The following is a 57,671-nucleotide window of genomic DNA, read 5'->3' as shown; positions in this document are numbered from 1 at the left end:
CATTCTCCCTTTTGGAGAGAGTAAATTTTATCTGGATCTTTATCTACGCATATAACATCATGACCTAAGTCTGCTAATACTGCTGCTGATGTAATACCAACATAACCAGAGCCTATAATACATATCTTCATATGCTACTCACCTTTCTAAACTTAGTACTAGTTGTAACATTATATTGATGGACAAGTTGGATTGGTGACAAGTAAAAGGGCCTATTCATATAAGCGATGAAAGTAGGCAGAAGGTAAAGGCCTCTTTTGATTTCATTATGCGCAGGTACAGAGGGTGCTGAATACATTGTTATAAACAATTGAAGGAGAGAGATTAGTGATTAAAAAAGCCATTATTCCAGCAGCTGGTTACGGCACGAGGAGCCTTCCAATTACAAAGGTAATTCCAAAAGAAATGTTTCCTATAGGTAATAAACCCGCGATTCATTATATTGTGGAAGAGGCTGTGAAGTCAGGTGTTGAGCAAATATTAATTGTACTTTCTAGTAGAAAGGATTTAATAGTTGATTACTTTGATCAATCATTAGAATTGGAGGCTTTTTTGGAAAAAGAGAAAAAACCTCATCTGTTAAAAGAGCTTACTGTCCCTAAGGTTCAAATTCATTATATAAGACAGCCATATGCGAAAGGACTTGGTGAGGCGATAAAATTAGGTGAAACATTTATTGGTAATGAACCTTTTGCTGTACTCTTACCAGATGATATTGTAGTTTCAGATAAAGAAACCGCTTTAAGCCAGTTAATTAAAATTTATAAAAAGAAGAAAAATAGTGTAATAGGCATTCATAGGGTACCAAATGAATGTGTAGAAAAGTATGGTATTATTGAAGGGAATATTGTAAGAGAAGATTGTATAGATGTTACAAATATTGTTGAAAAACCAAAAGTAAACCCTCCATCTAATCTCGCAGTAATTGGTAGATATGTTTTCACACCGGATATCTTTCCATTATTAAAAAAGCTTCAACCTGGTGTTGGGGGGGAATATCAATTAACAGATGCGATACATTCTTTAATTATGACTAAAAAAGTATATGGAAAAATGATTGAGGGTAAACGATTTGATATTGGACAAGAAGATGAATATATGCAGCTTCTTAACCTTTTATATGCAAAAAATAAAGTAAGTAAGCATTGATTTATGGAAAAAGATTTAATCAATATCCATTTTAAATTAACAAGCAATTCCTGAAGATTTGATGAAACATATGTAAAAGTTAAGGGAATGAGGAATATCTATGTCGTATCTCTGGGACAGTAGGGGATGGGGTTACAATCAACTTTTACTAATAAAAAAGAAAAGATCATATGACTGTAGAGCGTTTTTTCAAAAAAGTCTCGCGGTCTTATCAGATTTTTTAGCTTTTTGCAATTACAATAGGGCAGAATGCACAATAACTGATTATAATTGCAAATGCAAAAAAGAGAAAAGATAACAAACAGCATCTATACTAGATGCTTTTTTCTTTGTTATATAAAAATTACACATTAAACGATTTTAATAGATATATTAGTTATAGTTGGGGAGAATCATCATATAATGATACTGAACGGTATCCAACCTGTTCCCCTATTTTTTTCAAAAGAGAGCACTTATTGTGAGAGTGCTCTCTTTTGTTTTCACTTTTTGAGAAGGACAAGCATATATTGGATAGAAGGACAGGCTTACAGGTTTGTAATTTATTTTAATGCTAATTGAAAACTACTTATCACATTAAAGGAGTCCCTACTAGCACAGGTGCTTTCTTTTTATTGAATAAAATGGACACTTGAGCAGATAATGCTTCCGGGAGCTACCCGCCACTTAACGTCCTAACGGACTGTTTGAAGTGAGGGCTTCCCAGTTAATCATTACTTTTGATAGCTAACGAATTTGTCTTAAGACAGCCGAACTAACTTGTTTTGTCTTCTAAGTTGATACCAAACTTCTTCAATATGTTCTAGTAAAACAATCGGAAATTCTTCTATTGTATAGTCACGCATTAGAATTTGGCTTTTTTGATTGAAGGGATATACTTTTCTGAAATACAGCTGAAGTCAATGCCGTTGCTATGCAAGTGCAATTCCTATCCAAATAAAATGACGTTTGTTCTTACTTTAAATAAATTGGCGTTCTTTTATAAAGTTTTTTAGCTTACTTCTGCATAAAGAAAAGACACTGTACAGTGATTTTTTATATTGATATAGCTCTAAAGAAAATGATAACAGTTTGCATTTATATTGAAAAATTTTAATTATAAAATATAAAGTGTTCATTTTAACAAATTAGTTATTTAGTAATCAAAAAAATAGGAGTGCCTGAAGAGCACTCCATTATGCCAATGACAACACTATAAAAATATATGAGTGGTTTAACTAAATATGTTTTTATTTTTATATTTTAAACAAAATCCTTTTAAAAATGAAAGAGCACCCTGAAAAGTGCTCTTTCATCTAAACATACATTGAAAAAGAATACACGACATTGTATTTATGTTTTTAATGGTGGTGCAATTTTGATACAAAACCTTTATTAAAATTGAATCAACCCCAAGCTGCGCTTCAAGGGGGTGAAAATCGAGAAGTATTATTAAGTTGGAAGTAAAGTTATTGCAATTGTCGATACTATAATAATAACTGTTAGGGACTTTAATAGTATAAATAATTATTGATTATAAAAATATATGAATTTCAAGAAATTGAACAAAAACGTTACTTTGTACGTCAAGCTAGTCAGTATAATTAAATAACGGCTTGATGAAAAAAGAAGCCCTGCATGAAATGTTTCAGTGCTTGACTAGGATAAGTTATGTCATACTCACAAGCGATTTTAACATGGATCTAGAGGTAAATAAATTGGAGAATGTGTCCAATTGTTCTGTAGCCATTATTTTAAACAAAAAACTATTTGGTATGTAATTAGAAGAGCACTTAGGAAAGTGCCCTTTTGTAAAGATTATTCAGTCTAAAAAGAGAGGATGCAATATATCATATGTAGTCATGTTTGTTAATTGTATGTCTTTTATAAAAAATTTTATTTTGTCATAAATAAAAAGGTGGTTCTTTTTACAACCATCAACCAACTCCAGTAATGAAGAGCACTTTTTTCGAAAATGGAATATGAAATAGTCTGAAAAAAGTTATAGGATGTAACCTCATTTTTCTAATTCAAGTGACGATCTTAATTTATATAAAAGCCCAGTTAGTAAAAGCTAACTGCTTATTCTAAAGATAACAATCTTATGTGTTTGTGAAGATGTATGTGATTAAAAATATATAAGAGCAAAATAAAAAGGAACAGCACTTCTGTGGTGACATATATCGTTGCAGCTCTTTAGAAAAAATTCTAGTTCGTCAATAATCGGTAAATTCATATTAAAAACACCATCCTTTCCTATAATTCTACAGAAAAGATAACGTTTTTGGAATTTGAGTAGTTAATGGCCGTGTATAGTAGGGCTTATAGGGAAGAAAACCTTAATAATATTTATATAAAAATTATTAAATCTTAATATACTCTTTAGTTATTCCTATTAAAATTTATATTGATTATACAAGAAAGGAATAATTATGATGTTTAGAAGAATGTTAAGTTGTAAAATAGTGTTACTTTTGCTAATTATGGCGGCTATATTAACTGTAGTGTATTTTTTTATGAATAATAATTATATAAAAAACGTCTCTAAAAATATCGAAGAAACTCATCAAATATATGAAGAGAATAGACTTTTAAAAAAGAGACTACAGCAGTATGAAGTAGTAAATGCACGAATTTATATGTTGAAAAATGATAAAGAGAATTTAGAAAAACTATACAATAAGAATAAAGAATTAAAGGAACAGGGAACACATAAATTTATGAATGCTACTGTAATAAATCGTACGTTGGACAAATGGTATGATCGGGTTGCTATTGATAAAGGGGCACAACATGGTATAAAGCGTGACATGTCTGTAATTACAACAGACGGTTTTAATGGGAAGGTAGAAAGTGAAGAGCAGTTTACCTCTATCGTAAATTTGATGTCTAAAGATGAAAGAACGAATCGTTTGGCAGTAACATTGCAAACTGATCAATCTATTCTAGGGTTTGTTACAGGGTACGATGAGAAGAAGAAAGTTCTTAAAATTGAAAACATCCCAAAAGATAAGGCTGAAAAAATTAATAAAGGTGATAAATTTGTTACATCTAGTCTAAGTACGAAGATAATATCTGGTCTTGAAGTAGCAGAAGTGGTGAATCAAGAGTCAGATAAATATGGTCTTACTCAAATCATTTATGCCAAACCAAAAGCAAATTTGTATGATTTGGAACATGTTATTTTATTAGAGTAAAAAATTATGTATAAGTGCTAACAAGTTTGCAAACGAACTTGCTAACACTTAAAAAGAATAGACATAAATTATCGCTGATATGTCGTCTTTGAAAATAGCTTTAATCCCTTAAATCGCACTTATACGAAATGCTCACAAAAACAGTCTTAATATCAAGAATAAAAACAGCCACGAATTAATAACAAGTAGTGATATCGTGGAAAAACCTTATCAGATAAACAAGTATTTAATAAGACTTATGAAACGAAATGAAACTATATAATAGGAAGGTATATTTTCCGTACGCAAGTTCAACAATGAGAACGGTAATAGCTATTTATCAAAATGATTATAATTCAAGATTTATCGTAGAAATTTATGTTAAAAGAATCGTTTTAAATTAGAATTCAAGCTAATACAGTTTAATTAAAAGGTTATTATTTGCTCACATTTTGCTCACAAATAATATAAAAACACGTAAAAAATATGAAATACCCTTTTGAAGTAGAATATAATATAACAAATAAAAAGCGTCACAAATGCTTGTATAACAGGCACTTGTGACGCTTTTATAGTTTTATTTAATAAAAAATAAACAACCCTAAAACTGCTCATTCTTCTCCCAAGATTCTACAATATAATGCGCAATTGTCGGATTAAATCCTTTCCCAACTAAAAACATAATCGCAGCAACTTCTGTTAATGCGTGTTCGTGAGATGTATGTTTTGCTTCATTTAAACCGTAATCTACCCAAGGTTTTACGAAATCTAGTACAGGTTTCTTTAAAGGCAAAAATTGTGTGCCGACAACTTGCTGAATTTGTTGTTGTGTCGGTTCTGTAATTGGTCCAGGTGGTAAGATTTGTGGTTGTGTAATATCTAATGTTGGTCCAGGCGGTAAAATTTGTGGTTGAGTTGGATCGATTGTTGGTGGTTTAGGTGGTGAGACACGTGCGTCATAGTTTGGTTGATACATTTGTTGTTGGTATTGCGGTTGTTGTGGTTGAGTTGGGTATGGGTTTTGTTGGTATTGTTGTTCTTTATTTTGTGGTGCTGCATATGGATTTTGCTGAAATTGTTGTTCTTTATTTTGTGGTGCTACATATGGATTTTGTTGAAATTGTTGTTCTTGATTCTGTGGTGCTACATATGGATTTTGTTGAAATTGTTGTTCCTGATTTTGTGATTCTGCATATGGATTTTTAGGATATTCAAAATTTGGACGTGTGTCATAAGGGTTTTGAGGGTATTCAGGTCCTTGTTTTTGTGGTGTTACGTATGGATTTTGTTCATATTGTTGCTCTTGCTGTTGTAACTCTTGTTCTTCATATTGTTCTGTATATCTTTGTTCTTGTTGCTGAGGGTAAAATGGTTGTTGTGGGTAAGGCGGTTGATTATTATAGAACATGTTTATTCCTCCTTCATGATGATGCCTACCACCTAGTGTATGGGCGGACAAGAAAATATGTGATGAAAAAATGCGGGCGTGTTACAATAAGTAACTGGGTGAAGATAAAATGACAAAACAAGAAAAGATTCAAAAAACAATTACTTTTGTAAAACATATTTTAGAAAAAGATGCGAGTGGGCATGATTGGTATCATATTGAGCGTGTACATAAACTGGCGATTTCTTTATCCGAGCAAGAAGGAGGAAATCGTTTTATAATTGAAATGGCAGCATTACTTCACGATGTGGCAGATGAGAAGTTAAATGAAAGTGAAGAAGCAGGAATGAAAAAAGTTTCTGATTGGTTAGAAGAGTTACATGTTGAAGAAGAGGACAGTAAGCATGTTCTTCATATCATCGCCAATATGTCTTATAAAGGTGGTCATGGCGGTAAAGTGGAGTCAATTGAAGGGAAGATTGTTCAAGATGCAGATCGTTTAGACGCTCTTGGTGCAATTGGAATAGCTCGCACATTTGCGTATGGCGGGGCGAAAGGGAGATTAATGTATGATCCAACTATTCCTCCTCGTGAAGTGATGACGAAAGATGAATATAGAAAAAATAATGACCCATCTTTAAATCATTTTTATGAAAAACTTTTAAAACTAAAAGGCTTAATGAATACGAATGCAGCAAAACAAGAGGCTGAAGTTCGTCATCGTTATATGGAACAGTTTATTGAACAATTTATGAAAGAGTGGAATGCACAAATATGAAAATGTTAACTGTGGAAAACTTATCAAAATCATATGGAGAGAAACCGTTATTTGATGGATTATCATTTAGTATTGCAGAAGGACAACGTGCCGGAATTATCGGTGTAAACGGTACTGGTAAATCAACTTTATTAAAAATTATTGCAGGGGCAGAAATTCCTGACACAGGTGATATGACTCATTCACGTGGATATACAATTAGTTATTTATCACAGCAACCAGAGTTTGATGAACAATTAACAGTATTAGAGCAAGTCTTCCATGGTGATACACCTTTAATTCGTCTTCTTCGTGATTATGAAAAGGCGCTATTACATATCGAAAAAGATCCAAGTAATGAAAAGGTACAGGAACAATTATTTGCAGTGCAACAACGTATGGACGCAATGAGTGCGTGGGAAGCAAATGCGAATGCAAAATCGTTATTAACGAAACTAGGAATTACGGATTTCACAGCAACTGTTGGAAATTTATCTGGTGGGCAGAAAAAACGTATTGCGATGGCGCAGTGTTTTATTGAAACACCGGATCTATTAATTTTAGATGAGCCTACGAACCATCTTGACCATGAGACAGTTGAGTGGTTAGAGGAATATTTAGCAAGGTACACAGGTGCGGTATTACTTGTAACCCATGATCGTTATTTCTTAGATCGTGTGACGAATCGTATTTTCGAATTAGATAATGGAAAATTGTATAGTTATGAAGGAAATTACAGTACGTTTTTAGAAGCGAAAGCACTTCGTGAAGAACAAGAACTTGCGCAAGAATCAAAACGTCAAAACTTATATCGCCGTGAACTAGCGTGGATTCGCCGTGGTGCAAAAGCTCGTTCGACAAAGCAAAAGGCACGTATTCAACGTTTTGAAGAGTTAAAAGGTCAAGAAGGGCCAGCTGCAAAACAGTCAGTTGATATTGCGCTTAGCGGTAGTCGCCTTGGGAAAAAAGTACTTGAGTTAAAAGATGTAACGAAAAAATTTGGCGATAAAACAGTATTAAACAACTTCAATCATATCGTGAAACCAGGCGATCGTATCGGAATTATTGGAGCGAATGGGAGCGGGAAATCTTCGCTATTAAATATGCTTGCAGGTAAAATATCTCCTGATAGTGGTGAAATTGAAGTTGGACAAACAGTAAAAATTGCTTACTATACGCAAGAAAATGAAGAAATGAATTTAAACCAACGTATGATTGAATACATTAAAGAAATCGCGGAAGTCATTCATACGACAGACGGAAAAGTAATTGGTGCGTCTCAAATGTTAGAACGTTTCTTATTCCCACCGCATTCACATGGTACACCGCTTGGCAAATTATCTGGTGGCGAGAGAAGACGTTTATATTTATTACGTATATTAATGGGAGAACCGAACGTACTATTACTGGATGAGCCTACGAATGATCTAGATACACAAACATTAACTGTGTTAGAAGATTATTTAGAAGATTTCCCAGGTGTCGTTTTAACTGTATCGCATGACCGTTACTTCTTAGATAAAGTAGTAGATGAATTGTTCATCTTTACGGGAGAAGGAGAAGTGCGCGAATTTCTAGGTAGTTATACGGATTACTTAGAAATGGAAAAAACGAGAGAACTTATTGAGAAAGCGGAAGTGCAGAAAGAGAAAAAAGTAGTAGAAGAAGCACCGAAGCAACAACGTAAGCGTAAACTTTCATATAACGAGCAGCGCGAATGGGAAACAATTGAAGATACAATTGCGGAACTTGAAGAAAAGCTAGAATCAATTGGAGAAGAGCTTGCGAATGTTGGTTCTGATTTTACGAAAGCGCAAGAATTGTCTGAAGCACAACAAAAAACAGAAGAAGAGTTAGAAAAAACGATGGAAAGATGGAGTGAACTATCCGACATTGTTGAAGGATTAAAATAAAAACAAGCTGCATATATTGAAAAGTAAAGAGAAAAACTTTACACTATTGGTAGAACCTATTTTAGGAGGGAAAAAATGAGAACATCTAATCCAATGTTGAAAAAAGAGGCATTCCGTAAAGAAGGAGCAAGTGCTTCGGCGATGACTATTGGCGGAACAGTAGGCAAAACGTTTATTATGCTTATCTTGCTACTTGCAACGTCTGTCTATTCATACATACAGATGATAGAGGGTACGATGAAGATGCCAGTATTAATTGGCGCTTTAATCGTTGCGGCAATCATCGCATTTGCGTCTATGTTCTTCCCGCGTATTTCACCTTTTGGTGCACCAATCTATGCGGCAGTAGAAGGGGTTGTATTAGGTAGTATTTCAGCTGTTTATACAATGAAGTTTGGCGATTCTATCGTTTTAAATGCTGTATTACTAACAATCTCAATTCTATTTGCGATGTTAGTGTTATATGCAACACGCGTAGTAAAAGTAACGGATAAATTCCGTACAGGCGTGATGGCAGCAACACTTGGAATTATGGTTATGTATTTAGTCGTATTTCTACTAAACATGTTCGGTGTAACTGTTCCGTACATTCACCAAGGTGGTACAATCGGTATTATTATTAGTGCAGTTGTTATCGTAGTTGCTGCATTAAACTTATTACTAGATTTCGATTTAATCGAAAATGGTGTACGTAGTCAAGCTCCGAAATATATGGAGTGGTACACTGCAATGGGACTAATGCTTACATTAGTATGGTTATACTTAGAAATTCTTCGTTTCGTTTCTTACTTTACGAAAAATGACTAATAAAAAAATCCTGCGTGAAAAATGCAGGATTTTTTTATTTTCAAAGATAAATTGATGATGTGGTATAATATGGATGTTGGTAACCTTAAATTGAAGGGGATGGAATATGATGAAAGAGAAGAAAGGGATTATGAAAAAACTATTTTCTAAAAGTTTTTTCATAGAACTAGATGATGCTTTAACGTATCCACCGGGAGAAGTTATTACTTCAGCTATTGAAAGTTATGCAGCTGAATGTAATGAACAACTGAAATTTGAGAGTAAAGTAAAACCGATAACTTTTTACTTAGAAGAAGTATTATATCGTGCGGAAATCAAGATGGCCCGCGGAGGATATTACATTTCATGCAGTGAAGTATAATTTTTTGAAACCGTACATGTTTAAAGGATGTACGGTTTCTTTTTTGTTTTTATAAGATATAAAAATATATTTTTTATTATAAAGTATATTATTTTAAGCTTTTTACCCTTCACACATTTTTCTTTACAATGAAGAAAAATATGAGAGGTGGTATAACTTATGATGAATCGAGTTGTATTAATCGGTAGATTGACAAAGGAGCCAGAATTATACTACACAAAGCAAGGTGTTGCGTATGCACGAGTATGTGTTGCAGTGAATAGAGGTTTTCGAAATAGTTTAGGTGAACAACAAGTCGATTTTATTAATTGTGTCATATGGCGAAAATCGGCTGAGAATGTAACTGAATATTGTACGAAGGGCTCTCTTGTTGGGATTACAGGGCGTATTCAGACGAGTAACTACGATGATGAGCAAGGCAAGAGAGTATATAGAACGGAAGTTGTGATTGAGAGTATTACCTTTTTGGAGAGAAGGCGGGAGGGGGCATCGTAATAAAAGGTGATTTTAAGTAATAGCTTCGGAAAAAATTGTGGAAAGTATTTTAATAAACTTAAAGAAGGGATACCGCCAGCTTTTTTGAAAAAACAAGTAAAGAGTATACAAAATGTTATGACGTTTTTTGGCTAATCCAGTAACAAACGAGAACCGTAAAACCCATTACAGGATAGGAATGTATAAAAAGATGAATCAAGTGATAGAAAATAAAAAAGGAGGATCCCTTCGGAGCGTAAGGAATCCTCCTTTTTGTTGCTACCGATAACGAAAATTATGTACATAAGTTATCTATATGACCAGCTTATTATATTTTTTTGCTTAGCGTGTTTTTTCAAAAATACTGGCGATGCCTCAAGAAATGGATAAAAAATAAAAATCATCGGAAACGAAAGCTTTTAAAACCTCATTCCTAATTTGAAATGTAAATAGAATAAAATAGTATGGTAGCGGGAAGAAAGTAGTAAAATTAAGCATCCCAGTAGGAGTATAGAGTGATAACATGTTACAATACACCTAAGAACACGCAATAAAGGAGAGTTTTTACGTGAAGATTAAAGCAATTGAACCGACGCCAAGTCCAAATACAATGAAAGTTATTTTGAATGAAGTATTACCATCAGGAGCACGTAATAATTATACAAATGAAAATAAAGAACAAGCACCAATGCAAGTGCAAGAAATTTTGAAAATTGAAGGTATTAAAGGTGTGTATCATGTAGCTGACTTTTTAGCAGTCGAGCGAAATGCAAAGTATGACTGGAAAGTTTTATTACAACAAGTTCGTGCTGTTTTCGGCGAAGAAGTAGTAGAAGAAAGTGAAGAACAACAACTTGCTCATTTTGGAGAAGTGAAGGTGTTTGTTCAAATGTTCTTTACAATTCCAATGCAAGTAAAGTTAACAGATGGAACGACGGAAGAACGTGTTGGTTTACCAGATCGTTTTAAAGAATCCATTATGAAAGTACAAATGTCTGCACCAAACGTTGTAAAAGAGCGTAAATGGGTGGAACAAAGTACACGTTACGGTAATTTTGAAGAAATCGGGAAAGAAGTAGTAGAAGAGATTGTTGCTGCTTATCCGGAAGAACGTGTAAATGAAACGGTTAAAGAATTATTAAACCAAGCAGGTGCTGTTGAAGTAACGATTCAAAAGCGTGAGCCATATAAAGTAACAGAAGAGATGATGAAAGATGCGGACTGGAAAAATCGTTTTGCAGCATTAGAACAAATGGATCCTACAGAAGAAGATATTCCAGTGTTGAAGATGGCGTTAGATGATGAAAAAGTTTCAATCCGCCGTTTAGCAACAGCTTATTTAGGTATGGTAAAAGGTGATGGAGTATTGCCGTTATTATATAAAGCGTTATTAGATCGTTCAGTAAGTGTTCGCCGTACAGCGGGCGATTGCTTATCAGATGTAGGTGATCCAGCAGCGATGTTCGTTATGATTAAATCTCTGAAAGATCCAAGTAAATTAGTTCGCTGGCGTGCAGCGATGTTCTTATTTGAACTAGGAGACGAAAGTGCGATTCCTGCATTAAAAGCAGCGCAAGATGATCCAGAGTTTGAAGTAGCTATGCAATCGCGCTTAGCATTAGAGCGTATTGAAGGCGGCGAAGAAGCAAAAGGTTCTGTATGGAAACAAATGACGGAGTCTCGTAAAGGGGAATAATGTATGATTGTTTTCTATGATAGTTGGTGTCCGATGTGTACGGCGGTTGCAGAACGTACGAAAAAATTAGATAAAAAGGGTAAGATGAAATTTGTTTCATTTCGAGATGAAGATGTAGTTGAGAAGTATGAACTTTCTCAAGAACTACAAAGTAAGATGGAACAAAGATTGTATATTTTTAAAAATAATAAATGGTATGACGGCATTCATAGCATACATGTATTAGCAAAGGCCGTTCCATCTTATTGGCTTGCCGTACCTTTTATAAAGCTATCTATCGTACTTGGTTTTGGAAGTAAAGTATACGATTATATCGCTAACAATAGAAAGCTGGTCCCAGTTGGACATTGCCGCGAAGGGATTTGTGAAATCCCTACAAAAAAATGAAATCATCGTTATCTTTCTTTTGCACCTATTAATAGAGCGTGATATGATGAATTTGGAATGAAAGTTGAAGGAGAGATTACAAGATGTCAAATGCTTATGAAGAATACATGCGCCAAATGGTAATCCCGATGCGTCAAGAATTAGTGCGTTCTGGGTTTGAAGAGTTAACTACAGAAGAAGCTGTAACAGAATTTATGGAAAACGTAACAGGTACAACTTTAGTAGTTGTAAACTCTGTTTGTGGTTGTGCAGCTGGTTTAGCACGTCCATCAGCAGGTCAAGCGGTTGTTCGTGCTGAAAAACAACCTGACCATCTTGTAACTGTATTCGCAGGTCAAGATAAAGATGCTACTGCAAAAATGCGTGAATACTTCGGAGAAATTCCTCCATCTTCACCATCTATGGCATTATTAAAAGGAAAAGAAGTTGTTCACTTCATTCACCGTCATGAAATTGAAGGTGCAACTATGGATGAAATTATTACGAACTTAGAGCAAGCTTTCGAAAAGAATTGCTAAAGAAGGGGGAGAGTAAATCTCCCTCTTTTCTTTATATAGAGGTGAAACAATGATAGTAACAACAGCAGGAAGAACGAACAAAGAAATGACAGATTATGCAAATAAGGTAGCGGCAGAATTAAATCGTTCTTTCGTTAAACGTAATGACATACCAGTACATAAGCTGCATGAGCAGTATGAACAAGATGTGCTTGTCGTAGGAAAGAACCGATTAGCTATTTATCCAAAAGGTACGGAAGAATCGTTTTTCTTTCATCCAAACTCGGCGATGTTTCGTGTGAAAAGATTAATGCGCGGAGAACACGATCCGTTTGTACAAGCCACGCAATTAGAGAGTGGAATGACAGTGTTAGATTGTACGCTCGGTATGGCATCAGATAGTATTGTGGCTAGCTATATTGTTGGTGAAAGCGGAAAAGTAACAGGACTTGAAGGCAATGAATATATGGCTTATATTATGGAAAATGGTTTGAAAACATGGTCTTCATCCGTTTCTGAAATTGATGAAGCAATGCAACGAATTGATGTAAAGCAAACTGAGCATTACGCATTTTTAAAACAATGTGAAGATAATAGTTATGATGTCGTATATCTTGATCCGATGTTTGAAGAAACTGTTATTGAATCAGATGGAATAAAAGGATTAAAACACTTCGCTTTGTATCAAGATATTACTGATGATACAATTGCAGAAGCGAAGCGTGTGGCGAGAAAGCGTGTCGTTCTGAAAGACCATTTCCGTAGTTCTAGATTTGAAAAACATAATTTTCACGTATACAAAAGAAAAAGTGCTAAGTTTCACTTTGGTGTAATTGACCCTTGCTAATTGTTTGAAAAGATGTATAATAAGCAATAATTAATTAAATATACTGTCGGTGATGAAGAGAGTAGTCTTTTTTAGAAGGAAAGCGAGCTGGGGATGGTGTGAGCCTAGTGTGGAAGAAAAAGATGAAGCGCACTTCGGAGATGCTTCTTGAACGAATAGTAGAGTAAGCCGAGGCCCCCTGTCCTCGTTATAAACGGGAAAGTGGTTCGTAATGAACAACAAGGGTGGTACCACGGGTTTAAACTCGTCTCTTTTTAGAGACGAGTTTTTTGTGTTTTAAAAAATAAGGAGGTTAAATTATGGATTATAAAATGCATTTTGCGGAAAGTTTATCTAATATTTTCACGAATGAATTAACGCAAAAACAAATTTTAGATTTAATCGAAACACCGAAACAAGATGAATTTGGAGATGCAGCCTTCCCATGCTTTTTATTAGCGAAGCAATATAAAAAAGCACCTGCTATTATCGCAAAAGAAGTTGCAGAGAAATTAAGTGATCCGTTTTTTACGAAAGTAGAGGCCGTCGGTCCTTATGTAAATGTATTTTTTAATCGTGAAATTGTAAGTGATGTAGTATTAAAAACGGTTTTAGCGGAGAAAGAAGAGTACGGCCAAAATCATTTTGGATGTGAAAAGACTGTAGTTATCGATTATTCGTCTCCTAATATCGCGAAACCCTTTTCAATGGGGCATTTACGTTCTACAATGATTGGAAATTCACTGAAACATATTGCTGAAAAATGTGGTTATGAAGTTGTAGGAATTAATTATATTGGGGATTGGGGAACACAGTTTGGAAAGTTAATTACCGCCTATAAAAAATGGGGAAATGAAGCAGTAGTGAAAGAGGATCCAATCCGTGAATTATTTAAGTTATACGTTCAATTCCATGAAGAGGTAAAAGACGACGAAGAACTAGAAGAAGAAGGGCGTGCTTGGTTTAAGAAATTAGAAGAAGGTGATGAAGAAGCTGTTGAGCTTTGGAATTGGTTCCGTCACGAATCCTTAAAAGAATTTTCTCGTATTTATGAACTTCTCGGTGTTGAATTTACTAATTTTCAAGGAGAAGCTTTTTATAATAATTTAATGGAAGATTTTATTGGGATTTTAGAGGAGCATGATTTGCTTGAAGAGTCAGAAGGCGCGTTAGTCGTTAATTTAGAAGAAGAGGGAATGCCGCCTTGCTTAATTAGAAAATCCGATGGTGCAACGATTTACGCAACGCGTGACTTAACGGCAGCGTTATATCGTCAAAACACATATGCATTTGATAAAGCCCTTTATGTAGTTGGCCCGGAACAAAGTTTACACTTTAATCAATTTTTCACTGTATTAAAAAAGCTTGGTTACAATTGGGTAGAGGGCATGGAACATGTACCGTTTGGGTTCATTTTAAAAGATGGTAAGAAAATGTCCACACGTAAAGGAAGAGTTATTTTACTCGAAGAAGTACTTGAGGAAGCAATCGAACTTGCAAAACAAAATATTGAAGAGAAAAATCCAAACTTAAAACAGAAAGAAGAAGTAGCGAAGCAAGTTGGTGTTGGCGCAGTTATCTTCCACGATTTAAAAAATGAACGTATGCATAATATTGAATTTTCATTACAAAACATGCTGAAATTTGAAGGAGAAACAGGACCGTACGTACAGTACACACATGCACGTGCTTGCTCTATTTTAAGAAAAGAAAGTGTAGAATTTGAAACGTGTACGTTTGCATTAAAAGATGATTATAGCTGGAGCGTCGTAAAATTACTCAATAAATTCCCACAAGTAATTGAAATAGCTTTCAACAAAAATGAGCCATCAATCATTTCAAAATATGTCTTAGATGTAGCACAATCGTTCAATAAATATTATGGAAATGTGCGTATATTGGAAGAGAGCGAAGAGAAAGATAACAGACTTGCATTAGTGTATGCTGTGACGGTTGTATTAAAAGAGGGATTACGTTTACTTGGGGTGGATGCTCCTCAGGAGATGTAAAATAAAGCTATAGTAAAAAAGACAAATTAGGAGATCATTAACCTAATTTGTCTTTTTTTATTTTGCCGACTAAGCCTTGAAACTATAAGAAGTTATATGTTATGAAATGTAAGAACTCTATAATTATGTTGTGAAATCAATTAAAATATTTGTAGAGAGGATGATCTGTATTGATTCGAGGTTTTATTTTGCATATTCCTTGTCATAGAATACCGGAGAGGAGTTTTCTTAAACTACAAAAAAACATACCTTTATGTGCACGATGCACAGGTATGCTGATTGGTTTCTGTATGTTTCCAATTTACTTTTTAATAACACCTTCGTTTAGTCTCTCATTATTGCTATCCTTTTTTGCTCAAATTCCATTATTAATCGATGGATTCAGCCAAAAGTGGAAATGGCGAAGCAGCACAAATTTGTTAAGAGTAACTACCGGCTTATTAAGTGGAAATGGTATGGGACTATTTATTGCATCTAGTATTATATGGATTATATCTTAAACCACATATTAACGGAGGTAAATACTTACATGTTCTGGATTTACATAATTCTAATTTTTATATCAGGTGGAAGTGGAATTGGTTTTATCATTTATGAAAAATATATAGAAGCAACAATAGCTTTTGTTATTTGCATATTATTTATGGTACTACTATATTTTTATTTAAAAAGAAGCAAAAAAAAGAGAAATTTAGATTGTGAAGTAATAGATTGTACGGATTGCTCGGATTGTGATTGTACTAACTAATCTTCTGTTTATTTCGATATTATTATAAAAGGGTTGTATATCGTTTCAGGTATGTAATCCTTTTTACTTTTTCAAGATTAATTTGTTGAATAGGCGGAGGGTAAAGAGCGTGTGCAATATAACGTTTTAATTAGAACTCAACAGCGCTAAAATTTTTAGAAACATAGGAATCCGTTTATCAAATGGAGAACTATAGTTTTGTATATAAAAGGAGGCGTAGGTTTTGGAAGAGTATGATTGGAACAGCAAACTAATATATTTAAAAAACACAAGAGATTTATATTACAACGACGATTATGTAAGTTTTTTAGTAAATACAGTTTGGAAGATTACTAAGCCAGTACATATTGTTGATTTCGGTTGTGGATATGGTTATTTAGGCTTAGTATTAATGCCGTTACTTCCAGGAGGTTCAAAGTATACAGGTATTGATAGTGGAGAAACATTACTTGCTGAAGCGAGAGAGTTGTTTCGTTTACTTCCATATGAGACACAATTTCTTGAGGGAGATGCTACAGAAATTGAATTGAACGATACATATGATATAGCAATCTGTCATGCCTTCTTATTACATATGAGTTCACCAAAAACAATGCTACAAAAAATGATGCATTCAGTTAAAAGTGGAGGGAAAATAATTTGTTTTGAGCCACATTGGATATCAAATATGTCTTCATATTATATAAATGGAGAGAAACAATCGGAAATTATTAGGCTAGGTGCTTTGCAGCAATTATTTGAAAGTGACACGCAGAGAAGCGGAAAAGATGGAAATATTGGTATGAAAATACCGACGTTTTTAAGTGAACTAGGCGTGAAAAATATTGAATGTAGAGTAAGTGATAAAGTGAACTTTTTAGATTCTAATATGCATCATAATGATAAAGAAAAGTTGTATCACTCATTAAAAGAAGAAGGGATTGCAGGAGATCCAGGTGATAAACAGCGATTTATAGAACGTTTAATGGCTAGAGGATTAACATATGATGATGCGCTAGCTCAATATGAAGCTGAACTCCGATTTTTTAAAGCATTTCAAATGCATTCTTCTTTAGTATATGCTCCGAATATGAAAATTACATTTGGTGACGTAGAATGTTGAAAGATAGCGATTTATTAAGGATTGCTACCTTCAATATATGGAACCATGATAGTCTTTGGGTGGAGAGATTAGAAGCTATTTGTGAGGAGATTCGAACTATTTCTCCACATATTCTTGCTCTACAGGAGGTTAGAAGTTGTGTTAATTTGAATTCAAAGAAAAATGTTGCACAGTATATAGCAAATCAAGTAGGGTATCCGTTTTGTATATTTAAGGAGTACCCTGATTCTCCAGATGAAGGCCTAGCCTTTTTAAGCAAAATACCTATTATAGCTGAAGAAGCAATTTGGGAAACCGACATAGAGGAATTGAATTATTGTGCCATTCAAAGCATCTTTACATATAAAGATTGTAAGTTTGGAGTAATGAATGTTCATTTAAATTGAAAATCTAATAGGATAAGACAAGAACAAATGAATGCCGTGAATAATTGGATTGCAAATAGAGTAAGTGATTACGAATTATTATGTGGTGATTTTTATGATGATGAACATTCAAGGGTTCATGAAGATTTAATTAGAAATCACTGGATAGATGTAGCGCAGCTTAAAGAAGTTCAACCAACTTTAGATTATAGAAAGAATCCGAATTTAAGAGGAGAGGTAAAGAAAGATAAAAGGTATGACTGGATTATGATGCAAGAAAATGACCTATTGAGACTTCCTATAATTGAAAACGTATCTATATTTGGGGATTCGGCACTAACTTCATCTGGCGTATTTCCTAGTGACCATTACGGTGTTTTTGTAGATTTGAAATTTAATAAATGAGAAAAATGTCATTTTTTGTCGGCAAGTCGATATTCACTGTATAATCGCTGACATATTTTGAAGATCGCCGATATAATTTTCTATACAGTGTTCATCTTTTGAAAGATAAGAGCTCATGTTACGTTATTCCATATAATCAAACAAAATACAGAGAACAACAATCGTTTTTACTATATTTTGTTATAAATTCGAATAATATTAAATAATATTATCCATTATAAGAGATTATAGTTGAATACCTATAATATGATGTGTAAAATCTAAGCAAGTAGCAGTGCAAATAAATATTCGAGGTGAATACATGCTAGATTTTAAGCAGTTAGATGCTTGTTTGAAAGACAAGAGATTTATAGATGGATTACAGGAAATAAATAATGAAATTTCATATATAAAAGAAAAGAATACTTTATCTTATTTGAAGAATTGGCTTGCTAATGTTCCTTCACATAAGGAGTTTGACATATTAATACGTCTTACCGATGAAGGGCTTATGCACCAATACAGTTCATTCCTCATTCGCTACGCCTATAAAAAATTCCCAAATATGAGAACGCTCTCTTTATATTGTGATGAGTTAATTGATGAGCGGAAAATACTTGAAGTAGAACAGTTGTTAAAAGACTCATTAGAAGAGGTAAATAAGGAAGAAATAGAAGTTGATCTTTTAGCAAAAACATATTTTACGTTAGTACGATGTTTGTTGGAAATGAAACGAAATGAAGAAGCCTTAATCTATATGCAAAAGGCAGAGGAGTACAGTGCACGTGCCGTTTTTGATAAATGGGGCTACGTCTATATGCATACAGGTGAATGGGAGAAAGCAGAAGAACAATTTGTAGCTGGCATGCAGCATAAAGATTGTGAAGAGCTATCTACCTATTTATTATCACAGTTATATGCGAATCAAGGAGAACAAAAACGTGCATTACAGCTAATTGATGATGCGATTGTAAAGTTCCCGCAAGTACCATATTTTCATTTTGAAAAGGTGAAATATTTATTAGATTTAAGGAAGTATGAAGAGATGTTAGCGGTAATAGATAACATAAATAATCAGCTTCCTTATCATGCGTATAAAACTTACTTTGTACATTTACGTGCAGAAGCGCTTTACAAAATGAATAAACTTGCAGATTTACAACAGGTATTAAAAGAAGAAAAAAGTTTAAAAGAGTCTTTATATCATAATTTAGAAAAAAATCCAGATGGCAAAAAGGTTCACCTACCGATCGTTCCGATTGTACAAAAGGATAATTATTGTGTTCCGACAAGTTTAGAAATGATGTTGCAGTTATGGGGAGAAAAACGTACACAAGATGAAATAGCAGAGTTTATTTTTGATATGACAGGCTCGAAGTTTTCAGACACTGTTTCTTATTTAGAAGAATTAGGTTATGAATATCGTTATTTTAAAGGGAATGTAGAAAATTATAAGAGACTGTTAGATCAGGGGATTCCCGTTTTATTAAGTATAGATATTGAGCATGCGTCACATGTACAAGTACTAGCTGGATATGATGATACATTGCAAGCTTTTTATGTTCAAGATCCGAACTTTATCGAACCAGTTATTGTGGAATATAGTAAGTTACAAGAAAAATATCGTTATACAGGTTGTTTAGCGATTACATTTGTTCCGAAAGAAAAGAAGGAACAACTATCATTTTTAAATGAAGAAGAAAATACTTATTTCAAATCCATTTTTTCTTTAACGGATCATTTAGATGAACACGATAAAGAAGGGATTCATAAGTTAGTACAGTTTTTAAAAGAAACAAGTGATAATCCGAATACGTGGTTATATACAGTTAAGCATTTAGATGTTGAAGTAGATAAAGAATTTATTTTATATTGTATCGATAAGTTAATGGAGAAGTTTCCAAACTCGGACTTTGTTAAATTACATGGTGCGCAGTGCTTTATTCGCCTGGAAGAATTAGAAAAAGCTGCACAAATGCTTGCGAGTGTTGAGAAGAAAAATAATCGTGCTTTATATCATTTAATAAAAGGAAGATATGCTTTTGAACAGGAAAGTTATATAGAAGCGATTTCAAGTTTTCGTTCCTCATTACAATTAGACGCAGATCAGCCGATCGCTTGGAGTTTCCTTGCGTTATCATATATGTATATCGATCAATCTGATAAGGCATTTCAGTTTTCTCAAGTTGCTTTAGAACGTAGTCCAGAAAGATTTACTTTAACGAATCACGGGTTAATATTGATAGATTTAGAAAGATATGAAGAAGCGTATGAAATCTTTAACGATCTGTTAAGAGAGTATAAAAATGAAGCACATGTATGGTATGAGCGAGCGAGATGTGCACATCATTTAGGGAAATTATATTTAGCAATAAAAGGGCTTAAAATAGCAATTCATTTGGATAGTAATGCACCTTACATTTATACAAAACTTTCGGAAATATACGAATCTGATTTGAAGGATGAAGAAAGTACGAAAGAAGTTTTATTAAAGGGTATTGAGAATTGTGATGATAAGGCACCTCTATACGTAAAACTTGGGGATTACCATTTCCAAAATGATAGTCTGGAAGAAGCGGAAACATTGTATACTCGTGCTTTAGAAGAAAATCATGATGATGTATATTCTCACTTCGGACTTACGCAAGTTTATATGGCAAGAGAACAATATAAGGAAGCAAAAGAATATATTCTCAGTATCGAAAAACAAATTGAAAAGAGCCAAGATTTCCTTATGAACGCTGGAATGGTTTTATGGGATGCTGAAGTTGAACTTGGTGGAAGTGAAGAAGGGTTTAAAGTAGCATTGTCTAAGTTAGAGAGTGGTATAAAACAGAGCGAATATAATGTAGCAAGCGCGTTAGATGAATATGTGAATCGAATTAAAGGAACGGTATTTGTGCAGCGAGGTATAGCATTCTTAAGAACATTAGACAAAGAAAGAAATGAAGTAAGTGAATACGGTTGTTATACAGGTATTTTATATGAATCTATTGGACAGTATGGCCAAGCGATGAAAAGATATAAAAGGGCGATAGAACAAAAGGAAACGGCATTACCGTATTACCGAATTGGTGAAACACTTATGGCATTAGGGCAGTTGTCAGAAGCAAAACAAGCGTATGAAACATGTTTAGAACTTGATGGGAATTTCGTCGGTGTACATTTACAGCTTGCGGAAATATATGAAAAAGAAGAAAATCGTTCTAAAGAACAAAGTCATATGGTTCAGGCGATGAAAGAAGAGCCGTTGCATATTAATATGGAATATTTGGCACAGCTTTCAGTAGAAATGAATCTCCAGGAAGAATTGCTGGCTGAACTAGAACAATTAGCGGACGAAGTACCTGAAATATGGCGATTAGATGCGATTGCATATGTGTATGGAGCAATGAATGAACTAGATAAAGAACAAGTACAGATTGAAGAGGCACTACGATTAGATGGCGAGCATACAGAAGTTTTATATCATTATGCAAAAGTATTAGTGAAAAATAGAAATGCAAAAGCAATTGAAATTGCGATGAAAGTGATACAAAAAGATGTGAATAATGAACGTATATTTGATGTATATGTAAAAGCGATAGAACAACATAAGAAATGGTCTAACATACGAGATTTTCTTCATATATTAAAAGTAAAAAAGGCAGACAGAAGTATGGCGTTTATGTATGCTGCATCTGCGGTTACAGAAAGATGGATTGAACGTCAACAAAATGAACAGCCGAAGAAATCTATAATTACAAGAGCTTTTTATCGCATGAAAAACCGTGCGAAAGAAATTTCTATTATTACTACGATCATTGATTTATATGAAATTTCGTTACAGTTAAATCCGAAAAATAGTATGGCAGCGCAGCGATTTGCGCTATTTTACGAGAATGTGACGATGAATAAAGAGGCAATAGGTGTATTGCAAACATCGTTAGAAAATAAATGGGATTATGATGTAGCGAAGCAACTTGTAAATCTTTTCATAGAGTACGAGGAAGAGGATATGATAAGGGATGCTTCGGAAGTAACGAAGCAAATGGTTCGAGAGTTACCAGATGATTATGATACTCTTCTTCTGCAAGCACAAGTATTGTTTAAAGCGGGGGAAGAAAGAAGGGCAGAAAAGATTACCTTACAATTAACGGAGCAAACACCATTTGTAAGTAGAGCATTTCTTGCTTTAGGAGAAATATATCAAAGTCAAGAGAGGTTTGAAGAGGCAATTCATGTATTAGAAAATGCCGCTATACATCATCCGAATGAAACAGCAATTCTTCTTTCTTTAGCATCTTCATATCATGGTGCTGGCCAAACGATAAAGGCAGAAAAAATAACAAATGAAGTATTAACAATGGATGCGAGTGATTTGTTAGCGAGATACGATCGTGCTTGTTATTTAGCGCAGTTAAACAGAAATGAAGAGGCGAAGGAAGAGCTTGAAATTGTACTTCGTGAGGATGAGTCAGGATTTTTTGCTGAACTTATCGAGGATAATGAAAATTTAGCAGTATTGCGAGAATTTGAAAAGTAATTGTATAAGAAGAATGAAAAAGGATATAAATAAAGTGAAACTTTAATCAGTGGGGGTTTTCTTCATCCCCCACTGATTATCAGCCCTCACCAATCGGACTTTAATGGGTAGCCCGCCCCCCACCTAACTTCTTTGCTTTCGCTGAATTTTGAGGTGGGGGTCTTACTGCCCATTAAAGCGGGATAAAATATATTTTGAATTAGTTGACAATTCATCGCCTGATGGCATAAAATAACTTTTAACAAAGTATACAAATCTGAAGACGAGAAAGAGTAAAATAGTGTACTGTTCCCCAGAGAGCCGGTATGTTGCTGAAAGCCGGTGTGCAGACGTTATTTGAAAATCATCTCCGAGGAGCCGAGGCTGAAAGTAAGTAAGCCCGGACGGATGTCTACCGTTACAAAGAACACGTATGATAGTACGTTGCTAAGTGCTATTAGCGAAGAGCTAATAGAATTAGGGTGGTAACGCGGTTAAACCCGTCCCTACTTCATAGGGACGGGTTTTTTGTGTGCTTTAAAACATAAAAAGGAGTGATTGTAGATGAAGAAAGTAGATGTAAAAGAGTCAGCTGTAGGGAGAGAAACACGTATTCGTAAGCAGTGGAACGAGCAAAGTATTTTCGAGCAATCAATTCAGAATCGAGAAGGCGCACAATCGTTTGTTTTTTATGAAGGACCACCAACGGCGAATGGATTACCGCATGTAGGTCATGCGCTTGGACGAACAATTAAAGATGTAGTAGCAAGATATAAAACGATGGCTGGTTATAAAGTATTAAGAAAAGCGGGATGGGATACACACGGTTTACCTGTAGAATTAGGTGTTGAGAAGCAACTCGGTATTTCTGGTAAACATGAAATCGAAGAGTATGGAATTGAACCATTTATTAAGAAGTGTAAAGAGAGTGTATTCACATATGAGAAGCAGTGGCGTGAATTCACTGAAAGTATCGGTTATTGGGTAGACATGGATGATCCATACGTTACGTTAGAGAATCCATATATCGAAAGTGTATGGCATATTTTAGGGACGATTCATGAAAAAGGTTTATTGTATAAAGGGCATAGAGTTTCACCATATTGCCCAAGTTGTCAAACTTCACTAAGTTCACATGAGGTTGCCCAAGGGTATCAAATAGTAAAAGATTTAAGTGCAACAGTTAAGTTTAAAGTGAAAGATAGTGACAATGAATACTTCCTAGGTTGGACGACAACACCTTGGACACTTCCAGCAAATGTTGCACTCGCTGTACATCCAAATATGGAATACGTGAAAGCGAAACAAGAAGGTCATGTATACATTGTTGCGAAAGAACGTGTACAAAATGTTTTAAAAGAAAACTATGAAGTATTATCTGTTCATAAAGGAGAAGAATTATTAAATACTTCTTACACAGCACCGTTTCCAATGAAAGAAGTTACAAATGGTTACCGCGTTATCGGAGCAGATTTTGTAACGGCAGATAGTGGTACAGGACTTGTTCATATTGCTCCAGCATACGGAGAGGATGATTATAGAGTCGTTCAAAGTGAAGGATTGTCATTCTTACATGTTGTAGATGAGAAAGGTGAGTATACAGAGGCAGTACCATTTTTGAAAGGGAAATTTGTTAAAGATTGTGACGTAGATATCGTTCGTTATTTAGCGAAGGAAGATTTACTTTACCATAAAGAAAAGTATGAACATAGTTACCCACATTGTTGGCGCTGTGATTCACCACTTCTTTATTATGCAGGAGAGAGCTGGTTAATCCGCACGACTGCAATTAAAGATACATTTTTACAAAATAACGATACTGTTACTTGGTATCCAGATCATATGAAAAATGGACGATTTGGTAAGTTTTTAGAAAACATGGTGGACTGGAATATTAGCCGAAATAGATATTGGGGAACACCATTAAACGTATGGGAATGTGAAAGTTGCGATCATCAATTCTCTCCGAAAAGTATTGCTGATTTAAGAAAGCATAGTACGAAAGAAACACCTAAAGATTTAGAATTGCATAAGCCGTATGTAGATGAAGTGCAAGTTTGCTGCGAAAAATGCGGAAGTACAATGAAGCGTACACCAGAAGTAATTGATGTTTGGTTTGATAGTGGTTCGATGCCATTTGCGCAATATCATTATCCGTTTGAAAATAAAGAGTTATTTGAAGAACAGTTTCCAGCAGATGTAATTGCAGAAGGAATTGATCAAACACGCGGCTGGTTTTATAGTTTATTAGCTGTATCAGCACTATATACGGGAAAAGTACCGTATAAACGAGTGTTATCATTAGGGCATGTATTAGACGAAGAAGGACGGAAAATGTCTAAAAGTAAAGGGAATGCACTAGATCCAGTTGATTTAGTAGAGAAGTTTGGTGCAGATGCTTTAAGATGGGCTTTACTCGTTGACAGTGCTCCGTGGAATGCGAAGCGTTTTTCTGAAAGAACAGTATTAGAAGCAAAATCTAAATTTGTAGATACATTAGTCAATGTGTATAGCTTCTACGTTTTATATGCAAATTTAGATGAGTATAATCCGAACGAAACGTATGACGTAAAGCGGACGAAATTGGATGAATGGGCATTATCAAGATTGCATAGCACAACGAAAAAAGTGAGAACTGCACTTGATGATTATCAATTTACGAATGCAGCTCGTGAAATCGCGACGCTTGTAGATGAAGTAAGTAACTGGTACGTAAGACGATCACGTAATCGTTTCTGGGAGTCTGGTATGAATGCTGAAAAAGCAGCTGCGTATGAGACACTTCATGAAGTGCTTGTGACAATTAGTAAATTAATTGCACCATTTACACCGTTTGTCGCTGAAGATATTCATTTGAATTTAACTGGAAGTAGCGTTCATTTAGAGGATTATCCAGTTGTAAATGAATCACTACTTCAGCCGAAATTAGAAGCGGAAATGGATGCAGTTTTACAAGTTGTTGAACTTGGAAGAAGTAATCGTAATCAGCATTCTTTAAAAGTAAAACAGCCGTTAGCGGAACTTGTATTACTTGAGCATAATGAAAATGATATGGATTGGGAATCTTATCGTGATATCGTCATGGATGAGTTAAATGTGAAGGCGTTCCATGTTGAACTTGATGAAACGAAATACACGTCCTATCAATTAAAGCTGAATTTTAAAACGGCTGGGCCGAAGTTCGGTAAAAATGTGAATGCAGTAAATGGCTGGCTAAAACAATTATCACAAGACGAGGTACAAAACTTTGTCTCTACAGAAAGAGCAGTTTACGAAGGTGCATTAGGAGAAGAAGTAGTGGTAACAGCTGAAGATGTAGTAGTAGAGAAAGTTGCGAAATCAGGATTTTCTAATACAACTAACGGACAATATACAGTAATGTTAGATACGAATGTAACGGAAGAATTGCTACAAGAAGGGGTAGCACGTGAATTCATTCGCGCTGTTCAAGAATATCGTAAGCAGCTGAATTTACCTGTTAATTTACGAGTAGATGTAATTCTTGATACAGAGGAAGAACTGCAGCAAACGTTAACGAATCATAAAGAGTTGTTGGAAGAAAACTTACTCGTTAAACAATTTACATTTGGTCACTTAACGAATGAAGATGATGAACTATCTTTAGGTGAGACGAAAGTTCGTATTAAATTAAGCGCGACTAAGTAAAGAAAAGGAAGTTGGAATCATTCCAACTTCCTTTTTTGTATGATAGATATTTATCCGGCTAATTTTTTCATAATCGATTCGATAGGACCTCAAGAAAATTTCTTTCTAAAGTATTGTTTTTGCTTTACACATAAATATTGAGAAAATTTCATGCGCCCTAAATGGAAAGGTAATAGAATTGTTCATAAAGAATTACTCGTAGATTCAATTTTTATTCCCCCCATTTTATGGGGAATGATTGCCTAGTGGTAATGGGATAAGGTTGAGCTACTTTATTAGGGGGAGTGGTTCTATGTTTAATAAAAAAATGGTGGCAATGGCAATGACTGTGCCGTTAGTAATGGGGACAATTTCTACAGTTTCGGCATTGGAAAAACAACAGCAAGTAAAGCTAGAAGCTTATTCGCCGCAGAAGAAAGCAACTGAATATTTAAAAGAAAATGCTGCGCAGTATGGGTTGAAAACAGACCTTTCAGACTTGCAATATATTTCTACAACAGAAACGTCGGTAGCTTCATATGTTAGGTTCCAACAAGTTGTGAATGGTGCACCTGTATTTTCGAAACAAATTACAGTTACTCTTAACGGAGAGGGAAAGGCAGTACTTGCTGTTTCTGATTATCAATCTGTCAAAGGTGTGAAGGAAGTAACGACAAAAATTAGTGAAAAAGATGCAATACAAAAATCAATGGCGTATGTTGGAGAAGTAAGTGAACAAAACTTATGGGCTCCTACAGAGAAAGAATTTGGATATATTGTTGAAGAGGGAATTGCTCGTCCAGTATACAAAGTTGTAGTCCATTCTAATAATCCGTTTGGTGCATGGGAAACATTTATTGATGCAGAAAATGGAAAGTTAATTAAAAAAGTTGATATAAACCGTAAAGCAGAAGGATCAGGAAAAGTATTTTTACCTAATCCAGTCGTATCTAGCGGTAGTAAAGTAGGTTTAAAAGATAACAATGATGCAGATTCAACAGCATTAACGAACCAATTAAAGACTGTTACGTTAAAAGGTTTAGATGGGACAGGATTTTTAATTGGAGAGTATGTAACGATTTCCTCAAAAGCAAAAACGAAATCTACAAACTTACAATTTAACTATACACGTGCAAATGATAGCTTTGAAGATGTGATGTCGTATTATCATATTGATACTTTACAACGTTACATTCAAAGTCTAGGTTTTAAAAATATTAATAATCGCTCTATTAAAGTGAATGTGAATGGAACAACGGCGGACAACTCATTTTATTCTCCGACAACGAAAGCTTTAACCTTTGGTACTGGCGGAGTAGATGATGCAGAAGATGCAGGTATTATCGCACATGAATATGGGCATTCAATTCAAGATAACCAAGTTCCTGGCTTCGGTAGTTCTGCAGAAGGCGGAGCGATGGGAGAAGGATTTGGTGATTTCTTAGGTGCTACGTATGAAGATGCAGTATCGACAACAGGCTACGGAAAAGCATGTGTTGGAGAATGGGATGCGACTGCTTATTCTAGTTCAGATCCAACGTGCTTACGCCGATTAGATAATAATAAAGTGTATCCGAAAGATATTACGAATGAAGTACATGATGATGGAGAAATTTGGGCTCAAGGACAATATGAGATGGCGCAAGCATTTGGTCGTGATGTTGCAACGAAAATTATTTTACAATCGCACTGGTCGTTAACACCAAACTCTAAATTCAGTGATGGAGCAAAAGCAATTAAGCAAGCGGATGCTCTTTTATATGGCGGACAACATGCCGCTGATATCGATCGTATTTGGGCAGCGAGAGGAATTAGTACGAATTAATATAAAAAGTCGTGGCATGTATAAGCCACGACTTTTTAATTTGCCTTAGAACTGGTACTAGTAAAGTAAGCTATATGAATGATAATGTGAATTTATTCGCATTTCATTTATTTTTTTTCGTCTTTAAAAACAAAATGCTCTTTAAATTTTCTAGACTCCACTTTTTGACCATTTCGCATGGAGCGGAAAGGGTGTTCTTGCCAAGTAATAATTACATCAACTTCATCCGCTTTTGTAGCAACTGGAAAATTAGCATGTTCAAATCCAGTTTTTCCACTTGCTAAACGGCTTTCCTTTAGGGAAAAGAGTTCATATTTCGTTTTTGTTTTTGGCTCGTTGCGGAACACTTCGACATGTACGTTATATACTTCACTGTTTCCAACATTTTTCACTGAAAATTGATACGTTTGAAATTCATCTTTTTTAGCTTGAAGCATATTCTTGTTTGTTTTTTTCGGTTTATCAATATTCACTTGCCATTGATCAGTGTTTTGAGAGATTGGTAAAGATTTTGGTGAATAGGCGTACGTTTCGTTTACTACAATTAGGCAAAACAATAGGAGAAAGAAACTAATCGCTTTTTGCATATACACACCTCGCTATAAAATTTTTATTAATATTTGTAAATAAAACAGTAAATATGTAATTTAATGGAAAAAGGTGATACTTTGATTCAAATGAATTTGAAAAAACTTGAAGAAGTAGTAAATGGAGAAGGATTACAAAAATCGTTTCATCTTATAGAGATGCATGGTGTCTGCATAGATTCCAAAAATATGAAAGAAGGAAATGTATTCGTTCCAATCATTAGGGTGAAAGATGGGCATGAGTATGTGAAAGAGGCAATGGATAATGGAGCTGTCGCTTCCTTATGGAAAAAGTCTTACGGTACTCCGCCAAAAGGGATTCCAATTATATTTGTAGATGACACTTTGTTTGCTTTGCAACAATTGGCACAATTTTATCGAAGAGAGATAAATGTAAAAGTAATCGGAATTACAGGTAGTAATGGCAAGACTACGGTAAAAGATATAATAGGAAGCATTTTAAGTTCAACTTATAAAGTGCATAAAACAAAAGGTAATTTTAATAGTCAAATCGGTTTACCGTTAACAATTTTAGAGATGAAACGAGATACAGAGTTTTTAATACTTGAGATGGGAATGAGTGAAAAAGGACAAATTCGAAATTTATCACGAATAGCACAGCCAGATGTAGCGATCATTACAATGATTGGACAGTCACACTTAGAAACGCTTGGGTCACGGGAAGAGATTGCGAAGGCTAAATTTGAAATTGTAGATGGATTAAATGACGATGGACTGTTTCTGTATAATGGTGATGAGCCATTACTTTCTCGAAATAATAATATGTTAGGTATAGAATGTAAATCGTTTGGTGAAAAAGACACAAATGATTTGTATCCCAATAGTGTACAATTAGATGAATATGGTGTTCACTTTAAATTAAATGATTCAACAAAAGTGAAGTATGATGTTCCTTTACATGGAAAGCATAATATTTTAAATGCGATCGTTGGAATTGCTGTAGGGGAATTTTACAATGTCCCTATAGAAAAGATACAAGAAGCATTGCAGCAAATAAATATTACACAAATGCGCTTTCAGTTTTTAACCGCTAAAACAGGTTTTACAATTATTAACGATGCATGGAATGCAAGTCCCTCCTCAATGAAGGCTGCAATTGAAACGTTACAGAAATTAAATGCCTATGAGAAAAAAATGATAGTGATTGGGGATATGTTGGAGTTAGGAAAGAATGCTAAAACATATCATAGAGAAATTGGTAAAATGTTAAATGAAGAGAGCATTCAATATGTATTTACTTATGGAGAGTTAGCTGAAATTGTAGCGGAAGAAGCAAGTAAGAAATATGCTATAGGAAAAGTACGGTCATTTAATAACAAAGCCAAGATAGCAGAAGAAGTATTAAAAATTATAACGCAAAATGATGTTGTATTATTAAAAGGCTCACGTGGAATGGCTTTAGAGGAGATTGTACAAAAGTGGATGTGAAAAATCAAAATATATTTAAAAAGACTTGCGTTTTATAAAACAAAGAGATAGAATACTCTGTAAATATAAAAAGTGATGATCAGGAAAAGTACATGATGCAAAGGTCTACAGAGAGCAATCGGTTGCTGAGAAGATTGCGATACCGCATGATGGAAAGACACCTGTGAGTGTTGCTTTGAACGTGATAATTAGTAAAAGCAAACGGTACCTACCGTTATCAGGGCTAAGATGGTCATTATGACAATTTGGGTGGTACCGCGGAAAAATCCGTCCCTATTTATAGGGGCGGATTTTTGTATTCTTTGAAGGGAGGTGAGTGATCGTGGATGATGACGATGACAACAACAATAACGTAAATAAATATAAAATTATTGGAGGGAAATATAATGGATCAAATAATGAAGCGTTCACTCACAAAAGAATGTACGAAGCAAAGCGGAAAGGTTGTATTACTTCAAGGATGGGTAAAAAAGATTCGTCATCTTGGAAATGTTAGTTTTTTATTATTACGGGACAGAACAGGGGTAATTCAATGTGTATTAGAAAATGAATGGGCTGGATATAAAGTTGATGTAGAAAGTGTCGTCCATGTAATTGGCGAGATAGTCGAAACAACGAAAACAGAATTGGGTGTTGAAGTACTTGCGCATGAAGTGAAAGTAATAAACGGTGCAGAACAACTTCCATTTGAAATAAATAAAAAGAAGTTGCAAGTTGGCTTAGATCAACTACTTAATGAGCGGGTATTATCATTAAGACATGAGAGAACCGCGGCAATATTTAAAGTGAAATCTACGTTCGTTCATAGCTTTAGTGAATTCCTTACAGAGAACGATTTCACACGTATATTTACTCCGAAAATTGTTTCGCAAGGGGCAGAAGGAGGAGCAAATGTTTTTAAGCTTCCATACTTCCAAAAAGAAGCTTATTTAGCACAATCACCACAGTTTTATAAGCAAATGATGGTAGCTGGCGGGCTAGAACGTGTTTTTGAAATTGCACCTGTTTACAGAGCAGAGCATCATAATTCTTCTCGGCATTTGAATGAATATATATCGTTAGACGTAGAGCTTGGCTTTATTCATGATTTTCATGAAGTGATGCAATTAGAAACGGATGTTTTACGTTATATGTTTCAACAAGTAGCAAAAAACTGTGAAAAAGAACTACAACTATTACAAATAGAAGTACCAGTCATTACTGAAATACCGAAAATCAAATTGTTAGAAGCACAAGAAATCTTAAAAAGTAAGTATCGTAAAGAATCTCCTGTAGGGGATTTAGATACAGAAGGTGAAAAGTTACTAGGGAAATATGTGAAGGAAACATATAAGAGTGAGTTTGTTTTCATTACACATTATCCGAAAGAAGCGAGACCGATGTATACGATGCCGAATAAAGAGAATCCAGCTATAACTGATTCGTTCGACTTACTATATAAAGGATTAGAAATAACATCAGGAGCACAGCGAATTCATAATTATGAAATGTTACTCGCTTCGTTTAACGAAAAAGGATTACATCCCGATAAATTTCAATCGTATTTAAATACATTTCGATACGGTTGTCCCTCGCATGGTGGTTTTGGAATTGGGTTAGAGAGAGTGGTATATAAACTATTAGAATTAACAAATGTACGAGAAGCGAGTGCTTTTCCGAGAGATTGTACTCGTCTTATACCATAATATTAAACCCCCTCTATATTACAGAAGGGGTTTATGTATTTCAACATATGTTAAAGGGAATAATTGTTTTTTTGTGTGAAAATATGTAAATTATATTAAGAACATTTTATAATGAATTGAGAAAAAGAAAATTCATAAGTTATAATGAAATATGAATATAAAAAAAGTTCATATAATAATGTATGGAAGGGTATGAAACATGTTATATCAAACTCAAGCAACACAACAAACACCAGCTTATATAATTTATCTTCTTGATGTAAGCGCATCAATGAACCAAATGATGGATGCAGGCGGAGAAGAAAAAAGAAGAATTGATATTGTAACGGATGCTCTTTCTTTAGCGATTCGCCAAATGGTATTTCGTTCAACAAAAGGTAGTCGCTTGCTCCCGAGATATAAGTTATCTATTTTAGCCTATAGCGATCATGTTTTTGATTTATTGGGTGGTGTGAAAACAATAGATGAGGTAGCAAGACTGCGCCCATTAGAAAAAATTCAAACGCATCGTTTAACTGATACAGCAAAAGCTTTCTCTGTAGTGGAGAAGTTATTGCAAAAGGAATTACCAAATTTACAAGATGGACCAGCCCCTGTTGTTTGTCATATGACAGATGGGGCTTCAACTGGTGAAGATCCAGAATTAATTGTACGAAGAATTATGAATATGTCTGTACCTGATGGAAACGTATTAATTGAAAATATTTTTATTTCAGATGAAATTATGCAAGAGCAAATTTCTAATATAAAGAAGTGGGAAGGGATTATGCCAAATACAGAGATTACAGATGAATATGGTGCAAAGTTGCAAAGACTTTCATCGCCTATCCCTCAAAGCTATCGTGAGATGATGACAGAACATGGATTTCATATTGCAGATGGTGCGGTGATGATGTTTCCTGGGACAAATGCGGATTTAGTATCACTTGGATTTCAAATGTCGGCTGCAACGCCGGTTCGATAGGAGGGGGAAGTATGGTGAAATATATCCTATCGCAAAAGAAAGAAACGGTATTGCAAGATAAGAAAACCAATCATTTTTCTTATCGATATAGCTATGTAAGAGCAAAGGAAACGCAGGATTTAAATGAGTGTGGACAGGACTTCCTAGCATTTCAAGATAATGGAACTAGTTTCATATTTGCGTTATGTGACGGTGTAGGGCTGTCTTTTCATGGTGAAATTGCTGCGGAATTTCTTGGTATGAAGTTAGTAAACTTGTTTGAAACATGTCAAGAAAGTGAACTGGATATTGCTACATTATTAAATGAACAGTTAAATAATTGGATAGAAGAAGCTTCAGAGGAAGTGAGTGCATTTCGGTTGCCAGAACAAACACCGTGGTTACTTCGCGATGTCTTGGAGGAAAAGCGAAAACAAGGTAGTGAAACGATGTTTATTGGTGGGAAAATAGAACTCATTCCAAATGAAGATAAAGTACAAATAACGATAGTTACACATGGCGATTCATTTGTGCAATTGTTTCAAGATAAGGAGAATTGTTCGAATGTAATGAAGTTTAAGAGAAATATAGAGAAAAGATGGTCTACACAGCGAGGTATTATTGGTGGGGAATTGGCGGTTTTTTCAAAGGCATTATCTAGGCAAGAAGCGAATCGGATAGTTATTCACTCAGACGGACTTGTGCCGCTTAAGCAGTATAACTTTGAGGAAGTGTTAAAAGAAATTGAGAGGGCACAGAACTCTCCGACAAGCGATGATATTTCATTTTTAGATGTTTCTTGGTAATAAACACGATGGAAAAAAGGTGAATTAACGTGGAAGAGATTATTGTGACATACATAAAACAGTCAAATGAAGAAATTGATATTGCAATTCCAAATGACGTAAAAGTGGTACAAATTATTGAAGCGATTTTACATCATGAAAAAATAGATGAAGCATTGAGCGGGATCTATGAAATTAGAGTGGCAAAAGATAAAGAAGAGTGGCATTCTATTCGAAATGATGAAACGTTGCGCGATAATGATGTGTGGGATGGACAATATGTAATGCTACATAAAAAAGGAGCAATTATCCCTTCTTTTGAAATGATGCCAGCAGAAGAAGTTTATAATGAACCTGTTAAACAAGATATGTCTTCTAGTGAAGAAGATTATGTATGGAAAATCATTGAGTAATAGTTTTGGGATGGGGAAGGAGAAATGTTTTGTGCAAAAATCACCGTATTTTCAACGCTCTCCGCGTGTGAAAGTAGATATACCAACAGGGGATGTTATTATTCATGATCCACCGAATATACCGGAGGAGCCGAAGTTTTCAATTGAAACAATGTTACTGCCTGCAATGATGACAGTTTTAACATTGGTATTATATTTTGTAATGATGAAATTTATGAAGATGAATTCAAGTTATATGCCATTAATGATGGTTTCAAGTATTCCGATGTTGGGATCATATATAATTACAACGATGGGGCATTTCCGTAAAAAGAAAGAACATCGTCAAATGGTTGAACAATTACAAACAAGATATTTAGAGCAAATTCAAAAGCATCGAGTGGAATTAGATACGTTAAAGGTTGAACAAGCAAAATATTTAATTACACAAAATCCAAGCCCATTAAAAAGTGTACAAAGAATTGAAAACAGGGAAAGTAATTTGTGGGAGAGAACACCTGAAAGTCCAGACTTTTTAGATATTCGTATTGGTACAGGAGAAAGACCATTCCTTGTAGAATTGAAGGTGCCTGAACAGAAAGGTTACGAAGAAAATCCATTAGTTACAGAAGCACAAAATGTGAAAAGAGATTTCAATACGATACCGAATGGACATATTTCAATTTCTTTGAAAAAAAATGATGTAATTGGTGTAGTCGGAAATAAAGAAGATAGACTAAACTTTATTCGAATTGTAACGACACAAATTATGACGCATCATGCACCAAATGAAGTGAAAATAGCAGCATTTTATCATGAGAAGGAGAAAAAGCAGTGGGATTGGATGAGGTGGCTTCCTCACGTATGGGATGAACAGAGAAGTATGCGCTTTTTATCTGAAAATCAACAGGATGCACAGAAACTAGCTGAAGTACTATTTACCCCACTTAATATGCGTAGAATCTATAATTCCTCTGCGCAAGCAGATGCAAAAGTTCCTTTAATTCCGATGTATGTATTTTTCTTATCAGCGAGAGAGTTTTTAGAAGATGATCCTTTAACTCCAATGTTACTTAGAGAAGGTGAAAGTGTAGGAGCTTCTACATTTATTTTTGCGGAACAAAAGGAACGCTTACCGATGGAATGTGATCTTGTAATAAGCTTAAATGGAGAAAATGGTGAGTTAGTAGAAACGTTTTCAAGTTCAGCTGAAAATAGTGGAACAACGCGTGCTAGTTTTAAAGTAGATCGACTTTCATTCGAGCGATGTGAACTAGGAGCGCGAAGCATTGCTCCAATTCGAATGAAAAGTTCTACAGCAGCCAACATTCCGAAAGTATTAACATTTTTAGACTTGTTTCAAGCTAAAAATATGGAAGAGCTACAAGTGCTAGAGAGATGGAAAGAAAATCGATATCCGACTTCATTACCGGTTCCAATTGGTGTAAGAGAAGGAAGTAAACCTGTTTTTCTAAATATTCACGATAAAATAGAGAAAAAAGGGCATGGTCCACACGGTCTAATGGCTGGTACAACAGGATCAGGAAAAAGTGAAGTAATTCAGTCTATAATAGCAGCGTTAGCAGCAACCTATCACCCTCATGAGATGGCATTTATGCTTATCGATTATAAAGGTGGTGGGATGTCAAACACATTTGCGGGATTACCGCATATTATTGCATCTATTACGAACTTAGAGGACCCGAACTTAATTGAGCGTGCCAGAATTTCATTAAAGGCAGAACTAGAACGGAGACAAAAATTATTCATTCAAGCTGGAAATGTTCAGCATCTAGATGAATATTATGAAACAAGCTGGCGTGAAAAAGAACCTTTACCACATTTATTTATTGTTATTGATGAGTTTGCTCAAATGAAAAAGGAACAACCAGAATTTATGGACGAGCTAATTAGTGTCGCTGCAATAGGAAGGACATTAGGAGTTCACTTATTATTAGCAACTCAAAAACCTTCAGGGGTTGTAAATGACAAGATTTGGAGTAACTCACGTTTTCGAATTTGTTTACGTGTACAAGATGACGCGGATAGTCGTGAAATGTTAAAGATTCCAGATGCATCTAAAATCAATGTACCAGGGCGAGGATATCTTCAAGTTGGTAGCAATGAAGTATTGGAATTATTCCAATCTGCATGGAGTGGAGCACCTTATAATCCAGATGAAGAGAAAGTTCTTGATATTGTTGACTTTACAGAAGTGAAGCTTTCCGGTGAAAGAATAAAAGTGAAAAAGCGTCCAAAACCAATGACAAATAGTCCAAAGCAATTACAAGCTTTTATTCAATATGTACAGAGCGTATCAGAAAAAGAAAATATTAAAGCATTACCAGGACCTTGGCTGGATCCATTACCGGAAAAATTATTGTTAAAAGAATTTTATGCTATGGAAAATTGGACAATTGCTGAGTGGAATAAACCGAAAGAATATTTACAAGTAACAGTAGGATTAATTGATGATGTTGCAAATCAAGCACAATTTCCTCTGAAGTTAGATTTACAAGAAGGGCATTTAAATATTTATGGTATGCCAGGTACAGGGAAAACGACGATGTTGCAAACAATTATTATGTCCTTAGCTGTATCGCACACACCAGAAGAAGTGAATTTCTATGTTATTGATTTTGGTCGAATGTTCTTAGATTTTAGAGACTTACCTCATATAGGCGGGATTATACAAGAAGGCGAAAATGAGAAAATGAAACGTCTATTTGGATTTTTAAAGAAGGAAATCACGCATAGAAAAGAGAGTTTTTCTAATATCGGTGCAAAGTCATTCTCTATGTATAACCGAATGGTAGAAAAGAAAATACCAGCTATAGTAGTAATGGTAGATGGTTATATAAGATTCAAAAATGAATTCGAGAAAGAAAATGAAGTATTAGAATTATTATTGCGTGAATCAAGTACATACGGAGTTTATTTCTATTTCTCTCTGAATCAAACAATTGATATGTTCGATCGTGTTCGTAATAATATACCGATGGCACTTACATTTGAATTGCAAGATGGAACAGAATACCATAACTTAGTAGGCAGACCTAAATTCCCATTAATTGAAGTTCCTGTTGGTCGTGGATTAATGAAAGGGCAACCGCCGGAACTATTCCAAGCAGCATTGCCGTTTATTGGTGAAAGTGAACTTGAGTACTCTCAACAATTAAAAACAATTATTCAAAAAATGAATGGGGAATGGGATGGTGAAAAAGCAAAAGCTATTCCAATGGTACCTAAAGAAATATTTGTAGAGCATATGGTTGGAAAATTAGAAACAGCCCAAATTTCAGCAGGTATAGAAACAGAGGATATTCGCTTACAAAGCTTTTCTTTAGATGAAATGAGTCATATATTTATTGGGGGAAGAATAGAAGGTGGAAAAACATCGGTATTACAAACACTTCTATTCACTACTACATACCAATACTCTCCTGAAAAGGTTGAGCTATACTTAGTAGACCTTGGTGAAAGACCTACAGGCTTATTAGCTCTTGGAGATTTACCTCATGTGAAGAAGAAAGTTACAGAGGGTATGCAATTAAAAGAAATGTTAGATGAATTGTTAGAGCTAATAAATAATAGAGAACCAATAATGCCTTCTATAGATCCAAACGTAACAGTGGAGTTTCCATATAAGAGAATAATCATTGCAATTGATGATATTGATCAAATGTTAACTGTATTATCTACTGATTATGAGGCAAAAAATAAAATGGAACTAATAGTCCAAAACTGTAAAAATAAAGGGATTCACTTTATGACAGCGGCTACAACGTCTAGTTTAAATAGCTATTCTCATGAAAAATGGTTTGCGGAAATTAGAAAGAGAAGTATTGGTTATTTATTGGGAACGACACAAAATAACGATGTGTATTTCTTTAATATGAAACTTCCACATACTGAAATGGATCAAGAATTATTAAGTGGGGATGGATATTGTATACGTAGAAAGCCAATAAAAATAAAATGTGCATATACACCATTACATTTACTTCGCACAATGACAGAGAAAATTAGTGTGAAATGGTCTGAATTAAAAGTGAAATAATATTAAAATAGGGTTAAATTACTAGAAAATAGAATATTTTTGTAATTTAACTCTTTAAAAATTGTATGAATATAGTTTATAATCTAATTGTTGTATCATTTATGATTTGAAAGGGGAAATTATTACGATGGCAGAAATTAAAATCACACCAGAAGAACTTGAAAGAATCGCAGGAAACTTTAAAAACGCAGCAGGAGAAGCACAAAGTCAAATTAATAGACTTGAAGGCGATATTAATAGTTTAGAAGGACAATGGGCTGGGGCAACACAAGCGAAGTTCCGTGGAGAATTTATCCAATCTAAACAAGCAATGCAACAATACATTCCAATTTTAGAAGGTATTTCAACAGATTTAAAACGTATCGCTGATAAATTCCGTAACACAGATAACGCATACTAAGAATAGAACAATTGCAAAAGACCAGGAGCTATTGTTCCTGGTCTTTTTTTGAAAAATTGTTATACGAGAGTAAGGGGATAAAATGGGATTCCGACCAGAAGTAGGAGAAAAAATTAGTCTTAATAAAGATGTTTATCGTTTTGAGAAACACCCAGCTGTAATTGGTATTGAAATGCCCTATGGCCAAGAGGGAAGGCAAGGAACCGTTTATCAATTACAACAGGAAAATGGTGTAGAACGAATTGCATTAAAAGTTTTTAAGGAACGCTATCGTGAGGAAAAACATCAACTAGCATTTCTGAAACCACTTTCTTCCTTAGCAGGTCTGAAAGTATGTTCACGCTATATCGTTACTAAAGAAGAACATACATCTGCTATCGAAAAATCAGAAGATCTTGCTAATAGTATTGTAATGCCTTGGATTGAAGGTCCAACTTGGGCTGATATTTTACAAGAACAACGAATGTTATCAAAAGAACAATGTTTCTTTATTGCAGAAGCATTTCTTACAACACTTAAAATGATGGAAGAAAATGAAGTTGCTCATAATGATTTATCGTCTAGCAACGTACTTGTACCTTTCTTAAGTGAAAATGCAATTGAAGGCCAACACAATATCGAACTTGTTGATGTTGAGCAAATGTATGGCCCAAAAACGAAAAGACCTTCATTATTGCCAGCAGGTTCAGCGGGTTATGCACCAAAGTATTTGACAAGTGGAGTATGGCAAAAAGAAGCCGATCGATTTGCAGGTGCTATTTTAATAGGAGAAATATTAAGTTGGTGTAGTGAAGAAGTTCGAAATAAAAAATGGACGGATGCAAGTTACTTTAAAACGGAAGAAATGCAGATAGAATGTGAAAGATATACGTTACTTCAGCAAGTGTTACATAATCAATGGAACGGGGAAATTGCAAAATTATTTAAGCAGGCATGGAGTAGTAATTCTTTCTCAGAATGCCCAAGCTTTGCACAGTGGTACGATGTATTTAATAGCGCGAGGGAAAGAATAAAAATTGATGCGGAAAGGCAGTCAGCAGAAGAACACTCTCTTTTTGTATCAAAATGTTTGGAAATTGCAAGATTATTAGAAGAGAGAGGATTTAAACAAGCGGCATTATTTGAATATAAAATAATTTTCAATTCACTCAATCCATCAACAGCTCTGCAAAAAGAACTCGCATATATCATTCAAACTATGGAGAGTCAAGAGCCTGAAATAAATAATAAAATGGTCCTACAACATTATTTGGAATTAGCTACTGAATTGGAACGAGAAAACAATGCAGCATTTGCTTGTTTCGTCTATTCACGAATCGTACAATTTCCAAACATTGATCAGGCGTTAAAACAGGAAATTGAAAGCATTATTAAAGAGATAGAAGAAGAGCAAGGAACACAGTCGCAGCAAGAAGTGGCAGCTACAATTACAGTTCCAAACAGTATTCTACAGAGCCGGAAACAAACGAAAAAACAAGTGGAATATGATATAGATGATGAGATTTTAAATGCAAAAGCATCAAATCAACCACTTACAATAGCGCATGAACAAAGTGAACCATCGGCTTTTTCTACATGGTGGAAAAAGAATAAGAAGCGAATTTTGATTATTGGCTCAACTGCAGTTGTTGTAATAGGTGGTTCAACGTTATTTTATTTCTATACAACAAACGCTAAATATCAAAAGTTTATGGAACAAGCACGACAAGCTTATGATGATAAAAAATATACAAAAGCAGAAGAAGCTGTTGGACAGGCAATTGCTGTAAAGGGTAAGGATGAGGCTTATCTCCAATTAGCAACGATTTACGTTGCTGAAGGAAAAAATAAAATTGCAATCGATTATATTACAAAACTAATAAAAGATAGAGAAATAGATAAAGAAAATAATGAAGCTGCTTATTTATTAGCTTCAGCGAATTTCCGCATTGGAAAATATCAAGAAGCGGTGCAAAATTTTGAACAAGCGTTAGCGAATAATGCAAAAGGAATTGAACCATACAAAAAAGATGCGATGCGGGATTTAGCTGTAAGTCATATGAAAATGAAAGAATTTGAAAAGGCAGAAGATGTTATTGTCAAAATGAGTACGAAAACAAATGAAGATAAAGCAATTGTTTCGTATTTAAAAGGTCAACTATCAACCGCAACTGTACAGTTAGACAAAGCAGAATCTTTCTTTAAAGAAGCGATTATGCAAGATTCAAAGAATGCCATATATACAATTGAACTTTCAAATTTATATGTGCTTTGGAATAAAACAAACCTAATTGATAGTGCGAAGAAAGAAATGAATTATCAACAAGCATCTCACACCTTACAAGTAGCAATTCAAAAAGATATGAAAAATATTGAGTTGTTAAATCAACTAGGAATTGTGTATTACGAAGCGGGCCAATTTTATGAAACGCGAGATGGCGCAAAGAGTACCGCTGCATATCAACAAGCGTTAGAAGCTTACAATAGAGTTGTCGGCAGTGGAACACGCGATATAAATACGCTTGTAAATATAGGGATTTTATACGATAAAGTGGGACAAGGAAATGAAGCAGAGAAGCTTTTCACAGAAGCATACGCACAAAACGATGAAAATCCGCATGTGAATTTTGCATTCGGGATGTTTAAAATTAAACAGAAAAAATATGAGGAAGCAAGTCGCTTCTTAAGAAAAACAGTGCAAGCAAATGAAAATGAATCTGAAGTAAGAGCTGCGCAAGAAAAACTAACAGAAATGAAAACAAACGGTTGGATTCAATAAAGATAGGAAAAGGGGAAAAGGACATGGAGGAAAACAATAATAACTTAGGGAAAAAAGTCGCTATATCAGTAATGTCGGTAGCATTACTAGGAACATCAGGATACCTTGTGTATGACAAAGGCTTTAAGACAGCAGGAAAAGAACCAGTAAAACTAGCAAGTAATACAGAAGAGAAAAAAGATGATCGTATTACAGGGGGCGATTTACAGTCTATGTTCCCAAATTTAGTCGCTGATCCTGCAAAAAAAGATGAAAAACCGGGAGAAAAACCAACTATTAATTTAGCGGACTTAATTGGAAATAATAAATCACCAATTACACCGGTAACGTATAAACCAGATGAAGTATCGGTGGAAAAGAAAGATCCACAAATCAAATTATCGGATGCACCAACTCCACAAAAGTTAGATTTGCCATCTAATATGGGGGGACCTGTGGCGGATATTCCTAAGTCACCAACTGAACCGAATCAACCAGTGGATACTAAGTTACAAGTAGATCCAAAGCCACCAGTAGATCCAAATACGCCAGTAGATCCAAAGCCACCAGTAGATCCAAATACGCCAGTGGATCCAAAGCCGCCAGTGGTGGATCCAAAGCCACCAGTAGATCCAAATACGCCAGTAGATCCAAAGCCGCCAGTGGTGGATCCAAAGCCACCAGTGGTAGATCCAAAACCGCCGGTAGTGGATCCGAAGCCACCAGAACCAACACACCCAACAATTACAGTATCACCAAAAACGGGTGACATTTTAGTTGAGTGGTACGCTGGAAATGGAAAATATTACTCATCTGTTTTCTTTAATGATTTTTATACGAGTCAAAAAGAACTAGATGAAAATGCATTAAATAATTTAACGAACTACTATAGTAAAAAAGAAGACTGGACGCTCGTTAGCCAATTGAATACACCATCAAAATCAAAATCGATAGCAGAACATAAGTTAGCATTAGATAATGTAGAACAAATTCTTACAAGTGGTGAATATTCAAATGAGAGAGCGCTATTCTATTTACGTAATCAAATGAACGTACTGAATGAATCGGTTACCACTCCAGAAGAGCTACAAAGATATTTAAGTGAAAATAAGAAGGATTATATTAAATCTGTAGCAGAAAAAGTTTATCAAACAGCAACAAAAGAAAAAAGAGAGTGGTCAAATACAGGGGATGTAGCATCTTTAGAACAAGCATTAAGTAAATTTTATTTAGTTACATCAGTATTTGAAAGTGTAGATCCTGCATTAGTAGAAAAAGCGAATCAAGATGTAGAAGAGATTTTCAACAAGCTATTACAAGAAGAATTACAGAAACTTAATATCCAAACCTCAGTAGTGCAGTCTACAACTAAAACAAAAGAAAATGCAAGACCGGTAAAAGAAAATACTAGTAGTAATGAAGAAAAAGTAGTTACAGAAGAAAATGAGGTAACAAGTACAGCAATTGAGAAAAACCAAAAAGATGCAAAGACTGAAGGTGACAAAAATAACGAGAAAACAAGTAATATCGATTCAAGTACTCAAAAAGCACAAGTGAAATCTGAACCATTTAGTCAAGAAATCGAGCAAATAGAAACCTATTTAAATCCAGCGAATCCACAATATGAAAATGCTTTACTATTAGCAAATAAGTATATTGACGGTGCAACAGGAGAACAAAAAGAAAAATTAGAACAGCAATTTAGTGCGGCTGTAGAGGGACTTCGTGGACAAATTAAAGATTCTAATTCTAAAGTCGAAGATGCTATAAATAAAGCGAATTTATTAGCAAATACGGCAAGAGTAGAAAAATCTGTTCAAGATGAATCTCATAAATTATTAATGCCGCTAATGTTTGAAAGAAAAGCAAACGATGCTGCAAATAATGGAGAATATTATACAGCGGTATTAAACATTGCAAATGCAATTCGTACAAAGCACCCATTGGAACGTTCAAGAGAAGAAATGGTTAATTATGCGAATAAATTATGGATAGATACAGAAAATGAATGGAATAAAATAAATGGAACGACAGGATGGCAAAGTGAAGTAGGTAAAACATTATTACCATCATACACATTACTTGCACAGTTAAAAGATATTGATAAAACGATTGGTCAAATTAGTGGTATGAATATGATTGATAATGCATCCAAAAAAATGGAGGGAATTCAGCTTGTGCAATTAGCAGGTGATGAAGCAAATAAAGAAGGACAAACGAGCCTTTATAATGCTTTACATTATTATGGTCAAGCAGCTTCACGCGGTGTTGTTGACAAAACAGGATTTTCTAATGTTGCTGGTCTTGTAATTAAAGAAGCAAAACAGTTAGAAAAAACGCAATATAAATCAGCGTTAAACAACTATCAAATTTTATATAAAACACCAGGTATCGAAGAATTAGGAATTAAAGACGGGGTAAAAGCGGCAATTGAGTATTTGAGTACATTTGAAGCTGCAAAGGTAAGCGGTAATAAAGATACGATTGAAGATTTAGCTTCAGCAATTGAATTAACTTATCGTTCTATGGAATTAGGATATCCAGAAGCAGATGCAAAAGAATGGATGAATACGGTAGCTCTAAAAATGTTGAATAAAGGTGCAGGATATATGTCCGCAACTGACATGAATAATGCATATAAATGTTTTGAATTTTTAAGTCGTGATAAATATGCAAATGCTATTAATGGAGAAATAACGAAACAAGCAAAAGAGAATGTAGAAACAATTAAATCTATGAACGTTAAAAAATAATTAGATTTAATATTCGCCATCTTATTTTGAGTAAGATGGCGAAATTATTTCGCATAAGGAGTGAAATTCAATGAGTTTACTAGAAATTTGTCCATTAGATGAGGCGTTAGTGGAGGCTTTACAGAATGAAGAAAAAAGAGTTCGTTTTTATGAGATATTACAGAAATCAAATTTGTACGTTGTTGCTTCGGTAGAGGGCGATACAACTGTAGATGAAGAAGGAAATTTGATTTCAACTGAAAATACACAATTGCAAATTCATTATTTTGAAATGGAAGAAGGATTAATGTTACCACTGTATTCTGATTTGAAACATTTAGAAATGGTTATTCCAGAAGAATGTCCGTATGTCTCTATGAATGCAGTTGAATTATTAAAGACGATAGATTTAGAGGCAAATGTAATATTAAACCCAGGAACAAAATTTCAAAAACTATTTGTAAAGGAAGAAATTGAAGCGATTTGTGATAACAGTATCTTTGATATTTTTTCTAAAGGGAATAAGTAAAAATTGATGCAGTTCTATTTCTTTTTGGTATAAAATAGAGGAAGGTGGGAGAAGGTTTGGAAATTAAGGTCAAACCTGAACAACTCGAACAAATTGCCAAAAACATATCAGAGATGCAAACACACAGCCAGACCATACAACAAAATCTCAATCAATCTATGTTTAGTATTCAAATGCAATGGCAAGGAGCAACGAGTCAACATTTTTATGGGGAATATATGAGATCAATGAGACTCATGGAATCTTACATACGTAACTTACAAGTTACAGAAAAAGAATTACGGCGTATCGCTCAAAAGTTTCGTCAAGCTGATGAAGAATATCAAAAGAAACAAAATGAAAAATTGAAAGAAGCCCATAAAAAAGAAAAGAAAAATGAAAAATCATGGTGGGAAAAGGGAATAGAAGGAGCAGCTGAATTCATCGGAGTAAATGATGCAATTCGTGCAGTTACCGGTAAAGACCCTATTACAGGAAAAGAATTATCAACAAAAGAAAGACTCATTGCCGCAGGATGGACGCTCCTAAACTTTGTTCCTGTTGGAAAAGTGGCAAGTCTTGCTGGAAAAGGAATAAAGTATGTCGCTTCTAGTTTTGGGAAGACGATTGTAAAAGCGGGAAAAAAATTAGGCGAAGGCGTAACAATGGTAGCCGGAAAAGCTGGAAAAGCAGCTGTCGATGGCATAAAAACAGCCAGCCACAAAGTAAAAGAGGGTGTAAACTTTGTAGCTTCCACAGCAAAAGGATTTGCCGACAAAATCGGAAGTCTATGGAACAAAGGTGCCACAACCGTAAAAACAACCTTCTTGCAGGGGAATGAAAAGATCCAGCACGCAGTAAAAACATTACTGGAATACAAATGGATCCCAGGCGAGGGAAAAGGCTTCGCCATGGCTGGAGTAGGAAATGTCTCAGGAGGAGGACAGTATTCTCTGAAAGAGGCTTATCAGTATATGGCGAGTAAGGTTGTTAAGGGTACGGGTAATGGTAAGCATTTAAATGATATACCTAGAATAAAAGAAATTGAAGTGAAATTTAACTACAAAACAAAATTCGATTCAGAAGAATTTGCAAGACAGTTAAAGGATCAAGAAAAAGGTATGAATGAATTAACCGTACATGAATACCGGGAAAATCGAAATCGATTTATTGATAAAGGTAGGGCAATAGAAGGAAATGCATACCAGCAGGCAGCAAGAGAAAGAGCATTAAGAGATAAAATTGATGAGTTATTTGAACAAGGATTAACACTTAAAGAAGCAAAGACGCAAGCGAATGAATGGATGAAAACTCAAGCAGCACTTCATAATCCAGATCAGGTTGCGGGTGGAAGACCTGAAGTAATAGGAGGGATGGGAGATAAGAGGGTTAATTTCTCTATAGGTAGTCAATGGCGGACTAGAATCAAAATTGTTGATAAACAAATCGAGGAAATAGCAAAAAACATGACATCAGAACAACTAAAAAATACTTATTTGAATGTCAAGTTAACACATTAAAGGAGGAAAAAAATTGCATAAATTAAAAATAATGAAGGAATTTAAACTGGAACAAAAAGTCCCTGAAAGTATAATTGAAAAATATTCTAATACACTTCCTGAATCATTAACTGATATTTGGAAAGAGTATGGATTTGGAACGACCTTGAATGGATTTCTTAGGTTAATTAATCCTGAAGATTATTTTGAAATTGTCAAAGAAACATATATTAGACACCAAAATACAATACCATTATTTACAACAAGTATGGGGGATATCCTTTTGCTTGAGAAATATGGTAATAAATCATATATTATTCAATTAAATTATCGTAAAGGGAAATCAAAAGTCATTGCTTCTAAATTTGAGCTGTTTTTAAGGTTTCTTGAGGAAGAAGAATATTTAGAAGAAGACATGGAATGGAATCCTTATTCAGTAGCTATCCAAAATTACGGAATACCAACTTATAATGAGTGTTTTGGTTACGTTCCTCTTCTTGGATTAGGAGGGGCAGAAAAAGTAGAGAATCTGCAAAAAGTTAAATTGATTGAGCATATTTATTTAATTACGCAGTTTATGGGACCGATTGAATAAATAGAAAGAATAAATCATTGTAGACCAAGAGATTACTTAAAGGTAGTCTCTTTTATTTTAGATAATACCTATTGTAACACTATGGAGAAGAATTGGCAGAATCTATGATTCTTTTATTAGATTATATGATTTTGAGTACGATGGAGATATAGATGAAGTTAAATTTAATTTTAATTTATAAAGGATCAGTTGTATATGAGGAGTGGGATGAATAGTTTATAATAAATAATTTAAGAGGTTAAGCATATATGTAGATGAGTAAAAAATAAAGTATATTTGCAGTGGAAAGAAAAAGAATAGGCTGTTAGAAAGTACGTACTTCATGATGGTTGGACCATCATAGGGTACAATGTGCAATGATAGAATAGAAAACGAAGTACGAGCTTAGGCGAGATGACATTTTACTGGATGATGAATATTAAGGCATGGAATGAACATGAAAGTAATGAACTCGTACAAGCTCGTAAGTTTTAACGTAGTAGTTGTCACGACATATAAAAGGTGTCATACTGTTACTACAAAACTTATAAATTTATGCTACTTAAAAACGGATGGAACTTAAAGCACTTGATTGTCGACTAAAGGCAATGAGTGCTTTTTTGCGTTTAAGGATAGAAATTAGTAGGCGCATTATAATTTTATAAGTGCATTAATTGTTAATTTTTATAGATTGTAATGGCTGTGAACAGTGTATGACGATAGTAGAGGAGAAAATAAAAGCTTGTGTTATTTTTTGAAGTCATCGTAAAGTACGTTTTAACGGATGGATGTTATGCACATGTTATCCGCAAAAAACGGGTAGACGTTACAGGGATTGTAATTGCTGTAACGGGAAGGGACTCAATATGGAAGAGAAAGTAGTTGGTTATGTACGAGTTTCAACAGAAGGACAAGTACGTGAAGGGTACAGCTTGGCGTATCAAGTAGAAGAAATTGAACGTTACTGTATGGAAAACAACTTACAATTGCTTCATGTATATGAAGATAGAGGACTAAGTGGCGCAACTGTTGATGAAAATGGATTAACAATTGAACGTGAAGGCTTGCAAGAGCTATTGTCAGATTTGGCGTATCAACAAGTGAGCCACGTGATTGTACTAAATACATCTCGGTTATGGCGCTCAGATATGGCAAAAGTGTTAATACAACGAGAACTAAAGAAACATGAGGTTGATGTGAAAGCAATTGAACAACCAAATTACAGTATATACACACATGACCCGAATGACTTTTTAGTAAATGGCATGTTAGAACTACTAGATCAATATCAACGTCTTGAGATTGCATTAAAGCTAAGTCGAGGTAGAAAGAAGAAAGCGGAACAAGGTGGATATGCAGGTGGCGGTGTGATGTTTGGTTACAGGGCAAACAAAGGACAGAAAGTATTAAAAGTAGATGCGGAGAAAGCGGTGGTTGTGCGTAGACTATTTGAGTTACGATACTTTTTTAGGCATTGGTCACTCTCTCAATTGGCAGAACGACTGAATGTAGAGGGTTATCGTACGGAGAAAGGAAAACAATTTACGAAAGTACAAGTGAAACGCATGTTAGACCGAGAGAGTTTTTATCGAGGGATATACACATATGGTCAAATACAGGCAAATGGGAAACATCCAGCAATTATTTTATAAACTCACTTAAAAAATTAGCTCATTTTACTATACATACTACTAGAGTGATGAAAAATGGATAGGCTTGCGTACCTATGCGCATCGGAAGATGAATGCTCGAACTAAGGTTGCCGACATTTTTATATATGACTAAATCATTGAATAGAGGGATGAGTTATGCATAATAGGCAGAACTATTTGTATGTAGGAGTAGATTTACATAAGGAGCAGCATACGGCTGTTATTATTAATTGTTGGCAAGAGAAACTAGGAGAAATACAATTTGAGAATAAACCATCTGCATTTTCGAAGTTTTTATTAGAAGTAGAGACATATGTGAGTGATGGATTATCAGTTGTATTTGGTTTAGAAGATGTTGGTGGTTATGGAAGAGCGTTAGCGAAGTATTTAGTAGATCATGAACGAGTGGTGAAAGAAGTAAATCCAGCTTTATCATTTTTAGAACGTAAAAGTGAGGAAAACAAAAGGACAAGCATTGGTATGTATTATGAGAAGACTTGTAAACATTGTATATGGCATGATGAAATATAAAACAGTTTATGAGTTGCCGGTAGTAGAGGAAAAAGAAGTAGTTTAATAAGGTTTTACATGGTTTGTTTTTTTATTGTGAGAGTTTAAGATTACAACATAGGGTACGGGTAATACTAGTAAGGCTGTTGATGATGTAGTTAAAGATGGTAGTCACTTTTTAGATTAATTTAAATTGAAACCTAATGTAAAATATGAAACGAATGGATATCTATATCAAACAGATGAACTAGGAAGAATTGAGAGAGCTTCTGGAGAATTAACGTTAGAGATGGGAGAACGTAATAATAGTAAGCATCAGCTAGCTGCTGGAGGAGAAGACCGAGTCAAAGCTCCTAGTACTCAAGGCGATTATGGTGGACATTTAATCGGTACGCAATTTAATGGATCTCCGCTAATTGATAACATAGTTGCAATGAATGGGAATGTTAATGTAAGTGCTTATAAAAAATTGGAATCTGCTTGGGCAAAAGCTTTAAGAGATAAGCGGGAAGTTATAGTTGATATTAGACCTGTATATGAAGGGAATTCTGTGAGGCCTGTTAGCTTTAACATAAAATATAGAATTGATGGAGAAAAATTTAAAGCTAGTTTGAAAAATGTATATGGAGGAAAGTAAATGAATACAGAGAACTTGGAAAGTATTTATCAAAAAGTAGCTATACAGTTAAACAATATTATTCCAGAACCATGGGAAAAAGTAATGGTATATTCAGAAGTTGAGAAATATAGTGATTCGACGGTATTTTTCTACTATCCAAAAAATAAGCAGGAGCCAATATACAGTTTAGATATTGAAGATATGGAAGGGATTGATGAAGAAGAGACTAATCGTCAATTAAATCTTCTTGACAGCCTCTTTAGAGAGTTATGGGAAGAATTTAAAAGAAATAAGCAGGAACCTTGGACTAATTTAACATTTGAGTTATATTCTACTGGTAAGTTTGATATTGAATTTGATTATACTTTATTAGATAAAGAAAATAATTATAATCATTATGAGAGATTAATTATATGGAAGTATAAAAAATTAGGAATTTCCCCTGATGCAAAGAGAGAAAGTGATGTGAAACTAATTAGAGAATATATTAATACACAAAAATGATCTCTACTAGAGTTATAGATATAAGGTGTTTGAAAATACATACTTCATGATGGTTGTACCATCATGGAGTACGGTGTGCAATGATAGAATAGAAAACGAGGTACGAGCTTAGGCGAAATGACATTTTACATGGCGGTGAATATAAACACATGGAGTGAGCATGAAGCTAACGAACTCGTACAAACTCGTAAGTTTTAACGTAGTAGTTATCATGACATGTAAAGGGTGTCATACTGTTACTACAAAACTTATAAATTTCCGCTACTTAAAAACATATGAACTTAAAGCACTTGATTGTCAATTATGGCAACAAGTGCTTTTTTGCATTTTAGTGTAGAAATAAGTTGGTAAACGTATAATTTTATAAGTGTATTAAGTGTTAAAATTTATAGATTGTAGTGGCTTTGTACAGTGTACGACATTACTAGAGAAAAAATTATTGTAAAAATTAAGGGTTGTATTATGTTTTGAAGTCATCGTAAAGTACGATTTAACGGTTGATGTAAGAGTACATCCAATAACAGGTGGAGTCGCCTACTACAGCGGTAACTAACGTTATTCAACAAAAAGAGTCATCGTAACAACAAGATAAAGATGATCCAGAAGAAGGTACTGCTGATAGTGATGATGATGACGGAGGATCATAAAAAGGTTTCTCAACAAATTTTAATATATCCCTTGACAGTTACAAATATAACCGATATACTTCATATTAATTTCAAAAGAAAATATATTCTAAATATTAAAATGTGTTGAATAGGAGTAGTAAGGTCGTATATTTGTACAGAGAGCTATGGGTTGGTGTGACATAGTCAAATGACATCCTGAACTCGCCTAGGAGCAGTAAGGTGGAACGGAATCACATTCTTAGTAAATCTTAACGGTTAACCTTCGATATTAGGTTTGTAATCAAACGATTACTACTAAGGTGGATTCATAATGGAATCAATAAGAGTGGTACCGCGTTAAGCAAATGGCTTAGCGTCTCTTTATATAGAGACGCTAAGCCATTTTTTATTTTATAGAAATAGAAATGGAGGGTTTATTTGAATTGGTCTATAAAATTTGTTTATTTATATAAAAAGATTTGGTTAGGAGGAAAATGAAATGAAACAAACGGAGCAATGGACTTCGAAATTAGGGTTTATAATGGCAGCGGCAGGATCGGCAATTGGACTTGGCGCAATATGGAAGTTTCCTTATATCGCCGGGAAGAGCGGGGGAGGAGCATTCTTTTTAATCTTTATATTATTTACTGTATTAATTGGATTACCACTACTAATAGCTGAATTTATGATTGGACGCAGTACGCAGAAACAAGCAGTTGGCGCATTTAAAAGTATTGCACCAAATACAGGATGGCACTGGATTGGACGCCTTGGTGTTGGAACGTGTTTTATATTACTTTCGTTTTATAGTGTTGTAGGTGGATGGGTATTCATTTATTTATTCAGAGGAGTAACGGGACAACTTATTACTCCAGGACAAAATTACGGTGCATTATTTACTGAAACAATTGGAAATCCGGCTTGGGCAATTATGGGACATTTCGCTTTTATGTTCATTACGATTTGGGTCGTATCAAAAGGTGTACAAAATGGAATTGAAAAGGCAAGTAAATATATGTTGCCAGCGTTGTTCGTTTTATTTGTCGCTCTTATTGTTCGTTCATTAACACTTGATAATGCAATGAAAGGTGTGAAGTTTTTCTTACAACCAGATTTTTCAAAGATTACTTCAGAAAGTATTTTGTTCGCAATGGGTCAATCATTCTTTGCGATTAGTATCGGGATTTCGATAATGGTCACATATAGTTCCTATTTAAATAAAAAAGAAAGTTTACCAAAATCAGCAATAACAATCGTTGGGTTGAATTTATTTGTTTCATTATTTGCGGGTCTTGCTATTTTTCCAGCTGTATTTTCATTAGGAATGGAACCAACAGAAGGGCCTGGATTACTATTTATCGTATTACCATCAGTATTTAGTCAAATTCCATTTGGTGGGTTTTTCTTAACAGTATTCCTTGCACTATTTACATTTGCGACATTAACATCGGCATTTTCACTATTAGAGACAGTTGTTTCAGCAGTAGCAAATGGCGAACAAGAAAGAAGAACAAAGTTATCATGGATGATCGGTTTCTGCATTTTCTTAGTAGGTATACCATCAGCGTTATCATTTGGAGTATGGAGTGATATTACGATTTTCGGAAAGAATATTTTTGATGCAGTAGACTTTTTATCTAGCAATATATTAATGCCACTTGGTGCACTATTCATTAGTATTTTTGTTTCATTTAAAATGGAAAAGAAGGTGCTAGAAGCAGAGTTTTTTGTAGGTGGTAATTATGGAAAGAAAGTATTTACTTGTTGGGCGTTTTTACTTCGATTTGTAGCACCACTTGCAATCATCATCGTCTTTTTAAATGTAATAGGGGTTATTTAATAATAAATGTTATAATATTCAGTGAAAAAGAAGGTGGTGATGTTTATGGCGAATTTGATAGAAACAGGAGAATATATAAATATTAGAGGGAAAAAGCTATACGTTGAAACGCATGGGAATCCTAAAAATAAACCAGTTCTATACTTGCATGGTGGACCAGGAGAAAGTTGTTATGATTTTTCATTTCATCAAGCAGAACGTTTAAAAAATTCTTTATATGTAATTATGATAGATCAAAGAGGGGTTTGTCGCGCAGAAGAAATTACTGAAGACGAAGCTTTTGGATTAAATGATTTGATTGAAGACTGTGAGGAATTAAGAAAATCATTACAAATTGAAAAGTGGTCTATAATTGGACACTCTTTCGGTGGATATGTAGCATTGCTATATGCGTCGATATATCCAAGTTCAATTGAGAAAATAATATTTGAAGGGCCAACTTTTGATTTTGCATTAACAAGCAGGGCTTTGTTGCAAAAGACAGGGTATTTATTAAAAAAGTATGGAAAAGAAGAAGGAGCAGAAGAGTCTTTTGCTTATTCATCTAGCAATGCGAGTTCAGAAGAGTTGTTAGAAGCTTATATAAGATTAAGTGATGAATTAGAAGAAAAAAGAATGGAACTTTACAATTATAAGGAAGATGTGACAGACGAGAGTTTATATAGTGATGAAGAGTGGGAAGAATTTTCAAATCGCTCCAAGATTCATTTTGATAAATTAAAATTAGAAGGAGCATTTCATACTTCATTATTACGAAAAATAAAAGATGTACAAAATCCAATGTTATTAATTGTAGGAAAACATGATGTAGTAACGTGTGAAAAACAAATTGAAATATTTAATAAAGATGCTCGAAACGGCAAGTATATTGTATTTGAAGAGAGCGGTCATTCACCTCATTATGAGGAAGCAGATAGATTCGCAGAAACAGTCATACATTTTTTGAAATGAAGAAAAGGGTGCTTCTATAAATGAGAAGCATCCTTTCTAAATTTCTGGATATGTAATTGTGACGTTAGGCCATTTACTTTGCCAATTCTTTTTCATAACTCTATTTTTGTACATATGTAATCGTTCTTTCGATTCAAGAAAATGAGCTGTTGGTCTCACTTGTAAGGAAAGTACATCTTCTATCCCGCACGGAGCTGTTAATATAACATTGTTTTTTTCGTCTAATGTAACTCCTAAAGACGTTGCTGTTTCAGGGAATTTAGAAATAGCATCAACAGAAGAAGAATACGGTGGCATATTATTTACTACATGCATACGAGCTTGATTCTTTACAGACCAAGGAATAGTAGCATCCATATTCATTAATTTCGTTTCTAATGATTGTTCGTATATCTCATCTTTATGTAGACTATCATAATAAATCACATCAACATCAGGCATAGTCGTTTTAGCTTCATAGTTATGTAAAGTATCCCAAATTTTAGAACGAATAAATCCGGCACAAATCCACCAATCAGGTAATTCTAGTGATTTTGCTATTTGTAATACATTCATCATCCATTCGTCGTTTTCTATTAAGCGAACTATATCTTGCTCTGTTTGTATTTTCATTTGATATCTCACCTTCTTTTTTAGAGAGTGCATTAATTCATAAGCTTTATAATCCATTTAATCCAGTAAGCACCTGGTATGAATAACAGTTGAGCTAGTAATGTACCAAAAAGTCTAGAAATCATTAGCCAAGCATACATTTTACTCATTGCTTCAGCACCTTCTTCTGATTGAAGAGCGCGCTCTGTTAAAAGAGCAATACGTGGATCTAATAGCACTGTTAATAAAATAGTAGCAAAACCATTAATAAGACCAGAAGCTGTAGTGGCTTTTGTTGCGAAAGCTGGAATTAAATAAGAAGCATATAATGCGGAAAGAACCCCCGCTGTATAAATAGCAGTAGAAAACATGTTAATAAGCATAATACGTTTTGGAATACCGCCGATACGCAGCCTATGAATCATTTCGAACTTTGGAAACCGTACATATTTTTTTGTGTACTTTAATTTTTGAATGTTATTCGTCTTCATCATTCGAATGAATGAACCATCTGTTTCAAAATTTTGAATGACGTATCCAAATAGTTTTGTCAAAGTTGGATATAGTATAATCGCAAGCAACGTACCAACAGAAGCCGATAATAGAACGAGTCGCATAATATTCTCTAAATCAATAGAAGAATCTAGTTTTGCTTCATCGACAATCCCGCCAAGTAAAAAGGCTTGTAGTAAGTTTGACGTTCTTGAAATGAGCAATACAATTCCTACGACAGATAATGCAACAGCGATCTTCTTTAAACGAACGCCTGCTAATCGAATACTATAAGAGCTTGTTTCAACTGCGTGGATTACAATTGTGAAAGCCATTATAAAAATTAACGTAATTGCCATTTGTTTCACCAGTTTCTATTAAAATAATTGTAACTTTTTTACTTTATCATATCTATTACATTTTGTAACTGAAAGTATGTGACATAGGAAAAGTAATTTTTCAGAAAAAAGATAATGATAGTATTATAATAGAAGGGAAAGAGGGGAGATCTGTTATAGGTTACTTATAAATTAAAACGAGTGGGGGATTGAAACGTGTACACAACATATTTATTTGATTTAGATGGAACATTAACGGATCCGAAAGAAGGGATTGTAAATTCAGTATTGTATGCATTAAAAAAGGTCGGCATTGAAGAATTACATATAAGCGAGTTAGATTCATTTATTGGTCCACCCATCCAGCAATCATTTGTAGAGAGATATAATATGAATGAAGGAGAAGTTGAACGAGCTGTTTTTTATTTCAGAGAATATTTAAAGCAACGTGGATTGTTGGAGAATAATGTTTACGAGGGTATTCCAAATCTTTTAAAACAATTAAAAGATACTGGAAATCGTTTATTTATAGCAACTTCAAAGCCTACTGTATTTGCGAAACAAGTGCTAGATCATTTTCAATTAACGGGATATTTCGAAGATATCATTGGAAGTAATTTAGATGGTACGAGAATAAAAAAAGAAGCAATCATTGCTCATATTTTACAAACAAATGAAAAACTTAATAAAGAAGAAATTGTTATGATTGGAGATAGAAAGCACGATATAATTGGTGCGAATCATAATGAAATTGCATCAATCGGCGTTTTATATGGCTATGGTAGTGAAACAGAATTGACCGAAGTTGGTGCGACTCATATCGCAAAGGATGTAAAAAAACTACACCATCTTTGTTTAGAAAATAGTTTGATAAAGAAGTAAATATAGAGACTAATAATCCCTTTATAACGTATGATGATGAAATCGTTTTTGTTTAAAGGGATTTTTTATATGTAATCGAATATGTATAATTAGACATTTTTAGCATGAAAAATTTGTATGAATAAGAGGAGTGATGTCAGAATCAAAGGATTAATAGAAATTTATCAATAAAAGTTTGAATTTTCAGTTTAAAGGAGGGGTATAATTGGAGCTAGTTATTATATTATTAGCACTTAGTTTACTTATGTTTGTAGCGTATAAAGGATTTTCTGTTATTTTATTTGCACCGATATTTGCATTATTTGCGGTATTTTTGACAGAGCCTAGTTTTGTATTACCTTTCTTTTCGAATATTTTTATGGAGAAAATGGTAGGTTTTATTAAACTATATTTTCCTGTATTTTTACTCGGGGCAATATTTGGGAAAGTAGTAGAAATGTCAGGGATTGCGGACTCAATTGCAAAGACAATTATAGAGTTAGTCGGTGAAAAACGTACAATATTAGCGATTGTATTAATGGGTGCTATTTTAACGTATAGTGGTGTTAGTGTGTATGTAGTAGTGTTTGCTGTATATCCGTTCGCAGCTAAGTTGTTTCGACAAGCGAATATTCCAAAACGTTTAATTCCTGGAACAATCGTTCTTGGAGCGGTCACGTTTACGATGGATGCGCTACCTGGATCACCACAAATTCAAAACGTAATACCTACGACGTTTTTTAAAACAGACATTTATGCTGCGCCGATACTTGGTATTGTAGGGGCAATTTTTGTACTTACGTTAGGTTTACTATATTTAGAGAGTAGACGTAAGAAGGCGAAAGCAGCTGGAGAAGGATATTTTGGTTTTAACGATGGGAATACGGAAATGGCAGCTTCTTTACAAGCAGAACAAAAAGATATGCAGCTGGTTAAAAATATTGAAATTACAAGAGCGCAGCAAGTAATTGCTTTTATACCACTTATTTTAGTAGGTGTAATGAATAAAGTTTTTACTATTATGATACCGAAGTGGTATCCGAATGGTTTTGATTTTTCTGCAATTGGTATGAAAGCATTTGGAAAAGTAGAATTAAGTGCAGTAGTTGGAATCTGGTCAGTAGAATTAGCACTTATCATAGGTATAGTAACAACGTTATTATTATATTGGAAACGAGTAGTAACAGGATTCCAAGCTGGATTGAATACAAGTATTGGTGGAGCGCTACTTGCGACGATGAATACAGGAGCTGAGTTTGGATTCGGTGGTGTTATCGCAGCACTTCCAGGTTTTGCGATTATGAGAGATGGCATTTCTGCCACGTTTACCAATCCGCTAGTGAACGGAGCAGTCACGACGAATATTTTAGCTGGCATTACAGGTTCTGCATCAGGAGGAATGGGAATCGTTTTAAGTGCAATGGGTGATAAGTTTATTGCAGCAGCTAATCAATTCGATATTCCGTTAGAAGTAATGCATCGTATCGTATCAATGGCATCAGGAGGAATGGATACATTACCACATAACGGAGCTATCATTACTATTCTTACAGTAACTGGGTTAACACATAAACAATCTTATAAAGATATATTTGCTATTACAGTTTTGAAAACGCTTGCTGTATTTTTAGTTATCGCGTTCTATACTTTAACAGGAATTTATTAAATAGATATTTTATAGACGAAAATATTAATTAGGGAAAGAAGAGGTGGAGTACTTGCAAGAAGTTGCTGAATTTCGTATGCCGAAGTCTGTATTATATGGAAGAAATTCGCTTGAAAAACTGGGGGAACAATCCAAGAAGTTTGGAAAAAGAGCTTTTATAGTAACTGATACAATTATGGAGAATTTAGGATATGTTGAGAGTTGTATACAACAATTAAATACAAAAGGTATTACCGTTATTACATATAATAAAGTAAATGCTGAGCCTACAAATATACACGTGTTAGAGGCGTTAACTATTTGTAAAGAGGAAAAGTGTGATTTTATTATCGGTCTTGGTGGTGGAAGTTGTATTGATGCAGCAAAAGCAGTTGCGGTGTTATATACAAATGGCGGAGAAGTAGAAGATTATGTCCAAAAGGATATGGAAATAGACAATGATCCGCTACCGCTCATTGCAATTCCAACAACTTCGGGTACTGGGTCAGAAGTAACAAGTGTAGCAGTAATTACGAATAAACGAACAGATGTAAAAATGATGATGAAACATCCGAGTTTTACCCCGCAAGTAGCGATTATTGATCCGATTTTAACACGTTCTGTACCACCTCATATTACAGCAGCAACAGGGATAGATGCATTATGTCATGCAGTCGAAGCATATATTTCTAAAGTTTCACAATCACTTACAGATGTA

43 protein-coding genes, 4 pseudogenes and 4 other annotated features (2 of these 51 only partly in view) are annotated in these 57,671 nt (G+C 34.4%); of the genes and pseudogenes, 41 read left to right on the top strand and 6 right to left on the bottom strand.

All coding sequences use genetic code 11. The features are described 5' to 3' along the window. Positions 1 to 131, bottom strand: the 5' portion of a protein-coding gene (locus AC0NJG_RS03960) for a UDP-glucose dehydrogenase family protein (protein ID WP_474062870.1). It extends 1,159 nt beyond the left edge of the window; 131 of the gene's 1,290 nt are visible here — the first part of the coding sequence; it begins with the start codon at positions 129 to 131; its stop codon lies off the left edge, out of view. Positions 132 to 327: 196 nt separating this feature from the next. On the opposite strand from AC0NJG_RS03960, the gene AC0NJG_RS03955 reads away from it, so the two are divergent. Then, positions 328 to 1,149, top strand: a complete 822-nt coding sequence (locus AC0NJG_RS03955; protein ID WP_474062869.1) for a UTP--glucose-1-phosphate uridylyltransferase — start codon at positions 328 to 330, stop codon at positions 1,147 to 1,149. Positions 1,150 to 1,898: 749 nt separating this feature from the next. Here AC0NJG_RS03955 and AC0NJG_RS03950 read toward each other — a convergent pair. After that, positions 1,899 to 2,077, bottom strand: a pseudogene (locus AC0NJG_RS03950) (Y-family DNA polymerase); the annotation flags it as partial. A gap of 1,486 nt (positions 2,078 to 3,563) precedes the next feature. Between AC0NJG_RS03950 and mreC the strand changes: the two are divergent. Beyond that, positions 3,564 to 4,325 carry a rod shape-determining protein MreC gene (mreC, locus tag AC0NJG_RS03945; protein ID WP_474062868.1) on the top strand — a complete coding sequence of 254 codons (762 nt, stop codon included), beginning with the start codon at positions 3,564 to 3,566 and terminating at the stop codon, positions 4,323 to 4,325. A 580-nt stretch (positions 4,326 to 4,905) separates the two neighbouring features. On the opposite strand, the gene AC0NJG_RS03940 is transcribed toward mreC, so the two are convergent. Next, entirely contained in the window at positions 4,906 to 5,712 is an 807-nt protein-coding gene (locus AC0NJG_RS03940; RefSeq protein ID WP_474062867.1) for a hypothetical protein, read from the bottom strand. Between the two features lie 109 nt (positions 5,713 to 5,821). On the opposite strand from AC0NJG_RS03940, the gene AC0NJG_RS03935 reads away from it, so the two are divergent. From AC0NJG_RS03935 to AC0NJG_RS03855, 17 genes and pseudogenes are all read left to right on the top strand, one after another. Then, complete coding sequence (locus tag AC0NJG_RS03935; protein WP_087995112.1) at positions 5,822 to 6,469, top strand: HD domain-containing protein; 648 nt, start codon at positions 5,822 to 5,824, stop codon at positions 6,467 to 6,469. Beyond that, complete coding sequence (locus AC0NJG_RS03930) at positions 6,466 to 8,361, top strand: ABC-F family ATP-binding cassette domain-containing protein (RefSeq protein WP_000783207.1); 1,896 nt, start codon at positions 6,466 to 6,468, stop codon at positions 8,359 to 8,361. Before AC0NJG_RS03935 ends, AC0NJG_RS03930 begins: the two co-directional genes overlap by 4 nt. 75 nt (positions 8,362 to 8,436) lie before the next feature. Next, positions 8,437 to 9,168, top strand: coding sequence for a Bax inhibitor-1/YccA family protein (locus AC0NJG_RS03925; RefSeq protein WP_001260642.1), 732 nt, complete (start codon positions 8,437 to 8,439; stop codon positions 9,166 to 9,168). Positions 9,169 to 9,274: 106 nt separating this feature from the next. Continuing rightward, positions 9,275 to 9,529, top strand: coding sequence for a DUF4318 domain-containing protein (locus AC0NJG_RS03920; RefSeq protein ID WP_087952362.1), 255 nt, complete (start codon positions 9,275 to 9,277; stop codon positions 9,527 to 9,529). A 159-nt stretch (positions 9,530 to 9,688) separates the two neighbouring features. Further along, positions 9,689 to 10,024 (top strand): single-stranded DNA-binding protein, encoded by a 336-nt coding sequence (locus tag AC0NJG_RS03915; protein ID WP_074570400.1) that lies wholly within the window; start codon positions 9,689 to 9,691, stop codon positions 10,022 to 10,024. A 547-nt stretch (positions 10,025 to 10,571) separates the two neighbouring features. Continuing rightward, positions 10,572 to 11,699 (top strand): conserved virulence factor C family protein, encoded by a 1,128-nt coding sequence (locus AC0NJG_RS03910; protein WP_474062866.1) that lies wholly within the window; start codon positions 10,572 to 10,574, stop codon positions 11,697 to 11,699. Between the two features lie 3 nt (positions 11,700 to 11,702). Continuing rightward, entirely contained in the window at positions 11,703 to 12,086 is a 384-nt protein-coding gene (locus AC0NJG_RS03905) for a thiol-disulfide oxidoreductase DCC family protein (RefSeq protein ID WP_087952364.1), read from the top strand. 83 nt (positions 12,087 to 12,169) lie between these two features. Then, positions 12,170 to 12,604 (top strand): BrxA/BrxB family bacilliredoxin, encoded by a 435-nt coding sequence (locus tag AC0NJG_RS03900; protein WP_000063713.1) that lies wholly within the window; start codon positions 12,170 to 12,172, stop codon positions 12,602 to 12,604. 49 nt (positions 12,605 to 12,653) lie between these two features. Next, on the top strand, positions 12,654 to 13,430 hold the full coding sequence (locus tag AC0NJG_RS03895) for a class I SAM-dependent methyltransferase (protein ID WP_474062865.1): 777 nt from the start codon (positions 12,654 to 12,656) through the stop codon (positions 13,428 to 13,430). A 40-nt stretch (positions 13,431 to 13,470) separates the two neighbouring features. After that, positions 13,471 to 13,685: a binding site (T-box leader), on the top strand. A gap of 44 nt (positions 13,686 to 13,729) precedes the next feature. Beyond that, complete coding sequence (argS, locus tag AC0NJG_RS03890) at positions 13,730 to 15,418, top strand: arginine--tRNA ligase (RefSeq protein ID WP_474062864.1); 1,689 nt, start codon at positions 13,730 to 13,732, stop codon at positions 15,416 to 15,418. Positions 15,419 to 15,588: 170 nt separating this feature from the next. Next, positions 15,589 to 15,918: a DUF2085 domain-containing protein gene (locus AC0NJG_RS03885; protein ID WP_087952367.1), complete on the top strand. Its 330-nt coding sequence runs from the start codon at positions 15,589 to 15,591 to the stop codon at positions 15,916 to 15,918. Between the two features lie 29 nt (positions 15,919 to 15,947). After that, positions 15,948 to 16,166, top strand: coding sequence for a hypothetical protein (locus tag AC0NJG_RS03880; protein WP_087952368.1), 219 nt, complete (start codon positions 15,948 to 15,950; stop codon positions 16,164 to 16,166). 223 nt (positions 16,167 to 16,389) lie between these two features. Next, on the top strand, positions 16,390 to 17,268 hold the full coding sequence (locus AC0NJG_RS03875; protein ID WP_087952369.1) for a class I SAM-dependent methyltransferase: 879 nt from the start codon (positions 16,390 to 16,392) through the stop codon (positions 17,266 to 17,268). Further along, positions 17,262 to 18,038 (top strand): annotated as a pseudogene (locus AC0NJG_RS03870) (endonuclease/exonuclease/phosphatase family protein). Before AC0NJG_RS03875 ends, AC0NJG_RS03870 begins: the two are co-directional and overlap by 7 nt. Before the next feature lie 301 nt (positions 18,039 to 18,339). Then, positions 18,340 to 22,542 carry a bacteriocin-processing peptidase family protein gene (locus AC0NJG_RS03865; protein ID WP_087952370.1) on the top strand — a complete coding sequence of 1,401 codons (4,203 nt, stop codon included), beginning with the start codon at positions 18,340 to 18,342 and terminating at the stop codon, positions 22,540 to 22,542. Positions 22,543 to 22,792: 250 nt separating this feature from the next. Continuing rightward, positions 22,793 to 23,032: a binding site (T-box leader), on the top strand. A 53-nt stretch (positions 23,033 to 23,085) separates the two neighbouring features. Next, the gene (ileS, locus tag AC0NJG_RS03860) at positions 23,086 to 26,187 is read left to right on the top strand and encodes an isoleucine--tRNA ligase (RefSeq protein WP_087952371.1); all 3,102 of its coding nucleotides are present in this window, start codon (positions 23,086 to 23,088) and stop codon (positions 26,185 to 26,187) included. A 292-nt stretch (positions 26,188 to 26,479) separates the two neighbouring features. Beyond that, positions 26,480 to 27,991: a M36 family metallopeptidase gene (locus AC0NJG_RS03855; RefSeq protein ID WP_173601444.1), complete on the top strand. Its 1,512-nt coding sequence runs from the start codon at positions 26,480 to 26,482 to the stop codon at positions 27,989 to 27,991. Positions 27,992 to 28,098: 107 nt separating this feature from the next. Here AC0NJG_RS03855 and AC0NJG_RS03850 read toward each other — a convergent pair whose 3' ends face one another. Next, positions 28,099 to 28,578 carry a hypothetical protein gene (locus AC0NJG_RS03850; protein WP_074601317.1) on the bottom strand — a complete coding sequence of 160 codons (480 nt, stop codon included), beginning with the start codon at positions 28,576 to 28,578 and terminating at the stop codon, positions 28,099 to 28,101. A 63-nt stretch (positions 28,579 to 28,641) separates the two neighbouring features. Here AC0NJG_RS03850 and AC0NJG_RS03845 point away from each other — a divergent pair, with 63 nt between their 5' ends. The 19 genes and pseudogenes from AC0NJG_RS03845 to AC0NJG_RS03755 all read left to right on the top strand — a co-directional run bounded on the left by AC0NJG_RS03845 (position 28,642) and on the right by AC0NJG_RS03755 (position 53,026). Next, a complete protein-coding gene (locus AC0NJG_RS03845) occupies positions 28,642 to 30,027 on the top strand; it encodes a UDP-N-acetylmuramoyl-tripeptide--D-alanyl-D-alanine ligase (RefSeq protein ID WP_308902525.1) in 1,386 nt (461 codons plus the stop codon). Between the two features lie 66 nt (positions 30,028 to 30,093). After that, positions 30,094 to 30,305: a binding site (T-box leader), on the top strand. Between the two features lie 108 nt (positions 30,306 to 30,413). Then, positions 30,414 to 31,712, top strand: a complete 1,299-nt coding sequence (gene aspS, locus AC0NJG_RS03840) for an aspartate--tRNA(Asn) ligase (protein ID WP_308902527.1) — start codon at positions 30,414 to 30,416, stop codon at positions 31,710 to 31,712. Between the two features lie 199 nt (positions 31,713 to 31,911). Then, positions 31,912 to 32,676: a vWA domain-containing protein gene (locus AC0NJG_RS03835; protein WP_044792564.1), complete on the top strand. Its 765-nt coding sequence runs from the start codon at positions 31,912 to 31,914 to the stop codon at positions 32,674 to 32,676. An 11-nt stretch (positions 32,677 to 32,687) separates the two neighbouring features. Further along, positions 32,688 to 33,461: a PP2C family serine/threonine-protein phosphatase gene (locus AC0NJG_RS03830; RefSeq protein ID WP_088327111.1), complete on the top strand. Its 774-nt coding sequence runs from the start codon at positions 32,688 to 32,690 to the stop codon at positions 33,459 to 33,461. Positions 33,462 to 33,490: 29 nt separating this feature from the next. Continuing rightward, positions 33,491 to 33,853 carry an EsaB/YukD family protein gene (locus AC0NJG_RS03825; protein WP_000391141.1) on the top strand — a complete coding sequence of 121 codons (363 nt, stop codon included), beginning with the start codon at positions 33,491 to 33,493 and terminating at the stop codon, positions 33,851 to 33,853. 31 nt (positions 33,854 to 33,884) lie between these two features. Then, on the top strand, positions 33,885 to 37,892 hold the full coding sequence (gene essC / locus AC0NJG_RS03820) for a type VII secretion protein EssC (RefSeq protein WP_474062863.1): 4,008 nt from the start codon (positions 33,885 to 33,887) through the stop codon (positions 37,890 to 37,892). A 127-nt stretch (positions 37,893 to 38,019) separates the two neighbouring features. Further along, positions 38,020 to 38,292 (top strand): WXG100 family type VII secretion target, encoded by a 273-nt coding sequence (locus AC0NJG_RS03815; RefSeq protein ID WP_000807831.1) that lies wholly within the window; start codon positions 38,020 to 38,022, stop codon positions 38,290 to 38,292. Between the two features lie 82 nt (positions 38,293 to 38,374). Continuing rightward, the gene (locus tag AC0NJG_RS03810) at positions 38,375 to 41,050 is read left to right on the top strand and encodes a tetratricopeptide repeat protein (protein WP_474062862.1); all 2,676 of its coding nucleotides are present in this window, start codon (positions 38,375 to 38,377) and stop codon (positions 41,048 to 41,050) included. Positions 41,051 to 41,073: 23 nt separating this feature from the next. Beyond that, positions 41,074 to 43,782 carry a hypothetical protein gene (locus tag AC0NJG_RS03805; protein WP_474062861.1) on the top strand — a complete coding sequence of 903 codons (2,709 nt, stop codon included), beginning with the start codon at positions 41,074 to 41,076 and terminating at the stop codon, positions 43,780 to 43,782. 70 nt (positions 43,783 to 43,852) lie between these two features. Beyond that, positions 43,853 to 44,290 carry an SseB family protein gene (locus AC0NJG_RS03800; RefSeq protein WP_061402737.1) on the top strand — a complete coding sequence of 146 codons (438 nt, stop codon included), beginning with the start codon at positions 43,853 to 43,855 and terminating at the stop codon, positions 44,288 to 44,290. A 56-nt stretch (positions 44,291 to 44,346) separates the two neighbouring features. After that, positions 44,347 to 45,789, top strand: coding sequence for a WXG100 family type VII secretion target (locus tag AC0NJG_RS03795; protein WP_474062860.1), 1,443 nt, complete (start codon positions 44,347 to 44,349; stop codon positions 45,787 to 45,789). Positions 45,790 to 45,820: 31 nt separating this feature from the next. Beyond that, on the top strand, positions 45,821 to 46,363 hold the full coding sequence (locus AC0NJG_RS03790; protein ID WP_474062882.1) for a T6SS immunity protein Tdi1 domain-containing protein: 543 nt from the start codon (positions 45,821 to 45,823) through the stop codon (positions 46,361 to 46,363). 436 nt (positions 46,364 to 46,799) lie between these two features. Continuing rightward, positions 46,800 to 47,007 (top strand): annotated as a pseudogene (locus AC0NJG_RS03785) (hypothetical protein). A 201-nt stretch (positions 47,008 to 47,208) separates the two neighbouring features. Continuing rightward, positions 47,209 to 47,994 carry a recombinase family protein gene (locus AC0NJG_RS03780; protein WP_474062859.1) on the top strand — a complete coding sequence of 262 codons (786 nt, stop codon included), beginning with the start codon at positions 47,209 to 47,211 and terminating at the stop codon, positions 47,992 to 47,994. A gap of 156 nt (positions 47,995 to 48,150) precedes the next feature. Next, positions 48,151 to 48,450: pseudogene (locus AC0NJG_RS03775) on the top strand (IS110 family transposase); the annotation flags it as partial. Positions 48,451 to 48,697: 247 nt separating this feature from the next. Beyond that, the gene (locus tag AC0NJG_RS03770) at positions 48,698 to 49,141 is read left to right on the top strand and encodes a DNA/RNA non-specific endonuclease (protein WP_087952382.1); all 444 of its coding nucleotides are present in this window, start codon (positions 48,698 to 48,700) and stop codon (positions 49,139 to 49,141) included. Next, entirely contained in the window at positions 49,142 to 49,627 is a 486-nt protein-coding gene (locus AC0NJG_RS03765; RefSeq protein WP_474062858.1) for an immunity protein YezG family protein, read from the top strand. Positions 49,628 to 50,370: 743 nt separating this feature from the next. Continuing rightward, positions 50,371 to 50,619 (top strand) — a binding site (T-box leader). A gap of 115 nt (positions 50,620 to 50,734) precedes the next feature. After that, positions 50,735 to 52,075, top strand: a complete 1,341-nt coding sequence (locus tag AC0NJG_RS03760; RefSeq protein WP_087994852.1) for a sodium-dependent transporter — start codon at positions 50,735 to 50,737, stop codon at positions 52,073 to 52,075. Between the two features lie 45 nt (positions 52,076 to 52,120). After that, positions 52,121 to 53,026 carry an alpha/beta fold hydrolase gene (locus AC0NJG_RS03755; protein ID WP_308901458.1) on the top strand — a complete coding sequence of 302 codons (906 nt, stop codon included), beginning with the start codon at positions 52,121 to 52,123 and terminating at the stop codon, positions 53,024 to 53,026. A 36-nt stretch (positions 53,027 to 53,062) separates the two neighbouring features. Here the strand turns inward: AC0NJG_RS03755 and AC0NJG_RS03750 are convergent, their stop codons facing one another. Together AC0NJG_RS03750 and AC0NJG_RS03745 are read right to left on the bottom strand one after the other, a co-directional pair. Next, the gene (locus tag AC0NJG_RS03750; protein WP_308901456.1) at positions 53,063 to 53,638 is read right to left on the bottom strand and encodes a nucleotidyltransferase family protein; all 576 of its coding nucleotides are present in this window, start codon (positions 53,636 to 53,638) and stop codon (positions 53,063 to 53,065) included. 32 nt (positions 53,639 to 53,670) lie between these two features. Further along, positions 53,671 to 54,468, bottom strand: coding sequence for a lipid II flippase Amj family protein (locus AC0NJG_RS03745; RefSeq protein WP_087994850.1), 798 nt, complete (start codon positions 54,466 to 54,468; stop codon positions 53,671 to 53,673). A 195-nt stretch (positions 54,469 to 54,663) separates the two neighbouring features. Between AC0NJG_RS03745 and AC0NJG_RS03740 the strand changes: the two genes are divergently transcribed. The 3 genes from AC0NJG_RS03740 to eutG all read left to right on the top strand — a co-directional run. Further along, a complete protein-coding gene (locus AC0NJG_RS03740; protein WP_087952388.1) occupies positions 54,664 to 55,329 on the top strand; it encodes an HAD family hydrolase in 666 nt (221 codons plus the stop codon). Between the two features lie 205 nt (positions 55,330 to 55,534). Continuing rightward, complete coding sequence (locus AC0NJG_RS03735; RefSeq protein ID WP_070805909.1) at positions 55,535 to 56,974, top strand: GntP family permease; 1,440 nt, start codon at positions 55,535 to 55,537, stop codon at positions 56,972 to 56,974. A 52-nt stretch (positions 56,975 to 57,026) separates the two neighbouring features. After that, positions 57,027 to 57,671, top strand: the 5' portion of a protein-coding gene (gene eutG, locus AC0NJG_RS03730) for an alcohol dehydrogenase EutG (protein WP_016717364.1). Its footprint extends 558 nt past the window's final position; only the first 645 of its 1,203 coding nucleotides appear in the window; the start codon lies at positions 57,027 to 57,029; the stop codon falls past the right edge of the window.

Source organism: Bacillus sp. SSR7, from assembly GCF_055902415.1.
Note: the sequence above shows the minus strand (reverse complement) of the source record. Positions and strands in the feature narration are given on the sequence as shown.

Coding starts and splice junctions, on each gene's coding strand:
- mreC (WP_474062868.1), top strand. CDS start 3,564: ATGTTTAGAAGAATGTTAAGTTGTAAAATAGTGTTACTTTTGCTAATT.
- AC0NJG_RS03940 (WP_474062867.1), bottom strand. CDS start 5,712: ATGTTCTATAATAATCAACCGCCTTACCCACAACAACCATTTTACCCT.
- AC0NJG_RS03935 (WP_087995112.1), top strand. CDS start 5,822: ATGACAAAACAAGAAAAGATTCAAAAAACAATTACTTTTGTAAAACAT.
- AC0NJG_RS03930 (WP_000783207.1), top strand. CDS start 6,466: ATGAAAATGTTAACTGTGGAAAACTTATCAAAATCATATGGAGAGAAA.
- AC0NJG_RS03925 (WP_001260642.1), top strand. CDS start 8,437: ATGAGAACATCTAATCCAATGTTGAAAAAAGAGGCATTCCGTAAAGAA.
- AC0NJG_RS03920 (WP_087952362.1), top strand. CDS start 9,275: ATGATGAAAGAGAAGAAAGGGATTATGAAAAAACTATTTTCTAAAAGT.
- AC0NJG_RS03915 (WP_074570400.1), top strand. CDS start 9,689: ATGATGAATCGAGTTGTATTAATCGGTAGATTGACAAAGGAGCCAGAA.
- AC0NJG_RS03905 (WP_087952364.1), top strand. CDS start 11,703: ATGATTGTTTTCTATGATAGTTGGTGTCCGATGTGTACGGCGGTTGCA.
- AC0NJG_RS03900 (WP_000063713.1), top strand. CDS start 12,170: ATGTCAAATGCTTATGAAGAATACATGCGCCAAATGGTAATCCCGATG.
- AC0NJG_RS03895 (WP_474062865.1), top strand. CDS start 12,654: ATGATAGTAACAACAGCAGGAAGAACGAACAAAGAAATGACAGATTAT.
- argS (WP_474062864.1), top strand. CDS start 13,730: ATGGATTATAAAATGCATTTTGCGGAAAGTTTATCTAATATTTTCACG.
- AC0NJG_RS03880 (WP_087952368.1), top strand. CDS start 15,948: ATGTTCTGGATTTACATAATTCTAATTTTTATATCAGGTGGAAGTGGA.
- AC0NJG_RS03865 (WP_087952370.1), top strand. CDS start 18,340: ATGCTAGATTTTAAGCAGTTAGATGCTTGTTTGAAAGACAAGAGATTT.
- ileS (WP_087952371.1), top strand. CDS start 23,086: ATGAAGAAAGTAGATGTAAAAGAGTCAGCTGTAGGGAGAGAAACACGT.
- AC0NJG_RS03855 (WP_173601444.1), top strand. CDS start 26,480: ATGTTTAATAAAAAAATGGTGGCAATGGCAATGACTGTGCCGTTAGTA.
- AC0NJG_RS03850 (WP_074601317.1), bottom strand. CDS start 28,578: ATGCAAAAAGCGATTAGTTTCTTTCTCCTATTGTTTTGCCTAATTGTA.
- AC0NJG_RS03845 (WP_308902525.1), top strand. CDS start 28,642: ATGGAAAAAGGTGATACTTTGATTCAAATGAATTTGAAAAAACTTGAA.
- aspS (WP_308902527.1), top strand. CDS start 30,414: ATGGATCAAATAATGAAGCGTTCACTCACAAAAGAATGTACGAAGCAA.
- AC0NJG_RS03835 (WP_044792564.1), top strand. CDS start 31,912: ATGTTATATCAAACTCAAGCAACACAACAAACACCAGCTTATATAATT.
- AC0NJG_RS03830 (WP_088327111.1), top strand. CDS start 32,688: ATGGTGAAATATATCCTATCGCAAAAGAAAGAAACGGTATTGCAAGAT.
- AC0NJG_RS03815 (WP_000807831.1), top strand. CDS start 38,020: ATGGCAGAAATTAAAATCACACCAGAAGAACTTGAAAGAATCGCAGGA.
- AC0NJG_RS03810 (WP_474062862.1), top strand. CDS start 38,375: ATGGGATTCCGACCAGAAGTAGGAGAAAAAATTAGTCTTAATAAAGAT.
- AC0NJG_RS03805 (WP_474062861.1), top strand. CDS start 41,074: ATGGAGGAAAACAATAATAACTTAGGGAAAAAAGTCGCTATATCAGTA.
- AC0NJG_RS03800 (WP_061402737.1), top strand. CDS start 43,853: ATGAGTTTACTAGAAATTTGTCCATTAGATGAGGCGTTAGTGGAGGCT.
- AC0NJG_RS03790 (WP_474062882.1), top strand. CDS start 45,821: ATGAAGGAATTTAAACTGGAACAAAAAGTCCCTGAAAGTATAATTGAA.
- AC0NJG_RS03780 (WP_474062859.1), top strand. CDS start 47,209: ATGGAAGAGAAAGTAGTTGGTTATGTACGAGTTTCAACAGAAGGACAA.
- AC0NJG_RS03765 (WP_474062858.1), top strand. CDS start 49,142: ATGAATACAGAGAACTTGGAAAGTATTTATCAAAAAGTAGCTATACAG.
- AC0NJG_RS03760 (WP_087994852.1), top strand. CDS start 50,735: ATGAAACAAACGGAGCAATGGACTTCGAAATTAGGGTTTATAATGGCA.
- AC0NJG_RS03755 (WP_308901458.1), top strand. CDS start 52,121: ATGGCGAATTTGATAGAAACAGGAGAATATATAAATATTAGAGGGAAA.
- AC0NJG_RS03750 (WP_308901456.1), bottom strand. CDS start 53,638: ATGAAAATACAAACAGAGCAAGATATAGTTCGCTTAATAGAAAACGAC.
- AC0NJG_RS03745 (WP_087994850.1), bottom strand. CDS start 54,468: ATGGCAATTACGTTAATTTTTATAATGGCTTTCACAATTGTAATCCAC.